Here is a 56,040-nt window from a genome sequence, read left to right on the forward strand (position 1 = left end):
TACAAGGCCGTGGATGGCTGCCCGACCGACTGGCATTTCGCGCATTATGCCGAACGCGCCAAGGGCGGTGCGGGCCTTGTCTACATGGAGATGACCTGCGTCTCGCCCGAGGGCCGGATCACGCCAGGATGCCCCGGTCTCTACGCGCCCGAGCATGAGGCGGCCTGGAGGCGTCTCGTGGATTTCGCCAATGCCGAGACCGAGGCGAAGCTCTGCATGCAGATCGGCCATGCAGGCCGCAAGGGCGCCACGCAGCTCGGTTGGGAAGAGATGGACGCGCCTCTGAAGGAGGGCGGCTGGCCGCTTCTGTCGGCCTCCGCGATCCCGTGGGCCGAGGGCAGTCAGATCCCAAAAGCCATGGACCGCGCCGATATGGACATGGTGCGCGATCAATTCGTCGCGGCCACCGAGATGGCCGACCGCGCGGGCTTCGACATGGTCGAGCTGCACGCCGCGCATGGTTACCTGATCTCCTCCTTCATCTCGCCACTGTCGAACACCCGGACGGATGAATATGGCGGAAGCCTCGAGAACCGCATGCGCTACCCGCTCGAAGTGTTCCGCGCCATGCGCGCGGTCTGGCCCACCGAAAAGCCGATGTCTGTACGTATCTCGGCCACCGATTGGGTTGGCGAACGCGGCGTCGAGGGCGAGGAAGCCGTCGCCATCGCAGCCATGTTCAGTGCCGAAGGCGTGGATCTTGTCGACGTGTCCGCCGGCCAGACCAGCGTCGAGGCGAAGCCGGTTTATGGCCGCATGTTCCAGACGCCGTTCTCGGACCGGATCCGCAACGAATGCGATATCCCCACCATGGCGGTCGGCAATATCTACGAACCCGACCACGTCAATTCGATCCTGATGGCCGGACGCGCCGACCTCGTCGCCCTGGCCCGTCCACATCTGGCCGATCCCTACTGGACGTTGCATGCAGGCGCCGCCCTGGGTGACGATCAGACCGCCTGGCCCCTGCCCTATTTGCCCGGGCGAGACCAGATGCGCCGCTTGGCCGAACGCGGTGAGGGTCTGGGGATCCGGGTATGAGTGATCTTTCCGGCAAGTCCGTGTTGGTCACCGGAGGCGGTACGGGCCTCGGCGCCGCATTGGCGCGCGCTTATGCAGAGGCCGGTGCGGATGTCTGGATCGCCGGGCGCCGCGAAGGCCCCCTTCAGGAGGTCGCGGCGAGCCATGACGCGATCCGGTGCGTCACCGCCGATGTGACCGATGAAGCCTCCGTCGCCGCCATGTATCAAGCCACAGGCCCCTGCGATATCGTCATCGCCAATGCCGGGGCCTCCGCCTCCGCGCCTTTCCCCAAGACGGACCTCGCCACCTGGCAACAGATGATCGACGTCAACTTGACCGGCGTCTTTCTGACCCTGCGCGAGGGCGCGCGGAAGATGAAAAAGCGCGATTGGGGCCGCCTGATCGCCGTGGCGTCGACCGCCGGGCTGAAGGGTTATCCCTACGTGGCGGCCTATACGGCGGCGAAACACGGCGTAGTCGGGATGGTGAAGGCCACAGCCCTTGAGATGGCAAAGACGGGCGTGACGGTGAATGCGCTCTGCCCCGGATTTCTCGACACTGAAATGACGGAGCGGTCGGTTGCCAACATCATGGAGAAGACCGGCATGTCCGCCGCCGATGCCCGTGGGCAACTCGAAAAGATGAGCCCGCAGCGCCGCCTGACCCAGCCCTCGGAGGTTGTTGCCGCGGCAATGTGGCTATCCGGGCCCGGATCGGAGGGGATCACCGGGCAGGCGATCTCCATCTCGGGCGGCGAGGCCTGAGCCTACTGAAAGCCATGCAACAAGAGGTCCGCCGCGGCCAGCAGCTCATCGCGGACAAGTTCTGCACTGCCAACGGCTATTCCGATTTCGGATGCCGGTAGCGCCACCATCTGCGACACGAGGATGACGTAGGGCGCGCCCGCAATCACGGTCTCCACGTGCAACTTCGGCACCAAGTCCCCCCAGTAGGATCGCGGCATGACCGGCGCACACAGGATGTAGGTTGTCTGGATCCCCAAATCGGCCTGCAGTCGGCACACGAGATGGAGGCCGTCCCGCGTCTGAAAGATCGTGCCTTGGCTCACCCGAGAAATCCCTTCTGGCGGATGCGGGCAAGGGTCGGCCCGTTCGCATGCAGTTGGCGCAATTCCTCGTTCAGACCGGCCTTGGCCGCTGCCCGCCATTCCGCACTTTCCCGCGCCCGCCGGGCTTCGGCCAGACCGGTGTCGATGCATTCACGTACCACCTCCGCGATCGACACACCGCGCAACCGCGCCTCCTCTTCGAGCGCCGTTTTGCGCTCTTCCCCGATGTCGCGAATATTCAGGACGGCAGGCATGGCTCGGTCTCCGGTTCATGATGCCGCTACGCATACTGCAACACAATTAGCAACACAATCGGAAGCGACGAGGAAACGGATCAGCCCCGCTTGACCGCGGAATACCCCGCCATCGCCGCATAGCCTCCGACGATGGCCTTGCGCTGCGCGTGATCGAGGATCTGATTGATATCCTTGAAGCCCGCAGGCGCACGCTTTTCGACCTCGTCGATCACACGCTCCGGACCGCCCACGCGATTGGTCCGCACGACCTCCGCCGTCTTGGGCAGGCGCTCCTTCTCGTAGCGCCAAAGGGCGGCGCGCGGATGTTCGGACCCGGCCAGCGCATCCGCCAGACAGCGCGCATCGAGGATCGCCTGACTCGCGCCGTTCGATCCAACGGGATACATCGGATGCGCTGCATCGCCCAGAAGCGTGATGCGCCCGAAGGTCCAGCGCGGCAGCGGATCGCGGTCGGCCATGGGATATTCGAAGATCGCCTTGGTCGCGCGCACAAGCTTGCCGATATCCATGCCTGGCACATGGAAGCGCAGCGCATGCGGCAGAACGCGTGCCAGCGGCACCTGCCGCGACCAGCTGTCGGGCGGCGGGGTCGAGATCGCGGGATCCTTGATCCGCACGTTCACGACCCAATTCGTCAGCTGCTTGCCCTTCACCGCAGGCGCGATCGGGTACAGCACGAACTTGCCGCCAAGCCCGCCACCGATGGCCATGCTTTCCCCGTCTTCCCAGACGGGCATGTCCGCCGCACCGCGCCACATCACGACGCCCTGCCAAGAGGGTGGGCCTTCGTTGGGATAGAACACGCGGCGCCCGGCGGAATGGATACCATCGGCGCAGATCAGCACCTCGCCCCGGTCGGTCACACCCGCGCCGCCTTCAACGCTGTCGGTGAAATGCGCGGTCACGCCGGATTCGTCCTGCACGAAGCCTGCGAGCCTGCGCCCCGTCCGGATCGCATCCGGTCCCAACCGGTCGATCACCGCGTCATGGATCACCTTCTGCAACCGCCCGCGATGGATGGAGAATTGCGGCACCTCGTGGCCTGCATGCATGCCGCGCAGTTCAGACCAGACCTCCTGCCCCTGCTTGGTGAGGTAGGACAGCTTACGCGTGCGCACGCCCACCGCATCAAGCGCGGGCAGAAGCCCCAGCGCATCAAGCTCCTTGATCGCGTGGGGCAAAACGTTGATGCCCACGCCCACCTCGCGGACCTCGCGCGCGGCCTCGTAGATCGTGACGGGAATGCCCCGCGCATGCAGCATCAGCGCGGTCGTGAGCCCACCGATCCCGGCCCCTGCGATCAGAACCCGCATGCGATCACTCCTCCGGCGGCGGCAGGAAATCCACCTCGTGCTCGGCCGATACGGCGACGACATCCGCCGGGTTCGCCTCTGGCCCGAGATTGTGCAGCGCCCAGAACAGATCATAGAGCCGCCGGGTCGGCGCGACCCAGAAGAAGCATTTGATCGTCGTGTCGGTCTTGTTGAAGATCCCGTGCGGGATGCCGCGCGGCAGACGGATCAGATCGCCCGGCTCGGCATAGGCCTCGACCCCGTTCAGCAGCAGATCGAACCGGCCTTCGAGCACATAGATGAACTCGTCCTGCGTCGGGTGGATATGCGGCGGCACGAAGGTGCCCTTTGGCAGCGTCGCATGCCAGGACATGCAGGCTTCGGTGTTCTGTTTCGGCACATAGGTCTGGCCGAGGATGTTCCAGCTGATGTCGTCTATGCCGGAATTTGCCTTGGTCACGCCGGGCAACATGGTCATCGGGATCTCCTCTTCGGGGTCAGACGTGCAGGAAGCGATCCTTGACCTCGGGGGTCGAGAGGATCTCGGAATTGGTGCCGGTCCAGACCACCTGGCCCTTCTCGATCACGACGTGGCGGTCGGCGAATTTGGTCAGCGCGTCGACATTCTTGTCGATGACGAGGATCGCCTCGCCTTCGTCCTTCAGCTTTGCGAGCACCGCCCAGATATCGGCGCGGATCAGGGGCGCGAGGCCCTCAGTGGCCTCATCCAGCACGATCAGCCGCGGATTGGTCATCAGCGCACGCCCGATGGCCAGCATCTGCTGCTCGCCGCCCGACAGCTGGCTGCCCATATTGCGGCGCCGTTCCTCGAGGCGGGGGAATAGCTCATAGATCCGCTTCGCGTTCCACTTTCCGCCGGGCCGAGCCGTGGCGACGAGGTTCTCGTGCACGGTCAAAGTGGGAAAAATCTGCCGCCCCTCGGGGACAAGGCCAAGTCCCGCATGGGCGATCTTGTGGGGTTCTGCGCCGGTGAAGTCCTTGCCATCGACCTGAACGCGGCCGCCACGCGGCGTCAGCATCCCGAAGATCGATTTGATCGTCGTGGTCTTGCCCATGCCGTTGCGGCCCAGCAGCGTGACCACCTCGCCCTTGTCCACGTGCAGGTCTATCCCGAACAGGATGCGGCTTTCGCCGTAAGCGGCTTCGAGGCCTTCGACGCGGAGCATCAGGCGGCCTCCTCTTCTTCGCCGAGATAAGCTTCGCGCACCTTGGGATCGTTGCGAACGACCTCGGGCGTGCCGGTCGCGATGATCTGCCCGTAGACCAGCACCGAAACCCGGTCCGCAAGCTGGAAGACCGCATCCATGTCATGCTCGATCAGGACCATGGTGAGGCTGCCCTTCAGGCGTTTGAGACGCGCAACGAAGGCCTCCGCGTCCTCGCCCCCCACACCCGCGAGCGGCTCGTCGAGAAGCAGGATCTGCGGTTTCGTCGCGAGTGCAATGGCCAGCTCCAACCGGCGATGCTCGCCATGGCTGAGCGCGGAGGCCACCGCATCCACCCGGTCCTCAAGCCCCGCCTCTGCCAGAACACGCAACGCGGTGTCGTTCAGCGCCGCCTCGTCCGCGACCGTCCCGAAGAACCGAAAGCTCGACCCGGACCGCGCCTGCACGGCAAGCGCCACGTTTTCCAGCACGGTGAAGCTGGGCAGGATGGAGGTGATCTGGAAAGACCGGGCAAGCCCCATATGCACCCGCTCGGGCATGGAGCGCGCCATCAGGCTTTGCCCATCAAGCAGGACATCGCCAGAATCCGAGGCGAGCTGACCCGAGAGCTGCGAGATGAAGGTGGTCTTGCCCGCCCCGTTGGGTCCGATGATCGCATGCAGCTCGCCCGGCTCGACAATCAGCGACACGTCGTCCGTGACTTTCAATGCACCGAAGGATTTGCACAGATTGCGGATCTCGAGGCGGCTCATTTCGCGGACCCTCCGATCCCGAGTTTCTTGAAGACGCCGGTAATCCCGTGCGGCGAATAGAGCACCATCAGGACGAGGAAGAGGCCGAACCATAGCTTCCAATGCTCGGTCAGCGATCCCAGCACCTCCTCCAGCAGCAGCACCGCGACCGCGCCGCCGATTGCCCCCGTGAGCGTGCCGATCCCGCCGAGGACGACCATGACGATCAGCTCGCCCGAACGGTGCCAGGAGATGAAGGCGGGCGAGACGAACTCCGCCTGATTGGCCAGGAACACACCCGCCACGGCGGTCAGGCAGCCCGAGATGACGAAGGCGGTCAGCTGGTAGCGGAACGGCGAATAGCCGATCGCCTCCATCCGCACGCGGTTCTCCCGGATGCCGGTCAGGACCCGCCCAAAGCGCGAGCCCACGATGCGGTGACACAGCCAGAACAGCGCGATCAGCATGATCAACGTAGCGTAATAGAGCGTGAAGTCGTTCTCCAGCATGTCGCTGCCCAGAACGGTCGAGCGTTGCGACAGCCCGTAGCCGTCATCGCCGCCATAGGCCGACAGCGAGATGAAGAAGAAATAGGCCATCTGCCCGAAGGCCAGCGTGATCATGATGAAATAGACGCCCGTGGTGCGCAGCGAGATCGCGCCGGTGATCAACGCGAAGAGTGCCGAGACACCCATCGCGGCTGCGATCTGAACGAAGATGTCGTTGATCCCGTAGCTCGATAGGACCGCGACCGCATAGGTGCCGAAGCCAAGATAAGCCGCGTGCCCGAAGGACACCATCGCGCCATAGCCCAGGATCAGATCGAGGGCGAGCGCTGCAATCGCGTAGGCCAGGATGCGCGTGCCGATCAGCACGAGGAACGGATCGTCGATGGCCGCGGCCACGGGCGGTAGCGCCGCGAAGATCGCGAACAGGATCAGGGCCGCGCGGACGCGTCCCGCGATGGGACGGCGCGCCGGGCGCGCGCTGCTCAGGGTCGCCTCCGCCATCAGCCGCGCCCTCCGAAGAGACCCGCGGGCTTCGCGAAGAGGATCGCCGCCATAAGGATATAGACGAGCATCGGCGCCAGCATCCGCCCTACCTGCCCTGCCGCCGACGGATCAAGCACGGAGCGCAGCCAGATCGGCCCGAAGACGCCGCCGACCGTATCGACGACCGCGACAAGGATCGCGCCGAAGAAGGCGCCCTTCACCGACCCGATACCACCGATCACCACCACGACGAAGGTCAGGATCAGCACGCTTTCCCCCATGCCGGTATCGACCGACAGGATCGGCGCGACGAGCGCGCCCGCGAAGCAGGCCAGCACGCCGCCCAACGTGAAAACGATGGCGAAGAGCTTGCCGATATCGATGCCAAGCGCGGAGACCATCGTGCGGTTCGTGGCGCCTGCGCGCAGCAGCATGCCGATCCGCGTGTGGTTCACCACGACATAAAGCCCAAGCGCGACGCCAAGCCCGGCGGCAATGATGGCGATGCGATAGACCGGGTATTGCAGCGGGCCCATGAGCGGGATGGAGCCGGAAAAGATCTCGGGCAGCGGAACGGAGAGGGGCGAGACGCCCCAGATGATCTTTACCGCCTCATTGGCGATCATCACGAGCCCGAACGTCGCCAGCACCTGATCGAGATGCGACCGCGCGTAGAGCCTTCGGATCACCAATACTTCGAGGACGAGTCCCACCACGATGGCGGCAGGGAACATCAGCAGAAGCCCCCACCAGAAGCTGCCGGTGAGAGCCGCGAAGGTCGCGATCAGGTAGGCGCCCACCATGTAAAGGACGCCATGGGCGAGGTTGACCACATCCATGATCCCGAAGACGAGCGTCAGCCCGGCCGCGATCAGGAAGAGCAGAACGCCAAGCTGAACGCCGTTCAGTAGCTGCAGCACGAAAAGGTTGGTCATTCTGCGGTCTCCCTCGCCCTTCGCGCTTACTCCATCTCGCAGTTTGCGGCGTAGTTATCGACGTAATCGTCGAAGACCTGGTCACGGATCGAGGTGCCGTACATGCCGTCATCCCGCTTCACCGCTTCCACCACGTAGAAGTCCTGGATCGGGAACTGGTTCTTGCCGAAGGAGAAGTCGCCGCGCGGGCTGTCGAAATCGGCCTCGGTCAGGGCCGCGCGCAGGGCCGCGCGATCGGTCAGATCGCCGCCCAGCTTCTCAACCGCGCTGTGGATGAGCTGCGCCGCGTCATAGGCCTGCATCGCGTAGGTGCCGGGCACCGCGTCGTATTTCTCGATATAGGCTGACACGAAGGCCTCGTTTGCGGCATTGTCCATGTCGGGCGCCCAGTTGGCACCGCCCAGAAGGCCGACGGCCGCGTCCTGCGTCGCAGGCAGCGTGGTCTCATCGACCGTGAAGGCCGACAGGAACGGAATGCCCGTGAGGCCCGCCTGATCGTATTGCTTCACGAGATTCACACCCATGCCGCCCGGCATGAAGGTGAACAGCGCATCGGGCTGGAAGGCCGCGATCTGCGCAAGCTCGGACGAGAAGTCGAGCTGGCCGAGTTCGGTAAAGACCTCGCCCGCGATGCCGCCCGTGTAGGAATTCTTGAAGCCCGCGAGGCTGTCCTTGCCCGCCTGGTAGTTCGGCGCCATCAGGAAGACGTTCTGGTAGCCTTGGCTTTCCGCATAGGCGCCCATCACCTCGTGGTTCTGGTCGTTCTGATAGGAGGTCACGAAGAAGTTCGGGTTGCACTCCGCACCCGCGAAGTTCGACGTGCCCGCATTGGTCGAGATCAGCACGGTGCCGGTCTCTGTCACCGGACGGTGGATCGCGATCAGGATGTTGGAGAAGATCGGACCGACCACGAAATCGACCGCATCGCGGGCCACAAGCTCTCGGGCGCGGTCGGCGGCGAGGTCGGGACGCAATTCGTCATCGACGACGATGATCTCGGTCTCCATGCCGCCCAGCATCTCGTTCTGCTCGGCAAACAGCATGAAGCCGTTGCGCGCTTGCTCACCAAGGGCCGCAGCGGGGCCAGATAGCGTATAGACGAGGCCGATCTTCAGCACGTCGTCATTGGCAGATGCCGGTGCCTCGGCATGGGCGGCGGCGAAGGCCGTTCCGGTCAAGGCCAGCGTGGCACAGGTCGAGGCAAGAGGTGTTCTCTTCAATGTCATGGTCGTATCTCCCGGTTGATCTGTTGGTGGGCCCCGCCTCTTTGGGCGATGTGCCGGATGAATGTGCATCACGCTGTCAGCGTCGGTCTTTGACCTTTCGTTCCGTGTCAGGCCCGCCCCGCAGAGGAGCCTGTCTGCCCGGGGCGGTCAACGGCAATGATGCAAACATCGACGCCGTCCGACCCTGTCCGGGCCCCATTTCGATCAATCGTTACCCGTGATTCGATTTATTTCAAGCTCAAACCTTTTTTGCTTGAAATAAAAAAATGGCGCGCCTAGCGTTTTGGCATTGGCGGTCCGAGATGGCCCGCCCGCGACGCAAGACCAGAGGCATCATGGACCAGTATGCGGATCTGAAAGACGCCCCGCCCCTCGCCCAGAACGGCGACGCGAAGGAACATCTGCGCCTGTGGTTGCGGCTTCTGAAGACCTCCCGCCGGATCGAGGCGGTGCTGCGCGACCGTCTGCGCACGGAGTTCGACACCACCCTGCCCCGCTTCGACGTGCTGGCGGCGCTCGCCCGGTTCGAGGACGGTTTGAAGATGAGTGCCCTTTCCGAAGTGCTCCGCGTCTCCAACGGCAATGTCACCGGGATCGTGGACCGGCTCGTTGAGGACGGCCTGGTCGCCCGCGTGAAAGTGCCCGGAGATCGCCGGGCCTCGCTCGTCCACCTGACCGACGCGGGCAAGACCGAATTTGCGCGGCAGGCCACGGCGCATGAAGCCTGGATTGCCGAGTTGCTGGGAGAGATTTCCCCCGAAGACGCGGCGCATCTCTCCGCGCAGCTCGATGCCCTATCCGCACCGGAGGCCCCATGAGAACCGACACGACGCATTTCCGCTGCGAGATCGAGGACGGCATCGCCACGCTCCGGCTCGACCGGCCCGACCGCAAGAACCCGCTGACCTTCGACAGCTATGCCGAATTGCGCGACTGGTTCCGCGATCTTGCTGCCGATGACAGCGTGAAGGCGGTGGTCTTTGCGTCCAATGGCGGGAATTTCTGCTCGGGCGGCGATGTGCACGAGATCATCGGCCCGCTCACGAAGATGAACATGAAGGAGCTTCTGGCCTTCACACGCATGACCGGCGATCTGGTTAAGGCGATGATCCATTGCGGCACGCCGATCATTGCCGCCGTGGACGGCATCTGCGTGGGTGCCGGCGCGATCATCGCGATGGCCTCCGACATGCGGCTGGCCTCGCCCGAGGCCAAATGTGCCTTTCTCTTCACGCGCGTGGGGCTTGCGGGCTGCGACATGGGCGCCTGCGCGATGCTGCCCCGGATCATCGGCCAGGGCCGCGCGGCGGAGTTGCTCTATACCGGTCGGTCGATGGGCGCTGACGAGGGCGAGAAATGGGGCTTCTGGAACCGCGTCGTGCCCGCCGATGCGCTCGAGACCGAAGCGCAGGCGCTGGCCGCCAAGATCGCCGCCGGGCCGAATTTCGCGCATATGATGACCAAGACTATGCTCGATCAGGAATGGTCCATGTCGCTCGATCAGGCCATTGAGGCCGAGGCCCAGACCCAGGCGATCTGCATGCAGACCGCCGATTTCACCCGAGCCTATGAGGCCTTCGTGGCCAAGGAAAAGCCGGTGTTTCAGGGCGATTGAATGTCGCACGGGGCCGTGACGTTCGGCCCTGCCTATTCGCAAGACAGGAAGGACGTACCTTGCCCGATCGCAGCTTTCTCGACTGGCCGTTTTTCGAGCCGAGGCATGGCGCGCATGCCACGGCGCTGGACGAGTGGATGTCGGGTTACGGGGCGATTGATCATGCGGCAACGGATGACGCCTGCCGCGATCTGGTGGCCCGATTGGGGGCTGATGGCTGGCTGATGCCCACCGCCGCCGATCCCGCCGATCCCAAGCCGCTGGACGTGCGCACCCTGTGTCTGTCGCGCGAAACGCTGGCGCGCCATGACGGTCTGGCGGATTTCGCCTTCGCGATGCAGGGTCTCGGAACCGGGGCGCTATCGCTGTTCGGCACCGACGATCAGCGCGCCGAATGGCTGCCGCTCACCCGTACGGGCAAGGCCATTTCCGCCTTTGCGCTGACCGAACCGCGCTCGGGCTCGGACGTGGCCAATTCAACCATGACCGCGACCGAGGACGGCAACGCTTACGTACTCGACGGCGAAAAGACCTGGATCTCCAACGGCGGCATCGCCGATGTCTACACGCTTTTCGCCCGCACCGGCGAAGGGCCGGGCGCAAAGGGTCTGTCGGCCTTTGTGGTGCCTGCGGACACGCCCGGACTGGAGATTGCCGAACGGCTCGACACCATCGCGCCGCATCCCCTTGCGACCTTGCGGTTCAGCGGATGCCGCATCCCGAAATTGGCAATGATCGGCGCGCCGGGACAGGGCTTCAAGATCGCCATGTCGGTGCTCGACGTGTTCCGCACCACGGTCGCCGCCGCAGCACTTGGCTTTGCCCGCCGCGCGCTCGACGAGGCGCTCACGCGGGTCACGTCCCGCGAAGTGCAGGGCGAGAAACTGGCAGAGTTGCAGATGGTGCAGGCCCATATCGCCGAGATGGCATTGCGCGTCGATGCCTCGGCGTTGCTGGTCTACCGCGCCGCCTGGACCAAAGATCAGGGTGCCCCGCGCGTCAGCCGGGAAGCCGCGATGGCGAAGCTCTACGCCACGGACGAAGCCCAGAAGGTCATCGATGCCGCGGTGCAATTGCATGGCGGCGATGGCGTCCGCTCCGGCCAGACAGTCGAGCGGCTGTATCGCGAAATCCGCGCACTGCGCATCTATGAGGGCGCCTCGGACGTCCAGAAGGTCATCATCGCGCGCGCCGCCCTGTCGGAGGCCGCGACATGACCGACCCGCGCGCAGAAGGGGCCGAGACCGACTTCTCCGCGCGCATGTCCTATGGCGATTACCTTGGCCTCGACCGATTGCTTGATGCGCAGCGTCCGCTGACCGACGCGCCGGACGAGATGCTATTCATCATCCAGCATCAGACGTCTGAGTTGTGGATGAAGCTGATGTTGACCGAGCTTGACGCCGCTCGGCGTTCCCTCTCCGAGGATCGCACGGGCGAGGCGTTCAAGATGCTCGCCCGGGTGAGCCGCATCATGGAGCAGCTCAACAATGCCTGGGATGTACTGCGCACCATGACGCCGTCGGATTACACGACGTTTCGCGCGCGGCTCGGGCAATCCTCGGGGTTCCAGTCCCTGCAATACAGACTCATCGAGTTCGCGCTCGGCAATCGCAACCGCGCGATGATGGCGGCCCATGCCCATGATGCAGCCGCCGCCGCCGTGCTGGAGACGGAGCTTGCCCGCCCTTCGCTTTATCAGGAAGTGCTGGCTTTCGCAGCGCGTCACGGCATGGCCGTCCCCGAGGGGGCAATCGCCGCGCCTGCCGAGGTTCCGCACGCACCCGACGACCGGATCAGCGCACTTTGGGCGCAGGTCTATCGCGACACGGCCCGGCACTGGACGCTTTACGAGATGGCCGAGAAGCTCGTCGATCTCGAGGATTACTTCCGCCGCTGGCGCTTCAACCACGTTACCACCGTTGAGCGCGTCATCGGCTTCAAACGCGGCACCGGCGGCACGGCGGGTGTGGCGTATCTCAAGAAGATGCTCGCAACCGAGCTCTTCCCCGAACTCTGGCACGTTCGCACCCAACTCTGACCCCGTCCAAACGGGGCGCACCGACAGGGAGCCTTGATATGACACACACTCTGGGGCCCTCGGCCCATACCGACAGCTTCACGCGGGACAACCTGCCGCCTGCAGATCAATGGCCCGAATTCCTGATGGATGGCTTCGATTACCCCGAACGGTTGAATGTGGGCGTCGAGTTGACGGACGCCATGGTCGAACGCGGCTTTGGCGATCACGTCGCGCTGATCGGCAACGGGCGTCAGCGTACCTACAAAGAGCTGTCGGACTGGACCAACAGGCTGGCCCATGCGCTGGTCGAAGATCTGGGCGTGAAGCCCGGCAACCGCGTGTTGATCCGGTCGGCCAACAACCCCGCCATGGTCGCCGCCTGGCTGGCCGCGACGAAGGCGGGTGCGGTCGTCATAAACACCATGCCACTTCTGCGCGCGGGCGAGTTGGGAAAGATCGTCGACAAGGCCGAGGTGCAATTTGCGCTCTGCGACACGCGGCTCATGGACGAGATGGTGACCTGCGCGAAGGACAGCGCGCATCTGCAGAAAGTGGTGGGGTTCGACGGTACCTCGAACCACGATGCAGAGTTGGATCGCCTTGCGCTGACCAAGCCCGTGCAGTTCGACGCAGTGGACACGGGGCGCGATGACGTCGCCCTTTTGGGCTTCACCTCGGGGACCACGGGCAACCCCAAGGCCACGATGCATTTTCACCGCGACATCCTGATCATCGCCGATGGCTATGCCAAGAACGTGCTCAACGTCACGCCGGATGATGTTTTCGTGGGCTCTCCGCCCCTCGCCTTCACCTTCGGTCTGGGTGGTCTCGCGGTCTTCCCGCTGCGCTTCGGGGCGGCGGCAACGCTTCTGGAAAACGCATCGCCTCCGAACATGATCGAGATCATCGAGGAGCATCGGGCGACGGTATGTCTAACCGCGCCCACCGCCTACCGTGTCATGCTGCGTGCGATGGAGGACGGCGCGGATCTGTCCTCCCTGCGGGCTGCGATTTCTGCGGGCGAAACGCTGCCCGCGCCGGTCTATGACGAATGGATCGAGAAAACCGGCAAGCCCATGCTCGACGGGATCGGCGCGACCGAGATGCTGCATATCTTCATCTCGAACCGTTTCGACGATCACCGCCCGGCCTGCACCGGCAAGACGGTGCCCGGCTACGAGGCGAAGGTCATCGGCGAAGACGGCGCGTCGGTACCCCGCGGCACGGTCGGTAGATTGGCCGTACGCGGCCCGACCGGCTGCCGCTATCTCGCGGATGATCGGCAGAAGGAATACGTGGTCGGTGGCTGGAACGTCACCGGCGATGCTTTCGTCATGGACGAAGACGGCTACCTGCATTTTGCCGCGCGCAACGACGACATGATCATCTCATCGGGCTACAACATCGCAGGGCCCGAGGTGGAAGCCGCCCTTCTGTCCCATGAGGCGGTCGCGGAATGCGCCGTGGTGGGCGCGCCCGATCCCGAACGCGGACAGGTCGTCGAGGCGCATGTGGTATTGAGCGAAGGCGCAACCCCCGGCGACGCGCTGGTCAAGGCACTACAGGACCACGTCAAAGCGACCATCGCGCCCTACAAATACCCCCGTCGGGTGCATTTCGTCGATGCGCTGCCCAAAACCGAGACCGGGAAGATCCAGCGGTTCCGCCTGAAAGAGGGGTGAGGCTTCACGCCTCGATCTCGACCCGGCCCTTGGGATTGGAGCAGCAGGCGAGGATATAGCCTGCCTCGATATCTTCCTCCGAGATGCCGCCGTTGTGGACCATGTGCACCTCGCCCGCGCGCTTTTTGACCTTGCAGGTGCCACAGATCCCGAAGGTGCAGCCCGACGGGATACGCAGACCTTTCGCGCGCGAAAGACTGAGGATCGTATCGGTCTCGAAACACTCCACGGTGACACCGGATTTCGCAAAGACCACCTCGGCGCCCGCTGCGTCCTGCGGGGCGAAATCGTCAAACTCGGGCACCTCTTCGGCCAATGCGGCGGGTGCTGCGAAGCTTTCCTGGTGATATCGGTCCATGTCGAAGCCCATGCCGATCAGCGCCTCGCGCACCATCGTCATGAAATCCTCGGGCCCGCAGCAATAGATGTCCCGGTCGAGGTAATCGGGCGCCATCAGGCCCAGCATCAGCTGATTGAGGCGGCCCAGATAGCCAGTCCAGACCTCGTAGGGCTCTTCCTCGGTCACGGCGAAGCTCAGGTGCAGGCCGGGCACGCGGCTGGCCATGTGAATGAGGCGCTGGCGGAAGATCAGGTCGGACGGTCGCCGCGCGCAGGCAATGAGGCGCACATCCGGGTTGTCGCCGAAATCGTAGAGAAACGAGGCCATCGACATCATCGGGGTGATGCCGGAGCCCGCCGAGATCAGCAGGTATTTCGCTTTGGGATCACCGAGGGTGAATTGCCCGGCAGGCCCAAAGGCCTTGAGCCGCATGCCGGGCTTGAGGTGCTCGAACATCCACGCCGTGCCGACGCTGCCCTCCTGCCGCTTGACCGTCACCGACAGCGTCAGCGGACGGGACGGCGTTGACGACAGCGTGTAGGTCCGCTCGATCGGCCCTCCGGGAAGCGGCAATTCAAGCGTGATGAACTGACCCGGCTTGTAGTCGAAGGTCTTCCCCGACGGCGAACGGAAGGCGAAGGTGCGCACGCCCGGCGCTTCCGGCACCACGATGGTGCATTCAAGCGGCTCGTTGTCGGTCCAGTGATCCGCCATGCTCACTCCGCCGCGTAAAGGGCGCGGCCGGTCAGGCGCGCCGTCATCGTCTCGCAATACCAGTCGACGAACTGAGCGACGCCCGATTCCTGCGCCGGGCTGTAGGGGCCGGGCTCATAGGCGGGCGAGTTGATGCCGCGCTGGTTTTCCTCGACGATGGCGCGGTCTTCGTCATTGGTGTGAATCCAGACCGGGGTAAGCCGGTCCAGCGTGTAATCCGTGCCCTCGACCGCATCCTTGTGCACGAACCATTTCGTGGTCACCGCCGTTTCCTGCGGGCCAATCGGCATCATCGAGAACAGCATCACGATATCGCCGAGGAAGTGGTTCCAGCTGTTTGGATAGTGGAAGAACAACAGCGAGCCCGCATCGCGGATCGTCACATCGCCCACCAGCTTCTCGCAGGACGGCCCGCCATCCAGCGTGTAGCTGACCGCGTCACCCAGAAGCGGCACACGGACGAAGCGCCATTGTTCATTGGGCGCGATCCGGAAGGACGACGGCAGGCCCGCCGCCTCGCACTTCTTCAGATGGGCGGCGATGACGGGATCGTCCTTGCCCGAGCCATCGCCCGCAATGTTCGGATTGTCGTCGAAGCTGACGCAAAGCGAGGGATGCGAGCCCGAGCAATGGTAGCATTCGCGGTTGTTTTCCATCACGAGCTTCCAGTTCGCTTGCTCGATGATCGTGGTCTCATGGGCGAGTTTGCAGTCCGACAGCTTGTGCGGCCCGGCATAGTGCTGCGCCGCCTCGGCCAGCGCATCGAAGGCAGGTGCCTCATCGGCAAGCGACAGGAAAAGGATGCCCGCCGCCTCGCGGCAATGCACGGGCTTCAGCCCATGCTGCGAGGGGTCGAAATCGGGGCCCATATCGCGGGCCCATTGCAGACGACCATCGAGATCGTAGGTCCATTGATGATAGGGGCAGACAAGCTTCGGCGCCGATCCCTTAGCCGTCTGGCAGATGCGCGATCCGCGGTGGCGGCAGGAATTGTGGAAGGCCCGCACCTGCCCGTCCGTGCCGCGCACGACGATCACCGAATACTCGCCGATCTGGACGGTCATGTGATTGCCGGCCTTCGGGATCTCGGCCACCGAGCCCACGAGCAGCCAGTCGCGATACCAGATCCGCTCCATATCGACGGTATACATGTCCGCGTCGCGATAAAGCGCGCGGGGCAGCGTGTGGCCGGGCTTCCGGCGCATCAGGTGTTCGAGCATATCGGATTGGGCGCTCATGGCTCAGATATCCTTAACGAGACGCAGGGCGTCGTAGATGGCGGCATGGGTATTGCGGGCAGAGACGGCATCGCCGATCCGGTAGAGCGCGAAGGCCCCGTTCGGATTGCGGGTCTGCGGTTGCGGGCGGCCCTCGATCAGAGCCTCCTGATCGACCGCGCCGTGATTGGTGGAGTGAGGTTTCAGATCGAAATAGAGATCGGCCATAGGCAGTGTGCCGTGGTTCACCACGACTTGGTCGAAGTCCCGCGTTTCGACATGGTCGGAGTAATCCGTGCCGATATGGGCGGTCAGCATGTTCCCGGTCCGGGTCACATCCTTGAGGCGATACGTGACGGTGAAGCGGGTATCGAGCGCCTGCATCGACCGCATGTAAGGCACGAGGTTCATGGCCATCACGTCGGGCGCGAAACAGCGATCGGGGGTCATGATCTCCACATGCGCGCCGGTCCTGGCGATGATTTCGGCAGCCTGGAGGCCCGCGTGATCGCCCGCATCGTCATAGACCAGAGCGCGGGCACCGGGCTTCACATCGCCCGCGATGATGTCCCAGGAGGACACGACCAGATCGTTGCCTGTCGCGCAGACCTCCGTATGCGGCAGGCCGCCGGTGGCAACGATCACGATATCCGGAGACAGAGCCTGCACATCCTCGGCCTCGGCATAGGTGTTGAAGCGGAATTCCACGTCGCGAGCGGCGCATTGGGACATGCGCCAGTCGATGATCGAGATCATCTCGCGCCGCCGCTCCGATTGCGCAGTCAGCCGGATCTGCCCGCCGGGATTGGGTTGCACTTCGAAGACGGTGACGGCGTGACCGCGCTCAGCGGCGACGCGCGCGGCCTCGAGCCCCGCAGGGCCGGCCCCAACGATGGCGACCTTCTTCGTCTCGGCGGCAGGCGGCACCACATGCGGCATGGTCAGTTCGCGCCCGGTTGCGGCGTTGTGGATGCACAGCGCATCGCCCGCCGCATAGATCCGGTCGAGGCAATAAGTGGCGCCGACGCAAGGACGGATATCGTCCTCGCGGCCCTCGACGATTTTCTGCACGATCATCGGGTCGGCCATATGCGCCCGGGTCATGCCGACCATGTCCAGAAGCCCGGCGCTGACCGCATGACGCGCAGTCGCCACGTCGGGGATCTTGGCGGCGTGGAAGGTGGGCATGCCGGTCTCGGCCCGGATCGTGCCCGCGAAGTCGATGAAGGGCGCGTTCTTCATGCCCTGCACCGGGATCACGTCCGTGAGGCCCGGATCGGTGTCGATATGGCCCTTGATGACATTCAGAAAGTCGACCTTGCCGCTATCCGCGAGCCTGCGCGAAATCTCGAGCCCTTCCTCAACGCCAATTCCGCCATCGAGCCGTTCGTCGGCGGTGTAGCGAATGCCCACGATGAAATCCTCGCCCACCCGCGCGCGCACGGCATCGAGCACATCCCAGGTGAAGCGCAGCCGGTTGTCGAGATCGGGTCCGCCGTAAGGCCCGTCGAGGGCGTTGGTCAGCGGTGACCAGAACTGATCCATCAGGTGGCCGTAGGCCTGCAACTCGATCCCGTCCATGCCGCCGACTTTCATCCGCTCGGCGGCGTCGGCGTAGTCCTGGATGATCCGCTCGATATCCCAATCCTCGAGCATCTTCGGAAAGGCCCGATGCGCCGCTTCGCGTTCGTGGCCGGGCGAGACGGCGGGCAGCCAGTCGCCCTTGGCCCAATGGGTGCGGCGGCCCAGATGCGTCAGCTGGATCATCACCGCGCAACCATGTTCATGACAGGCATCGGTCAGGCGCCGGATCCACGGCACGACCTCGTCCTTGTAGGCCAGGATATTGTTGAAGACTGGCGGCGAGTTGCGCGACACCGCGGCCGATCCGGCCGTCATGGCAAGCGCCACGCCCGCCTTCGCGCGGGTCTCGTGATAGGCGCGGTAGCGGTCCTTGGGCATGCCGTCTTCGGGATAAGCGGGCTCATGCGCGGTGGTCATGATGCGGTTGCGCAAGGTGAGATGCTTGAGCTGATAGGGCTGCAACAGGGGATCGTTGCGCATGGGCAGGCTTTCGCGGCTCGGGGCGCATGTCGCAACATACACCATGTGTCTTTCCGTAAGCCTTGGCTGAAGCCGCCCCCTGCCGCGTGCCGCAAGGCGACACGGGCTGACCTTTTTGCGACCGAAAAGAGCCGTGAACTTACCCGTGATCGCAGGGCTCTGGTCCTTTTGCCCTTGTCGCTATAGGTCAGGTGGTGAGTGTCACAAAACGCAGACACGAAAAGATTTCGGGGAGTTCGGACCTGCATCATGGCGGCCGAGGCGACAAACCATACCCCGCCCGATGCCGCAGAGATCGAAGATCTGATTGCCTGCCCGCATTGCGACGCGCTTTACGTGGCCACCATGCCGGCCCATGGCGGGCGCGCCGTCTGCGCCTATTGCCATACCGTGCTGATCGCGCCGAAACGCCAGGCGGGCAAGAAGATCATCGCGTTGACACTGGCGGTGATGATCCTCGTCGTGGCGGCGTTGTTCTTCCCGTTCCTCGATATCAATGCCAGCGGCTTCGGCAATTCGACCTCGATCCTCGATGCGGCCTCGAGTTTCCGGTCGGGATACATGGTCTTTTTGTCCTTCCTCGTTGCCGCGTCGATCATCTTCGTGCCGCTCTTGCGCACCTGCCTCATTCTCTACGTGCTGGTCCCCATTGTGCGCGACCGCCCTGCCCTGCCCCATGCTCGCCGCGCCTTTCGCTGGAGCCAGGACCTCAAGCCCTGGGCGATGGCCGAAATCTTCGCCATCGGCTGTGCGGTGGCCTTGGTCAAAGTGGCCGACCTGGCACAAATCGGGTTCGGCCCTGCCTTCTGGATGTTCAGCGCCCTCGTGGTTCTGGTGCTGATAAACGACAACTTTCTGTGTACATGGTCCGTATGGAAATCGCTCGAGCTGGAAGAAGACTGACCGCGCGCGAAGCGGGCCTTGTCGCCTGCCAACGCTGCGCGCGGGTCTGGCCGATGGGTCAGGCGCGCTGCGGGCGCTGCGGCAACAAGCTCGTCTCCCGCGATACGAAGAGCCTGCAGAAGGTCTGGGCCTGGTGGATCGCGGGTGTGACCGCCTACATCCCGGCAAACCTTTACCCGATGTTGGTCACCAATACGCTCGTCTCCCGCTCCGAAAGCACGATTGTCGGGGGCGCGGTCGAGATCGCGAAATACGGCAGCTACGGCGTCGCCGCGATCATCCTGATCGCCAGCGTGCTGATCCCCGTGGGTAAGTTCCTGGCCATCGCCTTTCTCGCCCTGTCCTCGGCGCGCGGCACGCGCGTTTCACCCGGCAGACGCACGCATCTGTACGAGATCGTGGAATTCATCGGCCGCTGGTCGATGATCGACGTCTTCGTCGTGGCGATCCTGTCCTCGCTTGTGCAATTGTCCGTCGTGGCCTCGATCCGGCCAGGTCCGGCCGCGCTGACCTTTGCTTTGTCCGTCATTTTCACCATGTTGTCCGCTCAGGCCTTCGATCCCCGCCTCATCTGGGACGCCGAGCGCCGCTTGCCCAACGGAAAGACCCCCTGATCCATGTCCGATACGTCCCGTTCGCCTGAAGCCGTCCCCGTCGAGGAGGGCAAGCCGTCCCTCTGGGAGCGCGTGTCGATCATCTGGCTGGTGCCGATCCTCGCGCTGGTCGTGGCCCTTGGTGCGGCCTGGAACAACTACAACAATCAGGGACCGCTGGTTCAGATCACCTTCGACAATGCCGCGGGCGTCAAGGCGGGCGAGACGGTCCTGCGCTACCGCGACATCCGCGTGGGTCTCGTGGAGGAAGTGGGCTTCACCAACGATCTGGAGAAGGTGGAAGTCGCCGTGCGCCTCGAGAAGGAGCTCGCGGATTACATCGATTCCGAGGCGCGCTTCTGGGTCGTGCGCCCCGAAGTCAGCGCACAGGGGGTCACGGGGCTCGATACCGTTCTGTCCGGCGTCTATATCCAGGGCGTCTGGGACAGCACGCCCGGTGGGTTCACCGACAGCTTCGTGGGTCTCTCCACGGCGCCGCTACTGGGTGCGGACCAGGAAGGCATCGAGTTCACGATCCGCTCGCCCGACAGCCTGCCCGCCGCAAACACACCGATTGTCTACAAGGGCGTTCAGGTGGGCCAGGTCGCCAGCGCCGAGATCGACGATGGCGGCACCGGCGTCTCTGCGCGGGCGGTGATCTACGAGCCCTATACAGAGCTTGTCAGTTCGAGCACGCGGTTCTGGGATGTTTCGGGCTTCTCCTTCTCGCTCGGCGCCTCGGGCGCGCGGCTCAACTTTGACAGCTTCGCCTCGCTCATCACCGGCGGCATCACCTTCGAGACGATGGGATCGGGCGGTACGGAAATGGTGCAGGACGCCGTCTTCCAGCTATTCCCGAACGAAGACGCGGCCCGGGACGATTTCCTTGTCGAGGGCGATGGCGAAAGCGTCACGCTGACCATGATCTTCGAGCAGAACCTCTCGGGCCTCAGCGCCGGCGCGCCGGTTGAACTGGGCGGGCTGCGCGTGGGCGAGGTCGCGTCGCTCACGGGCTTCGTCGATCCCGACCGCTTCGGTGATGACGGCGTGCGGCTTCTGACGACGGTGCGGATCAATCCCGGCCGGATCGGGCTTGGCGATGGCGCCGATGAAGAGGATCTGCTGGACTATCTCGAGCGGCGCATCGCGGACGGCATGCGTGCGCAGCTGACCAATGCGTCGCTTCTGACGGGTGGCCTCAAGGTCGTGCTGACCGAGGTGCCGGGCGCGCCCGAGGCGGCCTTGGACCGCGATGGCGATCCCTATCCGATCGTCCCCACGACCGAAGCCGATATCACCGATGTGGCCACCTCAGCGCAGGGCGTGTTGCAACGCGTGAACGATCTTCCCATCGAGGAAGTCATGCAATCGGCAATCGGTTTCCTCGACAATGCCACGGCGTTGATCGGGAGCCAGGCACTACAGGACGCGCCGGAGGAGTTGCGCGGCATTCTCGCCTCGGTCCGTGGCCTGACCGAGGGAGACGAGGTACAGGGCATCCCCGGCCAGGTGTCGGACATGCTGTCGGATCTGCAGGAAATCTCGGGCTCGCTGAACACGATCCTCGCCGAGCTTGAGCGGCAGGGACTGACCGATACGCTGACCGGCGCGCTTGAGCGCGTGGGCGAAGCCGCTGACGGTCTGCCGGGCCTTGTCGCGCGGGTCGACACGATCCTCGAAGAGGCCGAGAACGTGCCGCTTGGCGATCTGTCGGATGAAATCTCCGCGCTGATCACGTCGGCGGAAGCGATCATCGCCAGCCCCGAGGCGCAGCAAATTCCGGGCGAAGTCACCGTCGCCCTGAACGAGTTGCAATCGATCCTGGCATCCGTAAACGCGGTTGCAGGCAGCGAGGATACGCAAGGCCTGCCGAACCAGGTCGCGAATGTTCTGTCCGATCTCGAGGAGATCTCCGGCTCGCTCAACACAATGGTATCCGAGATCGAGCGGCAGGACGTGGTCACACAGATCACCGATGCGGTCGCGAGTGTCGAAGAGGCGGCGAACGGTCTGCCCGGTATCGTCGATCAGGCGGATGCGATCCTGCGCGATGCGGGCGAGGTCCCGCTTAAAACGCTGGCCAACCGCACGTCCGACCTGCTCGCCTCTGCGGAAGCGCTCATCAACCAGCCCTCGACGCGCGAACTGCCCGAGGAGCTGAACGGCGCGCTGGAGCAACTGACCCTGACGCTCGAGGAGTTGCGCGCAGGCGGGATCGTGGACAACGCGAATGCCACGCTGGCCTCCGCGCGCGATGCGGCTTCGGCCATCGAGGAGGCCACCCAGCTTCTGCCGGGGATCGCCACGCAGCTTCGCGTGGTCGCAAATCAGGCGGCCAGCACGCTCAGCGCGTATGGCCGGGACGCCGAGTTCACGCGCGAAACGCAGGGTGCCATCCGCCAGATCGAGGCGGCGGCGCAGGCCATCGAGCGGCTCGCACGCACCATCGAACGCAATCCGAATTCGCTAATTCTGGGACGGTAAGACCAATGATGACACAAATGTTCGGCCGGATCGCGGCCCTGGGCCTCGTGGCCACACTGGCCGCCTGCGGCACTGAAACGCGGTTCTCGTCGCCGGTCATTCCGCCCGAGGCGCGCGTGACGTCGAGCTTCCCCAGCCTTGAGGTCGCGGAGGTCACGCTTCCGAGCTACGCCTCCGCCGAGGATATCTACATCCGCGACGAGGCCGGTGCGATCTCGCCCGCGGGTCCGCTTTGGGCCGATCTGCCCGCGCGGTCGATCACGCTGCAGCTGTCGCGCGATCTGGGCACGATCACCAACGCCACCGTGGCGCCGGAGCCATGGCCCTTCCGGCCCTTCCCCGCCGCGACGGTCGATGTGCGGATCGAGGAATTGCTCGCCACGGCCGAAGGCGTCTTCCTTTTGTCGGGGCAGTATTTCATCGCGCCCGAAGCAGGCGGTCGGGCATCGTCGGGCCAGTTTGCCATCGAGGAAGCCATTATCGGCGACCCGGGCTCTGCCGCAGCCATTGCAATCGCGCGCGGACGGGCCGTGTCGCGCCTTGCGGAGCAGATCGCGCGCGAAGGGCTCTGAAACATATCATCCCGAGGCTTCACGTTCGCGTAGAGGCAATGGACGCCTCGACGGTCGGGGGGCATGAATGGCGCGACAGTCCCAACAAGGCCTGAGACCAACATGCTCGACGCCCGCATCCGCCCGCTGATCGACCCGCCGCTTGACGCGGCCGGGCGGAAGCTTGCGGCGATCGGTGCGACCCCGAACGCGGTCACGCTGGCGGGTCTGGCGCTGGGGCTTTTGTCGGCGGGCATGATTGCCGCGGGCCTGACGCTCTGGGCGCTGGTGCCGCTCCTGGCCTCCCGGCTGGCCGATGGCCTCGACGGGGCCGTCGCGCGGGCGAGCCGCAAGACCGATTTCGGCGGATACCTCGATATCGCTTGCGATTTCCTGTTCTATGGCGCGGTGCCGCTGGCGTTCGTCCTGTTGGATCCCGCGCAGAACGGGCTGGCCGGGGCTTTCTTGCTGGCCGCCTTCTACTTCAACGGCACGAGCTTTCTGGGCTTTGCCATCCTCGCGGAAAAACGCGGGATGGAGACATCGGCCCAGGGCTCCAAATCGCTCTACTTCTCGAACGGGCTTCTGGAAGGGACGGAGACCATCGTGTTTTTCGTCATTCTCTGTCTGTTTGAAACTCATTTCGCGGCACTTGCGTGGGTTTTTGGCACGTTGTGCTATCTGACAGCCACGTTGCGCCTCTGGGCGGCACGCGGCATCTTTACCGACCTGAAGGAGACCTCATGACGTCCTTGAAAACCGCCCTTCCGCTTGTCGCCGCGATGAGCCTTGCGGCTCCCGCCTGGTCGCAGACCGACCCGTCCGATTGGGAGGCCGTGACCGCCGCCGCCGAGGGCCAGACCGTCTATTGGCACGCCTGGGGCGGATCGACCGCCACCAACGATTTCATCGCCTGGATCGGCGACAAGGTCGCGGAAGAGCATGGCGTGACGCTGGAGCACGTGAAGCTGTCCGATACCGGCGATGCGGTGACGCGGGTTCTGTCCGAAAAGCAAGCCGGCGCGGATGAGGACGGCGCGGTTGATCTGATCTGGATCAACGGGCCGAACTTCGCCGCAATGAAGGAGGCAGAGCTGCTCTTCGGGCCCTTCGCGGAGGCGCTGCCCAACTGGCAATATGTCGATGTGGACGGCAAGACGGTCCAGACGGATTTCACCGTTTCGACCGACGGCTATGAGGCCCCCTGGGCCATGGCACAGGTCGTGTTCATGCATGATACTGCGGACCTCGAAGCCCCCCTGCCCTCGGCCGAGTCGATCCTCGAATGGGCGCAGGCAAATCCGGGGCGGTTCACCTACCCGCAACCGCCCGATTTCCTGGGGACGACTTTCCTGAAACAGACGCTGATCGAGCTGACCGACGACAACGAGATCCTGTCGAAGCCTGAGAGCGAGGCGGATTTCCAGGCGGTGACCGCGCCGCTTTGGGACTATCTCGACGCGCTGACCCCCGTGCTCTGGCGCCAAGGTCAGGCCTACCCGTCGACCGGGCCCGCGCAATTGCAGCTCATGGCGGACGAGGAGATCGACCTCGCGATCTCCTTCTCGCCGGGGGAAGCCTCGACGGCGATTGCCAACAACCAGCTTCAGCCCAGCGTCCGGACCTTCGTTCTGGAAGACGGCACGCTCGGCAACGCGAGCTTCGTGGCGATTCCCTACAATTCGGGCTCGAAGGAAGGCGCGATGGTCGTGGCCAACGCCCTGATGTCGCCCGAAGCGCAGCTGCGCGCGCAGGATCCTGATATCCTGGGCTATGGCACGGTCCTGTCGATGGAGAAGCTGCCCGAAGCGGATCGCGCGGCGTTCGAGGCGCTAGATCTCGGCGTGGCGACGCTGTCTCCGGCGGAGCTTGGCACCGTGCAGCCCGAGCCGCATCCGAGCTGGATGACCCGCATCGGACAGGAATGGATCGAGCGTTACGGCGTCGTTCAGTAAGACGTGCCTGCCCGCATTTCGAACAGACGGAGCGGGGCTCGCCTCGGCATAGGCCCCGTTTCCGCGATACCGCCCATCACGATGCTGGTCATGCTGGGGCCTGTCGCTGCGGGGCTTGCGGGCACGCTGATCCCGGCATTCGGCTACCTGCCCGCCGCGGGCCTGACTGAATGGTCGCTGGATCCCTTCCGGTCGCTTCTGGAATGGCCGGGGCTTGTCCCCGCGATGCGGCTGTCGATCACCACGGGACTTCTGGCGACGATGCTGTCGCTCGCCGCGGTGACGCTCCTCTTCGCGGGATGGTCCGGGACGCGCGCGTTCCGACTGCTCGAGCGGCTGTTGTCCCCTCTTCTGTCGGTCCCGCACGCGGCGATGGCTTTCGGTCTTGCCTTCCTGATCGCCCCGTCGGGCTGGATTTCCCGCGCGCTGTCGCCCTGGGTCACGGGGTGGGAAAGACCCCCCGACCTGCTGATCGTGCAGGATGGATGGGGCCTTGCCATGGTTGCGGGTCTCGTCGCGAAGGAGATGCCGTTCCTGATGCTGATGGGATTGGCCGCGATGGGTCAGGCCGACGCGACGCGGCGCATGCGGGTAGCGCAAGCGGCGGGATATGGGCGCGTGACAGGCTGGCTCAAAACCGTGTTTCCGGCGATCTATGCGCAGATCCGCCTGCCGGTCTACGTGGTTCTGGCCTATTCAATGTCGGTGGTGGATGTGGCGCTGATCCTCGGGCCATCGACGCCACCGCCCCTTTCGGTGCAGGTGGTGCGCTGGATGGCCGATCCGGATCTTGCCATGCGTCTCACGGCCTCCGCAGCTGCGATGGTGCAGCTTGGGCTTGTCGTGGCGGCCCTTCTGCTTTGGCGGTGCGGAGAATGGGCCGTGGCCCGGATTGGCCTCGCCTGGATCGCGCGCGGCGGTCGCGGTCGATCGGCGGACCAGCTTCTCCGCCCGCTGGGCGTCGTCGCGGGTGGGTTTTCGGCGCTCACTGTCCTGGGCGGGATCGCCTGTCTTGCGGTCTGGTCCCTTGCAGGGTTCTGGGGTTTCCCCGACGCCCTGCCCCAGGGGCTCGATCTGCGCAGTTGGGCGCGCCACGGACCGAGCGCATGGGGGAGCGCCGGGGACACAGCATTGATCGCGGCGATCTCCACGGGGCTCGCCCTGTTCCTCGTGATCGGATGCCTCGAGACCGAGTACCGGCGCGGGCGCGCCCTGACACAGGCCGGGCTTTGGCTGGTCTACCTGCCGCTTGTGGTGCCGCAAATCGCCTTTCTGCCCGGATTGCAGACCTTGTTCCTGACCTTCGGTCTGACCGCCGGCATGGTCCCGGTGATCACCGCGCATCTGGTTTTCGTGCTGCCTTACGTCTTCCTGTCTCTCGGCGATCCCTGGCGCGCTTGGGAGCCGCAGAATGGCGTTGTCGCCCGCGCGCTCGGCACATCGCCCGCAGGCGTGCTTTGGCGGATACGCTTGCCGATGCTGATCCGTCCCATCCTGACCGCCACCGCGGTCGGCATCGCGGTGAGTGTCGGGCAATACCTGCCGACGCTCCTTGCAGGCGGCGGTCGGGTGGCCACGCTGACCACGGAGGCCGTGGCACTGGCATCGGGCGGCGACAGACGCGCGATCGGGGTCTACGGCGTGGCGCAAACGATGGCCGCGATGATCCCCTTCGCCGCCGCGCTGCTGATCCCCACGCTTTTGTGGCGCAATCGACGAGGCATGCATGGTTGACGGCCTGACGCTTGAGAACATCGCCATAACGCGCGGTGGCACACCCATCGTGTCCCTCGACCGGCATGTCGCGCCGGGCGAGGTTCTGAGCGTGATGGGGCCGTCGGGCGTCGGAAAATCGACGCTGCTGTCGCTGGTGACAGGCACGCTTGATCCGGTGTTCAGCTTTGCGGGGCGCGTTCTGCTCGACGGGACGGATATCACCCATGTCGCGCCGGAAGCCCGCAGGATCGGCATCCTCTTTCAAGACGATCTGCTGTTTCCGCATCTGTCGGTCGGGGCGAACCTGGCCTTCGGCCTCAGCCCCGGCGGTGGGCGCGGGGATCGCGCCCGGAAGATCGAGGACGCGCTGGAGGAAATCGGCCTGTCGGGCTTTGCTGACAGGGATCCGGCCACGCTGTCGGGCGGACAAAAGGCCCGGGTCGCCTTGATGCGGATGCTTCTGTCAGAGCCGCGCGCGCTTTTGCTCGACGAGGCCTTCTCGGGACTCGATGCGGACCGCCGCGAGCAGATGCGCAGGCTGGTTTTCGACCGAGCACGGGATCGCGGCCTTCCGGTCGTGATGGTCACCCATGACAGCGCCGATGCCGAGGCGGCGGGCGGACCGGTCGTGACGCTTGGCGGTTGAGGGCCAAAGCCGCCTGCTCTAGCCTCCGGTCGAGCGCGTTTAGACCGAGTTTCCCGGATGATCCAGAACATTGCCCTTCTGCTGCTGTTCCAGCTTGGCGGAGAGCTCGCATCGCGCGGCTTCGGGCTGCCGGTGCCCGGGCCGGTCCTCGGGCTCGCGGCACTGTTTGCCACTTTCATCGCCGTGCCGAAACTCGCCGACCGGATGCGGGAGACCACGTCGGGCCTTCTGTCGCATCTGTCGCTTCTATTCGTGCCGGCGGGGGTGGGCGTGACGGCGCATCTCGGCACCTTCGCCGAGAACGGCCTTGCCTTGGCCGCCGCACTCATCGTCTCCACCACCTTGGCAATCCTCGCCGGGGTCTGGGCGTTCATCCTGACCGCGAAACTGACCGGAGCGACGGGCGATGACTGATCCGTTCGAGCTCTGGTCCTATCTCGCGGAAGAGCCGCTCTTGTGGCTGACGGTGACGCTGGCCGCTTACGTCATTGCGGATCGCCTCGCGGAGGCCTTGAAGCGTCATCCGCTCGCCAATCCGGTCCTGATGGCCATCATCCTGATCGCGGTGGTTCTGACCGTGAGCCGCACACCGTTTCAGGCGTATTTCGAGGGCGCGCAATTCGTGCACTTCATGCTCGGCCCCGCAACCGTCGCGCTGGCGCTGCCGCTCTACGACAATCTCGGTCGGGTGCGGCGCACGTTGCTGCCCATGGTTGGAGCACTTCTGGCCGGGGCAATGACCGCAATCGCGAGCGCGCTGGGGATCGCTTATGCGCTTGGTGTACGCGGTGAGGCGCTCTTGTCGCTCGCGCCGAAATCCGCCACGGCGCCCGTGGCCCTTGGTGTGTCGGAGGCGATCGGAGGCGAGCCCACGCTGACCGCCGTTCTTGTCATCCTGACCGGGATCACCGGCGCCATCGTCGCGACGCCCATGCTGAACGCGATGCGCATCACCGACTGGCGCGCGCGCGGCTTTGCCGTGGGCTTGGCCGCGCACGGGATCGGGACCGCACATGCCTTCCGGGTCAATTCGACCGCGGGGGCCTTCGCGGGGATCGGCATGGGGCTGAACGCGATGCTGACAGCGCTTCTGGCGCCGCTGGTCATCGGCATGCTGTTCTAGCCCCCTGCCCTGCCCTATTTGATCGTGATCTCCACGCGCTGCGTGTCGCCGGTGGAGCCGGGGATCTTCAGCTCATACGTGCCCGGCTTGATCGCGACGAACTCGATTTCCATCTCGCCCGCCTCGTCGAATTCCACGGATTCGAGGCCGTAGGGGCGGATTTCCAACCCGTTGATGACGACCTCATTCACCCAGATCGCACGGAAGAAATCGGGACCAGTCAGGGCAAGCTCACCCGATCCGTCGGCTTCTATCTCGAGCTCGTAGACCTTGCCGGATTCGAGCGTGATCGGGCCCTCAGCGATGGGTTGACCGACCGAAAGCGTCAGCTCCGGCATCTCGCCGGAATTGCCGTTCGAGAGGATGCCCGCAAAGCCATAATCATGCGCCGTGGCGACAGTTCCAGACAGACAGAGCGCGAGGGCCATGGAAATGTGTTTCATGATTTCAGTTCCTGCGTTGCAATGGGAAAGGGTGCGAGCGACGCGGGATTGCCCCGCAATGTCAGGATCCGCGTCGCCAGACGACGCGCTTCGGTTTCAGAATGAGAGACAAACAGGGTTGCGGGCCGCGTCTCGGCGATCAGTTTCTCGGTCAGGGTCAGCATCGTCTCTGCGGTCGCCGGGTCCAATGAGACGAAAGGCTCATCCAGGATCAGCAATTCAGGCTCGGCCGCGAAGGCGCGCGCGAGGGCGAGACGCCGCTGCTGGCCGAGCGAGAGCTGTCCGGGAAAATCGCCGGCCTTGTTCGACAGGCCCACGCGTTCGAGGCAGGCCTGCGCCGCGGCATCGCCCAGCCCCGGATGTACGAGCGTGAGGTTTTGCAGAACGCTGCGCCAGGGCAGAAGCGTCGGCTCCTGGAAGACCATCGCGATACGGTCAGGCGTCGCGATGTGCCCGTCGAAATCCGTGTCGATGCCCGCGACGATCCGCAAAAGCGTCGATTTCCCGATGCCCGACGGGCCGGTGATCGCCACCGTCTCGCCCGGTGTAATGTCGAAAGCGACAAGCCCGAGGAGCGGTTGGTTACCGAAGCGCTTGGCGGTGACGGCGATCTCGATCATGCCAACCGCCAGCGGCGCACGCGCCGTTCCCAAGGCTGCAGAAGCGCCCATTCGACGACCAGCATCACGCAAATGAACGAGAGCGCATAGACCAGAACCATCGCCACATCGAAGAGCTGAAAATAGAGATGGATCTGAAAGCCCACGCCGGATGATCGGCCCAGGAATTCCACGACCAGCACGATCTTCCAGATCACCGCGACGCCGGAGCGCGCGGCCCCTGCGATGAACGGGGCCAGTTGCGGCAGCGTCACATGGCGCAGCCGGGTCAGCGGCGACAATCGGTAGACGCGCGCCATGGCGTCAAGCTCGGGGGATGTGGACCGCGCGCCTTCGCGGATCATGGTGGCCACATTTGGCACCTTGTTGAGCACGACCGCGACGATGGCCGCCGTCTCGTTTAGACCAATCCAAAGGTAACAGAGCACGATCAGTACGAGTGCCGGCAGGTTCAGGAACACCACCAGCCAAGGGTCGAGCCATTGGTTCACCCGCTCTGACCGACCCATCACGAGACCAAGGGCGATCCCGAGGACCATCGCCAGCGTAAAGGCCCAGGCCACGCGTATGAGCGTGCGACCGAGATGGTACAGCAACTCGCCCGAGGCAAGCTCCGCCCTGAGCGGATCAATCAGCGCATAGGGCTGCGGCAGGACCGAGGCATCCGCGGTCAATGCCGCGGCCCCCATCCACAGCGCAAGCAGCCCCACCAAGGACAGCGACGTGACCGCACGCTGATCCGGTCGGGGCGTCACGCCTATTCGACCTCCGCGAACAATCCGGCAGGCACTTGCGTTGCCTCGCCCACGAGGTCCGCCCCACCCAATTCGTTCATCAGGCTCAGAAACGCATTGGCCCCTTCAAGGTCGATCGGGCCGCGCGCAGGCGCGCCGGCGATCCAATCGGCTTTGAGTTGTTCGAACTGCGCGTCGGTCTTGGCATTCATGCGCGGACGGATTGCGTCCCATGCGGCCGGGTCGCTCAGCAACAGATCCTTCGCGTCGCGGGACGCATTGTAGAAGGCCTGCGCAATGCCCGGATTCGCGGCGACGAATTCATCCTTGAAGAAGTAGCCCAAGAGCGGCGTCTCGGGGTTGAGGCCCAGCTCAGTGGCCGCCGTCTCGACCGAGATCAGCTCGCGCATGCCTGCGGCTTTCATCTTGGCGAGGAAATGCCAGAAATTGATCGCGCCTGCATAATCCCCGCTAAGGCCGGATTTGAAGATCAGCGGCGGCGCGCCGTAGACCTGCTCGGTCTCGGCCTTCAGATCGAAATCGTATTGCTTCTGCGCATAGGCCCGCAGGATCAGCCAGGATTTGTCGAGCGGACCGCCGGCGATGCCGATCTTGCCGCCGGCAAGGTCCTCCAGCGTCTCGGCATCGCTGCCCTCGGGGACCACGACACTGCCCACGGCCTTGGAGTACGGCACAAATGTGTAGTCCTGCCCCCCTGCCCGCTGGCGCGCCACCCATATCCAGTCGGCCACCGCCATGTCGGCCTCGTCGCCCGCAACAGCGACGCGCGTCGCGCCGTTATCGGCGAAGGGCATGATCTCAAGCTTGAAGCCGTGCTTCTCGTCGAGGCCATTCTCGACGATGGTCGCCAATTCCCAATTGACTGTCCCGATCTTGAGAACCGCGCCCCGGATCGTCGGCAGATCTTGCGCGGCGGCGGTGCTGGCAAGCACGATAACGGTAAGTGTCGCCCAAAGGCGTTTGTATATGGCTGTCACTGGATCCTCCCTTGCCGAGCGGCGAGCTCGGTTCGGGATGAGAGTGACACATGACCGGCCGTGGGGAACTGCGACCTTTGGGGGAGAGGCAGCAAAACGCCCGGCCCACGCGATGGTGGACCGGGCGGTCTGATCCGTCTCGGGATCTTTTATTCGGTGGTGCGGGTGCCGTCTGCGTTAAAGGTCGCAAGATAGGCGATCACGTCATTGCGCTCCTCTTCCTTGCGCAGACCGGCGAAGGACATCTTGGTGCCGGGCGCCCATTCGCGCGGGTTCTCAAGGAAGGCCGCGAGCGTTTCGGGGTTCCAGACGACGCCTTCGGCGTTCTTTTCCATCAGGACGTCGGAATAGCGGAAGCCTTCGACAGCCCCGACCGTGCGACCCAAAACGCCGTTCTGCTGCGGACCCACGCGGTTCTGCGCGTCTTCACCGACCATGTGGCAGGCCTGGCACTTGCGGTAGACGCGCTCTCCGGCTTCGGCGTCGCCCACGATCTCGAATTCCATTTCGCCTTCGGTGGAATGGCTTTCCGCCACGGCAAACCCTGCGGGCAGTGCAAACAGGCAGGTAGCTGCGAGAAGTTTCTTAAGCATGATCATCCTTTCTGACCTTGATAATCCAAGGACACCGCTGCGGTCTTCGCCTTCAGGTCGTGATCCTCCCTTTCGACAAATCGGCACCGGCCCTCTTTCATCCATGCGCCAGCACAGCTTAGTTCAGAATACGCGCTTGGCCATGCCTTCCTTGGTGCCATAGCGGCATTCTTCCAGCGTTGTCAGCGAGAAACGGCACGGCTTCCCAAAGCAAAGACTTGCGGGCGATGGTCGATTTACCAGAAAGTGCGCAGTCCGGATCGCGTCGCGAAGGCACGATCCATGGTCACGAGCGTCAGATCCAGCACCTCAGCCGTCGCGGCTAGAATACGGTCGAACGGATCGCGATGCGGCCAATCCATGACCCCGGCATGGAGCGATATTTCAGCCGTCAATGTCGCTTCCCGCGTCCCGTCCCGGCCAACAAGCTCTGCAAAGCGGGTCAGGAGCGGCGCGGCCTCGGGCCATTTGCCGATGCGCACCTTCTGGGCAATCTCGAACGCGCTGATCGGGCTGATGAAGATTTCGTCCGCCTGTTCGAGGGTCTGCAATGTCGCAACCGGCATGCGGCTGCGATCGAGATGGAGAAATGCCCAGGCATGCGTGTCGAGCAGATATCGGCTCATCGCCCTTCCCAGAGATCCAGATCGTCCTCATCCATGGGTTCGAGAAAATCAGGGATGTGCGTGACCTCGCCCTCAAGAAGGCCAAACTCGAATTTCGGCTTCTGGAACGGCACGATGCGCGCAACGGGGTCCTTGCCGCGCGCGATCACGACCTCCTCACCGCGCAGAGCGGCTTCGATCAGCTTGGACAACTGGGTCTTGGCGGTGTGGACATTGACCTGCATGACATGCCTCCGGGACGCATGGCTAACTTAGCCAACCTCCAGTCTCTTTTCAAGCCGCCTCAGGTTAGATCTTCGAAGGCGCCCGGCACCATTTCGTCCCAGAACCGCACGATGGCGGAGCGATTTGCGGCACTATCCCAGCCTGATTTGCCGAAATCCGCCCGCAGAGCTGCATCCTTCAGCCGCGCGAGGAACAGCCGTTTATCGGCATCGCGTTGCGTCGGGCTGCGATCCGCCACGAGCGCGCGGATACGGTCGAGTTGCTTGGTGCGCAGCGCGCGCATCTCGTCCAGCGATCCGATATCGGCGTTCGACGGCGCGGCGTCCGAGCCATCCGCGGGCTTGTAATCGTCGCGAATTGCGGCCGTCAGGTAGCGCACCGGGCTCTCGATCCCCTCGCGCCCGGCGAGGTAGTCGAGCTTTTCGTTCACGTAGGCCTCGCCATGTTGCGCGATCCATTGCCGCGCCAGCCGGTCGCTGACCCCGACCGCGATCAAACGGCGATAGGTGAGGCCCTGCCTTATCCCCTCCCCGTCATCGATGTTCAGAAGACCAAGCTGCGGGTTCTCCTTGATCTTGAAACGCAGCTCCACGACCTGACGGCCCATCTTGCGAAACTCTGGCTCGAGCAGGATGTTCGACGTCTTGTTCACCTCCGCCACGGCAGGTTTGATGACCTTGGCGTTGAGATGCTTGAAGCTGTCGTAATAGGCAGAGCCATCGACCCCCATGAGGCGCCGGAACAGCTCGATCGGCCACCATCCGGTCGAGCCTGTCCGGACGAAGCGGTAACAATTCTCGTAGAGCGCCAGCGCATGGCCGGAGGTGAAGCGGCGCTGGATATTGAGGTTGATCAGCGCGAAGACCTTGGGGTCGTGCAGCTTCTCGGCCAAAGCCGGTGAATAAGCGTATTCGCAAATTCCGCCCTTGAGCTTGGCGTAAGAGAGCAGCGAAGACACACCCCATTCCTGGCGCCCCTGCTCGTCGAGCATGTCCCACTCGGCCGTCGTCTCTGCAAGGCTGCGTAGAGACTGTTTCAGCGTCTCCATATCATTGGAATTGTAGCCCACCATCAGGCACAGCGTCCGCGCGTCGATCTGGTGCTTCGGCCGCGAGATGAGCGTGTCATAGGCGTTGAGCAGAAGAACGTTGGACAGCTTGCGCTGCAGCAATGTCAGTTTGCCCGACACATGGATCGCTGCGACGTTCTTCTTGACCGAAGGCCGTCTGAGCGAGCCTGTCAGCTTGTCACGGGGAATATCATCCCCGGATTCCGATTGGGTAAGATCCCGCATCGCCCTGCCCGTTCTCAATGTCCTGATATGGCGCCCGTTTTCGAGTCGCCCTGCCTCGGGAACAGGATGACCGAAAAGGCGCCCCCGCACAATTGTCTTGTGGGTACCTTAAATTCGAGGGTTCTTCCTCGGAAACGCATCCTGCAAACGGGTCCCTAATCCCGGGTTGCCGGAAGGTCGGCACTTCGAAGGGAACCCGTATACGGTACGGCCCCATTCGCGATGTGACCCTGTTACGCGCATTTTCGGCTTTCCCGAGTCTCGGTGCCCCAAAACCTGCGAATCGGAGCCCTTTCTACCGCAGACAGGTCCACCTCACCCCGCATACGGGTACCCTTTGACCTGTAGGCGGACACCCGATGCCCCCTTACCTACTGATTTTAATGAATTTATTCTGCCGAAAGTCTTAAAGATCTGAAAGATACCTGAACCTTGTACGGCTTCGCCTGCTGTTCTTATTTCAATTTTCTCTCTGGAAGAGGCCTGAAGTCCTGTCTTTGTCAGAAAATGACCCATCGCTTGTTTCAATGATTCACCTTCGGACGAAGATGTGCGATGATTTTGGCAATAACGTCGAAAACAGACGATGTCGAAGAGGTCACCGAGCATGGCACGCAAACCGGAGGTTCCCCTCCCCCCCTATTTCAATCTGGATCCGAAAGCTGCCGCGGGCAAGCTGGGCGAGCCCATAGATACCGCGCGATTCGCGAAAGCTGCGGCGTTTGCCGGGCGCGGGCGCGACGATCTGGCCAAGCGTGGATATTCGCCGGACGGGCGCAAACGGCTGCGCAAATTCTCCATGTGGGAAATCTGCCGGTACCTGATCCCGGTGGCACCCGCGCATTTGCGCCGGGTTCTGAACAAGCATCCTGACCTGCCGCAAGGCGAGGGCCAGGGGAACGCGAAGTGGTTCACCCTTGAGGATGTGTTGCAGCTTCGGGATCATTTTGCCGAAGAAGGCGTCAGCACGAAGGAATACCGCCCCTACCGGCCCGAAGGCCTGCCCGCGAAGATCGTGGCAGTCGCCAATTTCAAGGGCGGGGTCGGCAAGACCTCGACCGCCGCGCATCTAGCGATGTCGGCGGCACTCGACGGCTACAAGGTGCTGGTCGTAGATCTCGACTCCCAGGGGTCGATGACCTCCATCATGGGCGGGCAGGTTGCCGATGAATGGCAGACGGTCTTCCCGCTTCTGGCGCGAGATTACGCGACCCATTTGCAGGCCGAAAACCGGGTGCGTGAAGCGGCGGGCGAAGCTGCGGTTCCGCTGGACGAGACGTTGACGGAGGCGCTCGGCTTCGGGCTGAGTGATGTCGTTCAGAAGACCCATTGGCCGAATATCGACCTAATCGGTGCGCAGCTGAACCTCTATTGGGCGGAGTTTCAGATCCCGGTCTGGCGTATGCAAATGCGCAACTGGGCGCTTTGGGATGCGCTGACCGCGTCGCTGGAGCATGGGGGCGCGCTGGATGAATACGATATCATCCTGCTCGACACGCCACCTGCACTTGGGTACCTGACGATCAATGCGCTTGCCGCGGCCGACATCATTCTTGTCCCGCTCGGCGCGTCGTTCCTCGAATTCGACTCGACGGGCCGTTTCTTCGACATGCTGTATTCGACCTTCGCCTCCATCGAGGATGGTGAAAACGCGGCGCGGGCGCGGGCGGGGCTGCCGGAAATGCGCTTCGAATGGGACGTTGTGCGGGCGGTGATCACGCGTTTCGATGCCTCTCAGCAGACCGATCTTGCCAATGTCATACAGGCCTATTTCGGCGACATGATGAACGCGTACCGGCAGGAATACACGGCACTCGTCGGGCAGGCCGGGGAGACCGTGTCGGGCATCTACGAGGCGGATTACCGCAACTTCAATCGCGAGACGTACACACGGGGGCGCGAGGCTTTCGACCGCACTTACGCGGAATTCAAGGAGCTCCTGATCGGGGCGTGGTGGCGCGATGCGCAGGCAATGACGGAGGAGGCCCAAGATGGCGAAACGCAGACAGCTTGAAGTGCCCTCGGCCGATGCGCTGAAGGAGCTTGAAGAGGGTTTCGCACGCGAAACCACACGCGGGGGCATGCGGCCGCCCATTGCGGATGTGGTCGCGGATGCGGCGCGATTGTCCGACCCCCTGCCCCACAGCGAACGCGCCGAGGTAGCGCGGGATCGCAGTGATGCAGAGACGCTGCGCGCGGCCCGGCAGAAAGGTCTTGTCGCGGTCGAGATTCCGCTGGCGGAGATCTCGGTCGATACCCTGTCGCGGGATCGGATGGATGTTGAGGACGAGGCGCTCCAAGAACTGGTGCGCTCCATCGATGCGCATGGGCTGCGTCTGCCCATCGAGGTCTTCGGGCAAGCGGACGGGAGTTATGCGCTCATTTCCGGGTTCCGGCGGTTGGCGGCCGTGCGGCAGCTGAACGCAAGCTACGGGTCCACGCAATTCGCGACCATTCCGGCCTTCGTGCGGGCTCCGAAATCTTCGGTCGAGGCAATCCAGGCCATGATCGAAGAGAACGAGATCCGGGTCGGGATCAGTCAGTATGAACGCGGTCGGGTCGCGGCCATGGCGGTGCATGGCGGTGTGTTCTCCAGTCTCGATGAGGCGGTTTCGAGCCTATATTCATCCTCATCCAAGGCCAAGCGGTCGAAGATCCGATCCTTCGCCCTGATCCATGAGGAGCTGGGAGATATGCTGCATTTCCCGAAGGCCCTGAGCGAACGGCAATGCCTTCGCCTTGCCGGGGCGCTGCGTGTCGGTCTCGGAAGTGCAATTCGGGCAGCGTTAGAGACGCAAGTGATCTCGGATGCGGAGCGGGAATGGGCTATTCTGCTACCTCTGATCGAGGAGGCGGAGACTGGCAATGTCGATAGCGCGCGCGGCGGTCGACCGAAGAAAGCAGCGAAAGCCGCAGATCCCGGGCGCGAAATCGGGAAAGGTATCCGAATGAAGGTCGGGCGCCGGTCTGACAGCGTGTCGATTACCTTGTCCGGCGCGGCGCTCGAAGGCGTCGATATCGACACTGTTATTGCCAAGATCGAGTCTCATTTCTCGGAGTGAACGCTCAAAATCGACGCTACACTGTGACGGGGTTTCGCGCGCGAAACCCCGTTTTTCGTGCAACGTCCGGCGCCTTTGGAGCCTCTTAGTAGATTTGACCAAGGTTCTGATCGTCCTCGTTCAGGAGAGAGCTGATGCCGATTTTCGACCCTTTCAAAGGCCAGTCCGCTGGCTACGATTCCCCCGCGACGCATGGATTTGCCATCGTGCCGGATGATGCGGCGGAGCTGACCGCCCTGCCCCGTGGTGTCATCCTTGGGCAGTCCGGCGACCTCGCCGTGGTCTTCCAGAGCGGCGAATCCGTGACGTTCCGCAACCTCGCGGAAGGCATCGTCTACCCCTTCCGAGTGCGGGCGGTTCTGTCGACGGGTACGACCGCGGCTGACATCATCGGAGTGTATTGATGCTTGGCGTTCAGGCGGGCCTGCGCATGAGCGCCCTGCCCGCGACGCGTCATCGACCGCCGCCGGGATTTGCGAATAGCGGTGTACTTTTTCAATTGGCGCCACGCTCTTCGCGCGGAAAGATCATGAGCGGACTTGATCCGCGAAGTCTTGTGGATCCTGCGATCTGGTCGGGTCCGCTTTTCCACGTGGATAGTGAGCAAGGCGATGATGGTCGCTCCGGCCTCGGCGGTTTTGACGGCGATTTTTCGGAGGCTGTCCGCACTATCTATCGGGCTTTCGAGTTGGGCAATGCGACGGGTGCGGCTTATCGTGTGGCGATCAAGCCGGGCCTCTACCAGGAATCGTCCTTCACGAAGAACGGTCAGCGGGAGCCGTCCCATCCCGTGGCGATCCTCGGATGGGGTGGCGCCGTGCGGTACCGCACCGGCCCCCACAGCGTGACTTGGGCGGATCAGGGCGGCACTTTCACGACCTCGCTTTCAGCCGTTCGGCGGGTGTTTCGCAGCGATGAGACCACCGAAGCCGGGATCGCGCGCGAGCTGACGCAGGTCGAAGATGAGGGGGTATGTGCTGCGACGCCAAACTCATGGTGCGATGTCAGCGGGACGATCCACGTCAATATCGGCGCGGTGCCGGGACCGTCTGATATCATCCTTCTGCGCAGCTTCCACGGAGCGCGCTTTCTCTCGCACAGCCATGACCTCTATCTGGAGGACATCCACTGCGAGGGCGGCATCACCGGCACGCTGCATTGCGACGCAACCGCCACGCGGAACATCGTCGGCGTGCGGTCGAGCTTCCGCTACGCCGCGCCGTCAAACCCGAACGCGCCCTATGACGCGGTGCGCATTCGACGAACCAAAGGGCTGTGTGCGTTCTTCGATTGCGACGCCTCTGGTGGGGCAAAGGACGGATGGTCGTTTCACGAGGATGGCAACGCGGGAATGGAGGTGCTTTTGGAGAATTGCCGGGGTACGGGAAACGGCGCCGGGACGGCCACATCCTGCAATGGCTTCACGACCCATGATGGCGTGGTCGCGGCGCTCCTGGGCGGCGTCTTCGGCTATTCGTCGAACGGGACCGAGTTGCACTGCATACAAAATACGAAAACCTGGTGCCTGGGCACGACCGCGATAGCCCGGGACAGCGACGGCACATCGGTGGCGTTCAAATGCTCGAACGCCGCGCAGATGTGGCTGGAGAAGACGCAAGCCGATGCCAGCGGTGCGGGCACCGCGCTTGCCATCGAGGCCAATGGCGGAACGGTTCTGACCCGTGGACATCAAAGCCGGGCAGGGGGCACCGCCACGTCGAACGGTGGTTCGATCTCGACGTTCTGAACGAGGGCGCGCGCGAGGTCGGACCAGTCTGGTAAGGCCTCCGGCCGCCTCCGCCAGGTTTCGCAGCGAAACGCCGCGTCGGGCTGCTCGTATCCGAGAAGGGCCGGGACGGATGGATGGCACAATCTGTCCGGTCCGAGAATGGGCAGCCCGTAATGGCGGTAAAGCTGGATCCGGTTGGAATGTGCGCGCTGATACTCAACGCCCGGACAGTCGCGATACGCAGCGAGCCCGACATCGGCATGCGCCACGAGATCGAGCATTTGGCAGTAGGGAAGCTCCCCATGCAGAACCAGATTGGCGGGCAGGGCGTCGGGGCGCTCTTTCACGCGGCCGACGATGTGGCATCGCCAAAGCGGGTGATCTTGGGCCCAATCCGACAGGCGCCGCAGATCGATATGGCTGGTGCCTGCGCAAACAGCCTCAACCGGGTGCCGGGGCAGGTACGGATCGGCCATGCCGTCCTTGGCGGGCAGGGTGTCGCGCGGAACACCCATCGGGTCGAGCGTCACGTTGGGGTGGTCGAAGCGACGCGCCAGTTCCGGGCTGGCCAAGCTAAGCCGGTCACACATCCCGGCCCAGCGTTCCTCCGACGCTTTGAGCCATCGGGGCAGGCGCATCGCCGAGACATCATCGTTGATGCGGTAGGTGATGGACGCGTCCGGCGCCATTCGCCTTATCAGCGGAACGAGCGCCAAGGGCAGGCCGCTTTCCACGATCACGACATCCGCGCGTGAGATCGGGTCTGACAGGATAGGTACCCATTTACGGGATGATATTTGCCAGGCCCGACCAAGCATCACATCAAGAGACGGGCTGCCGGTCACCACGGGGTGGAAGGCCTGCGGGAGGAACAGGTGGTGCAGCCTTGGGCCAAGGCAGGTGCGCCCCCGGCGCGGCGCGCGACTTGGCGCGTCTCCGCTCCGGCGCTGTTTCAAACGCGCAAGATGCGAATACCCGATGGTTGCGAAATCGACCTCCCACCCGGCATCGACCAGCGCATCGGCAATCCAATGAAAGCTGGCTCGGCGATCCGACCATGGCAGATGCGTGGACAGCAGAACCGCGCGCTTCATGAGACGACGAGCCGTGGCCGCATCGCGGCGGTCTTGGTCGCGGCGAGGTAGAGCAGCGAGCCAAGGCCGATCAGGGCCAGCAGCCGCAGCGGAGAGGGATCCAGAACGAGCAGGGGCGTGGATCCGAGCAGCATCACCGTCGGTGCGAGAAGCATGCGAAGGGACGGCATGTGGGCGATTGGCCAGCCTGCACGATTGCCGATGAGGCTTTGGCCGAGCCAGAAGATGAGGGCGACGACAGACAGGCCCGCGCAGGCTTGGAGGAACGTATGGTCTTGAGATATCCAGATCGCGGCGCCGGAGGCTCCGAGAAGTCCGGCGCTTCGGCACAGCAGGAACCCCGTGCGACCGCTGGCTGCCATGGCTTGCAGCCAGGGCATCGATAGTGCCGCGAAGAGGCCGAAGGGCGCCAGCGCGCGAAGGAGAGGCGTCACCATCTCAGCATGTGTCGCACCGACAGCCACCAGCGCGATATCGGGCGCGGCGATAAAGAGACCCGGCCACGCCCACATCGCGATCCGTGCGGTGTGCTGCGTGGTCTCTGACAGGAGCTGGGGCGCGCGGCGCAAGGCGGGCAGGGCAGCAAGGCGCAGGGGGGCGAGGGTCATCGCCTCGGTCAATTGCACGAGCCGCACAGCGATCTGGAACGCGCCTGCGGCGGCAAGGCCGAAGAAGCCCGCGACGAGCATTTGCGCCAGTGGGAAAAGACCGGACGAGAGCATGTCCCGGGCCCCGATCTCCGCCGGACGTCGCCAGAGATTTGCAAGCTGTTTGCGCGCAGGCCACGAGCAGCGGAGCGGCATCGCCACAAGGGCCAGCGCGGAGGTCGCAGCTGTCGCAGTCAGGGCGAAAACCGCGAGAGCATAAACCCCCGCTCCCAGCCACAGCGCCAGAGCCGCAGAGATCGCAGCCAAGGCTTGCGCGGCCACGGTGCGGAGCGCGAGGCTGCGCAGGTCCATGCGTTTGCGCAACTGCCCTTCCGGCACGGCGCCGAACGCGCCGAGAAGCGGCAAGGCGGAGAGGAGCGCCATAAGCGGCAGATCAACGACCAGACCAACGGTCAGAAAGCAGGCCGACACCGCGCCGCCGAGGATCAGGCAGAGGCCGGTCAGGGCGCGAATGTCGGCGCGGCGCTCCGCCACGAGGATGACCGCTTCGGAGAACCCGATCCGCAGGGCGTTCTGAAGCAATCGTATCGGCGCGAGGCAGACCGCAAAACGCCCGAGATCGTCGAGGGACAGCACGCGGGCCGCAGCCAGGAACACCAGCGCCGACAGCCCCAGCCGGGACCATTGCAGGAGCACCGCCCAGCCTGCGCCGGTCAATGCCGGACCACCGCTGCGCGAGGCGGCGCGGTGTTCAGCGCCTGGGCCACGGGACGTTCCAAAAGCGTGAAGACGATCCAGCCGATGCCGGCCGCAAGGATGATCGCGACGGCGCAGAACAGGGACGCAGACCAGGGGGCGGCGGGGAGCAATGGCAGTAGGACCAGCGTCAGAGCCCGAAGCGTGAAACGGTGCGAGAGGTATATCGCGAAGCTTGCGTCGCCGATCCATTGCAGCGGCCAATGCATGCGCGGTGCGGCAAGCGTCACGGCAGCAACGATCATTGCTGCGGGCAGTCCCGCCGCGATGAAGCGGGGCAGGGGGGTGCCGTCGAGTGCGATCAACAGGATCAGACCGACGAGGCCGAGTGCCAAGGCAAGAGGCGCATTCCCGCGCCGCACATGCCACAGCCGGGCAAGGGCCATGCCGAAGACGAATTCAAGACAGATCGGGTTCGTGGCAAAGACCCAGATTGTCTTGACCTGATCGGGTGTCACGGATGGCAAGGGGCCCTCAGAGCCGCTGAGCGCGCCGAGGAGTGCCAGAAAGGCAAACAGGCCGCTAACTGCCAGAACAGGGCGTTTGAGCGTCATGCAGGCGCTCAGAGCGGCGTAGAAGGCCATCTCATAGTTGAGCGTCCATCCCGGCGACAAGACGGGTGCTATCCGGCCATCGTACCGTTCTGTGGGGAAAAACAGGTAGGATCCAAGGATCTGGCCGGGCGAAAGGTCTGTTTCCTTGATGGCGCCGGGCGCGGTCAGCAGCGCCAATACCATCAAGGTGGTGAAAAGGTAGTAAAGCGGCGCGATGCGGAGGAACCGGCGAGCGAGGAAAGCGCCCGCCCCCGCGCGCCATTTGTCGGCGGAGCGGATCACGATGAAGCCCGAGATCACGAAGAACAGATCGACGCCGCGCGTCCACGGGATCGCATCGCCGGGCAGGTCGATGGCGAAGTAATGCTCCGCCTCGGCGATGACATGCCCCGTCAGCACCATCAGAACCGCAAGCGCCCGCGCGAATTGGAGGCCTTCAAGCCGCTCCATGGGCGGACTCCATCGTCGGTGGGCAAGTTCGGATCCTGCGTCCGGACCGGTACACCCAAAGGATGCAGAGCGTCCCGAAGATCAGGTTCTGGTGCAGCAGGTAATTGCCATGCGGGGAAAACAGCAGCGCGGCCCCGATCTGCGCGTAGAGAATGGCCCCCAGAAGGCTTTCCCGTGCGCGGTGATAGGCGATGCGCGCCAGGAAGAACGCAAATGCCAGGAAAAGCGCCCCGCCAAATGGTCCGAAATCCACGTAAGGCCCTGAGAAAAGGGAAAATTCACCGCCTCCGCGCGCTTCTTCCAAAGCGTCGATCTGAGCCGGGAAAGTCGCATCATACACGCCGTCAAGACCCATGAGGATCACCGGTCCCCGGAAGCTCACACCGCCGAGAGTGTGCGGGATATCCGTCTCGAACGGGGCGAAGCTGTTCCACAGATCATTGACGAAATAGAACGCAAGCTTCTGCCCGGCGATGGTCAGAACCGGATCGGACAGGGTGGGATTGGTCAGCGCCTCGCGCAGCACCCAGATTCCGCAGAACAGGGTGGCCAGAAGCGGGATCAGGAACACCGCGCGCAACCGGCCCTTGGCGAGGCTCCATGCCAGCCAGGACGAGATCAGGAACTGCATCAGCAGAATCCGCTGGCTCAGCACGATGGGCAGAACGAGCAGGCAGAACGCGCTGAGCAGGATGATCCGCCATGCGCGTCTTCTCCCCTGCCGCGACAGCGAACCGGACGCGATCAGCGCCGTGGCAAGGCAGGCCAGCGCGGGCAGGGCGCCGTAGCTGAGCCGCATTCCGGGAAAGAGCGTGTTGTCGAGAAGGATGCTGCGCAGGATCGCGGGTTCTTCTTGCGCAAGATGCAGGAAATGGCCGGGCCCGCCCGCCTTGGGCACCGACAGGAGGATCCAGACCAGCGTGATGGCGACGAACACCCTGGTCAGTCGCTCCGCGCGGTGCACAACCAGATCGGGTGCGACCCCGATCCTGAATGCCGCGCGCGGCGTCGACACCAACTGCGCCGAAAGGCTTCCGGCAAGCGCGGACAGCATAGCGATCACGAGCCAAAGCCCGCCCAACAGCCCGAACCGGTCGAGGGTGATACCCGACCGCGCCATGAAAAGCGGCAGAAGGTCGAACGTGTCCGGCATCGCAAGGGCGATCCAGGCGATCCCTCCCGAAAGGCACCATGTCAGTGTCAGGAGCGACAGGGGAGAGAGGAGCCCGATCACGCGGCGCACCGATCCGGAAAACGCGTCTCATAGATCTCGATATCGGCCGCGCAGACCGTTTCGATCCGGCGTCGCAGGCCTTTCGACAGTGCAGGTGCCGCGGGGGCGCGGTTGCGCGACAGCATCGGCAGGGGCGAGGCCACCATCCGCGCAAGATCGCGCCGGAAGAGGTCCGCCGCCTCCAGTCGGCCCACCAGATCGAGACTGTTCAGGCCCGATTTGGCGCGGATAATCTCTGCGGTCATGTCTCCATCGGGCTGCGCCCACTCGCCCGAGAAATAGAACAGGACCTGCGATCCGATCCGCCAGGCATCCCGTGTCTCGCAAAACGCATCGATGTTTTGCGGGCGTGCCGGGTCCGGGTGGGCCCGCTGCAGGTAGTGGTAATGCGACACGAACCGCGCCACCGGATCGCGCAGGAGCGTCACCCACCGGTGCCCTTGCCCCGGACCGGCATGCAAATCCGGCGCGTAATGGGCGTGCGCGGCGATGACCTGCTTGCCCCGCTCCAACTGGCGCAAAAGCGCGATCCTGCGCTGTGCGTAATCGGCGCGGATCAGGGCGTCGCCCGCAAGAGCTGGCTCCAGCGACAGCGCCGCCTTGCGTGTGGCCGCAAGGTCGATCGTGGCCTGCGAATAGAAGCTGCGCAGCCGCAACGCCGCGCCGAAGCTCGACCCGCCGCATTTCGGGACATGGATGTAGACCACTGGGCGCAAGACAGGCTCCTGAAGCGCATTAGGCATTTGGTAACCATCGCGCATGCAGGGTTAACGCGAGTTTAATGCGGAGCGGCGTGATGAGAATCGTGCATATCCTGACGCGGATGCAGCGCGGCGGGTCTGAGGAAAACACCGCCGAGGTCTGCCGCTGGCAAGCCGCGGCGGGCCATGACGTGTGGCTGATCCATGGCGGGGATGCACATCCCTGCTGGCACGGGATGATGCCGGGCGTGCGTCGCCTTGCACTGTCGAGCCTCGTGCATCCGGTCGATCCGATCCGGGATCTCAAAGCGCTCAGGGTCATGCGCAGGGTCCTTGGAGACCTCACGCCAAATATCGTGCACACGCATCAATCGAAGGCCGGCGTCATCGGGCGGCTCGCAGCGGCGGGGCAGGGGGCGCGCATCGTGCATGGCATGCATATCATGCCGGCCGAGGGCACGCTGATGCGCGCAGCCGAGCGTCGAGTGACGGCCCTGACGGACCGGTTCATCGGGGTCTCGCACGCAGTCTGTGCGGCGCATACGGCCTTGCGGCTGGCGCGACCGGACGATTCGGTCTGCGTGCGTTCGGGCCTCGATCTCGACCGGTTTCGCACAGCGCTTCCGCCGCCCGACATGCTTGGGCTGCGGGGGGGTCATGACCCCGCAACACGACCCATGATCGCGCTTTTGCTGGCCTCGCTGGAGCCGCGCAAAAACCACGCGCAGTTTCTCAAAAGCTGGGCGGCCGCCTGTGCGGATGTGCCCGGAGCGCGGCTTTTGATCGCGGGGGAGGGGCCGCTCGATGGTGAGCTCAGAACGTTGATTTCCGCGCTCGGTCTGCAGGATCGCGTGCAGCTTCTTGGGTATCGGAACGATCCCGAACGGCTGATCGCGATGGCGGACGTGGTGTGTCTGCCCTCCGAGCGCGAAGGCTTGCCGCGGGTCGCGATACAGGCTCTGGCCGGTGGCAAGCCGTTTGTCTGCACGCGTCTGCCCGGCATGGCGGAATTGATTTCTGTCCAGCGTACTGGGCTGGTCGCGGATGGGCCGGGGGGCGTGGCGCGCGCAACGCTGGCCCTGCTGGCCGACAAGGAGCGGCTGGCCGAGATGCAGTCCGAGGCGCGAAAAGTGGATCTCTCGCCCTGGTCATTGGAGGCACTCGGACCCGCGACCACGCGCGCTTACGGCATGAAACCCAGATCCACGCCGCGGGCCCGTGTTTCGAACGCGCAACCTGTCGCATGAGCCTTGCCATCAACGCCCGGTTCCTGACACAGCCGGTTTCGGGTGTTCAGCGCTATGCGCGCGAGGTGCTTGGCGCGCTCGATGCGCTTCTGGTCGAGGACCCGGAACTTGCGCAGCGTCTGGGCCCGGTCACCGCCTACACCCCGCACAGGCCCGTCGCAGACCCGGATTGGTCACAGATCAAACTGGAGGTTCTGGAGGGCGCGCGCAGTCACCTCTGGGAACAGACAACGCTTCTGCGCGCCACGCGCCAGACCCGGCTGCTGAGCCTCGGCAATAGCGGGCCGCTCCTGCATCCGCATCAGATCGTGGCCTTCCACGACACGCATCTGTGGGACATGCCTGACGCCTATGACTGGCGCTACCGTCTCTGGCACAAGACTTTGCGCGGGCCGCTGGCGCGCCGTGCCGCCAAGACGGTCACCGTCAGTGCGCATTCTGCCAATGCGCTGGCCGCGCGGTTGCGGCTGCCGGAAGCGCGATTCCGGATCGTTCCGAACGCGGCCGATCATATCCTGCGTCAGGTTGATGATCCGTCGATTTGTGCCCGGTATGACCTTGCGCCGCGAAGATACCTGCTGAGCGTGGGAAACGCGTCCGAAAACAAGAACATCCCGCGCTTGCTCGAAGCACATGCGCGAATCCCTGATGCGTTACCGCTGGTCATCGTCGGGGGCGATGCGCCGGGGCTCGCCAAGGTTGGGCTGACGCCCCAGGGCGCAGGTGCGCGCCTGATCGGACGCGTTGCCGATTCCGAGCTCGCAAACCTGATGCGCTATGCCGGCGGGTTTGTTTTCCCATCGCTCCATGAGGGGTTCGGTATCCCGCCGCTCGAGGCGATGGCGCTGGGGGTTCCGGTGGCCGCGGCACGATCGGGCGCCTTGCCCGATGTTCTGGGCACGGCCCCCCTCTGGTTCGAACCGCGCAATACCGACGATATCGCGCGCGCATTGTCAGACTTGGGAACCCTGTCGTCGTCCCGGCGTATTGCCATGATCCAAGATGGGTTGCGTCAGTCTTCGCGCTACCGATGGAGGTCTAGCGCGCAGGACCTGGTGCACGTGCTTAAAGGCTCCGACGCGGCCTAGCTCCCGGTCTTTGAAAAGAGCGCGCCTGCGGTTCGCACAAGCAGGGTCAGATCGCCCCGAAAGCCGAGGGTCAGCGCATAGCGCCGGTCACAGGCCACGCGCTGGACGTAGCAGCCGCACGTGCGCGCCTCGACCTGCCAGAGTCCGGTTATGCCCGGGCGCAGTGCGAGATAAGCCCAGACATCCTGATCGTAGCGGTCCAGCTCTTCATGCGTCACGGGGCGCGGCCCGACGAGAGACATATCGCCCCGGATGACATTCCAAAGCTGCGGCAATTCGTCGAGACTGGTGCGGCGCAGAAGCTGCCCGAAACGGGTCACGCGGGGGTCATTGGTGAGCTTGCGCCCTTCGGCCCATTCGCGGGCGGCAGCCGGATATCTTTGCAGGTGATCCGCGAGCATACGTTCCGCGTTCGGCACCATGGTGCGCAGCTTCAGGCAGCCGAATCGGCGTCCGGACAGCCCGATACGTTCGTGGACGAAAAAGGCCGGACCACCCTGACAGCGGAGCAGAAGCGCCAGGAGTGCTATCAGCGGCAGGGAGAGCGTCAGAAGAAGCGCCGCTGCTGTCAGATCGAAGGTTCGTTTGCCAAGCCTTGCATAGAAAAAGGACGGTGTGGCCGTGGCCAGTGCGCGATTGGTGATCGACACGTAATGGACTCCAAAACGCAAGCCCACCCACGCCTCGGTCAAGCACAGAAAACGAAAACTTCCTTAAGACATGATTAAGCGCGCTCGTGTCGCGTCGGCTTTTGGTGTTTTTTAGCGCCGTGACCGGGCGGCTCAGGTCGAGACCAGTTCGATACCGTCCGGCGTGATGACCGCAGCTGTCAGCCGACCGGTCGCATAGGCCCCGGTATCGAGCGAAATGCGGCCATCCGCGACAATCGCTTCGTCCACGATCGTGTGCCCATGCGCGATCCACCATCCGTCCTGGCGTGGCGTGGTCATGAAATCGGGATGTCCCCAGATCAGGGTGCGTGCGGGGTTGTCCTCTATCGGGACGGCAGGATCCGCGCCCGCATGCAGGACGGCGATGTTGCCGGACCACCGGATCAGCGGCAGCTCCCGCACCCAGTCTATGAGTTCCTCGCCGACTTCGTTCACGAAGGTATTGCGCGCTTCGCGTAGCTTCATCCCGCGCGTCATCTCGGACAATCCGCGTATCCCGAGATCGGCCAACGTCTGCAAACCCCCATTGCGAATCCAGCGCGGTCCCTTTTCTTCGGGCGACGTCACGAAGCTCACGAGCATGTCTTCGTGGTTGCCCTTGAGGCAGGTGATCTCTGGCCGATCCTTGAGAAAGCGCAGGGTTTCGACGGAGGCCGGTCCCCGGTCGATATAGTCGCCCACACAAATCACGGGCACATCGCCAGGCAGTTTCTCCAGAAGAGCCTGCAGAAGGTCCAGCCGTCCGTGGATGTCACCGATGACCGCGAACGAAGCTTCGGGTTTCGGATCCTCGAAGACAGGTTTCGGTGCGGCGCGTAGGCGTGCGAGCAGAGATTTCAGCATATTCCCCCCGATTGACGTCGGTATTCGGCACTAGCCCCCTGGTTGGTGCGTTACAACGCACTTTGTCGTGGGCGACGTCCCCCTCTGACGGGCGGTTTATCGCCGAAAATGCGCGGTTTGTTCCAATGTCCCGCTTTATTGTGGCGCAACAGCAACAGCGAGGTAAAGGGTCCAGAAAAAGCGACGGTCGCAGGGGTGCCCGTCTCCCCGACTTCGCCTATCAGGAGTCGGGATTTCAGGGGGAATTCACGTGAAGCGCGCCTTGGCTACGATTGCGATTGTCACAGCTGCAAGCGGAGCAGCTGCGCAGTCTGGTTTCGAGACCGGCTACAACACCTACGGTGTGCCGGGCATGGTGGACATGCCGAACGCGTTGGTTTTGCCGGATGCGGAGCTTGGCTTTTCGTTGACGCAGTTCGATGGGACACTTCGGATCACGGGGGCGTTCCAAATCCTCCCGCGTTTGACTGGAGCATTCCGTTACTCTGTCATCGACGGCTTTCGCGGCCGCGGAACGCTATATGATCGCAGCTTCGTTCTTCACTACCAAATTCTGAATGAGCAATCCGTCCGTCCGGCGCTGGCCTTGGGGATCAACGACCTTTTCGGCACGGGGGTGTATTCCGGAGAATATCTCGTCGCGACGAAACATCTGGGCTCTCGTCTCAGGGCGACGGGCGGGATTGGCTGGGGCCGCCTCGGCGAGCGCAACGGCTTCCGCAACCCGCTTGGCGCTTTGAACGACGGATTTGAAACCCGACCAGGTCGTGACTTCGGGGTTGGCGGTGAAGCGGAATTCGATCAGATCTTCCGCGGTGACGCTGCATTCTTCGGAGGGGTCGAGTTTCAGGCCTCTGACAGGTTGAGCTTCGCCGTTGAATACTCGTCGGATGAGTATTCCCAGGAAGTCGGACCGTCCTTCGACTACAATTCACCGTGGAATTACGGGCTCACCTACAAGGTCCGCGAAGATCTGTCGCTGACGGCCAGCTACCTTTACGGCTCGACCATAGGCGTAAGCCTGACATTCGCCGCCAACCCCAAGCGTCCGCCGAATACCGTGGGCCTCGAGCCTGCGCCCTATCCTGTCACGCCGCGCGCATCCGTCGATGCCGAAGCGCTCGGCTGGACCTTGCCTGACAACGGTAACGCAGCGATCGCCCAGGTCCGCGATGTCATGGAGGCCGACGGGATTGCGCTGCACGCGTTCCGGCTGGTCGGTGACACGATCCGCGTCGAGATCGAAAACCAGCGTTATCGCACGACGGCGCAGGCCGTGGGGCGCACTGCGCGTATCCTGACCGCATCGATGCCACCTGCCGTCGATACGTTCGTGATCGTGCCCGTTGTGCTGGGTATCCGGACCGCAGATGTCACGATCCGGCGGGACGATATGGAAGAGCTGGCCTATGATCTCGACAATACCTGGTCGAGCTATGCCCGCGCGCGCTTTGACGCGTCCACCACGCAGCTGGCCCCGCTTGGCGAAATCTACCCGCGCTTCAATTACAACATCAGTCCTTACCTGACGCCGAGTTTCTTTGACCCGGATGATCCCGCGCGTTTCGACGTGGGCGTTGAACTCAATGCCTCGCTCGAGCCGGTCTCGGGCCTGCTGTTCGAAGGCGCCGTGCGGCAGCGCTTCGAAGGTACGCTGGACGAGTCGACCCGCGTTTCGAACTCCGTGCTGCCGAAAGTCCGGTCCAACACGAATATCTTCCAGCGCAACGCCGATACGTTCATGACGTATCTGACGGGCACGTATTTCTTCAAACCTGCCGAGGACTTCTACGGGCGTGTCACGGTTGGCTATTTCGAAACGCAATATGGTGGCATCTCGACCGAAGTCCTGTGGAAGCCGGTTGGTAGCGATCTCGCGCTCGGGCTAGAGGCGAATTACGTCAAGCAGCGCGCGTTCGAGCAGGGCTTCGGCTTTCAGGATTACGAGATCGCGACGGGCCATGCCTCGCTCTATTACCTGTTCGAAAACGGGTTCGAGACCAAGGTGGATGTGGGTCGCTACCTCGCAGGCGATTGGGGGGCGACGTTCACGCTGCAGCGTACCTTCAAGAATGGCTGGAAGGTCGGGGCATTCGCGACCTTCACGGATGTGCCGTTCGACGAGTTCGGCGAAGGCTCCTTCGACAAAGGTCTGATGGTCACGATTCCGATCGATTGGGTGCGCGGTACTCCGACGACGAACGAGTTCAACTACATCCTGCGGCCGATCCTGCGGGACGGTGGTGCAAAAGTGAATATTCGCAACCGTCTCTACGAATTGGTCACAGACAACCACCGCCCGGCCATGCGGGACGATTGGGGCAGGTTCTGGAAATGATGCGGATTGTCTCTCTCGTGACGCTGATTGCCGTGCTGGCAGGGTGCTCGGAAAGACCGCCCTTCGGCACGTTCCGCGCCGGGCTGACGCCTGAAGTCGTGGCGACTGTCGACAATGAGCTTCTTTATATCGGCGTTGAAGGTCTGAGCACAGAGTCGACCGTGCAGCCTGCGGAACGTATCGACGGCGTCATCAACTGGCGCACCGTGGACAATTCGTCCGAGATCGCGACCCGCAACGGCTTGATCGTGGCCACTCGGTCTTTGGGCAATGACCTGATGTCCGCAGATGTCACAGGCTCCGTCGCGGCGCTGCAAGGACGGGACGGCGGTGAGTATTACCCGCGCTTCCACACGCTGCTCGACGGGGAATACCAGCCGCAATTCACGAGCTTTCAGTGCATCATCGAAAACCGCGTGGCAGAACCGCTGACGATCCTGGATCGAACCTACAGTGCGATTCGCCTCGACGAGGTTTGCACGACACCGGGCAAGACGGTGACGAACACTTACTGGATCGATCGGGACGGGGGCGTGTTGCGTTCCCGCCAATGGATCGGCGAGGATGTGCAATACATCCAAACGGAACGACTGAAATGACCCCGGCCATCGGGATCGCAAAGAGGGACGTCTAATGAGCAGAGCGCTGTTCGGATCGATCATGGCGACATGCGCCGTTTTACTGACGGGTTGTGGGATCAGCTACACGTCTCCAACCGTCAGCCAACAATCGGGCGGTGCGGAAGTGCGTGTCGTGGATGTCGATCCGCAAACGGTGCTGGTCGCAAATCGCGCGCGCTACACGCCGCGTTCCCTGCCGGAGATATATTACCAGGCAGCGGGCGGCTCTCAACTGCGTGGGATAGATTCGCTGCCTGCGGAGCCCTTCCTGCCAGACGAACAGCGCCGGGCGCTTGAGCTGCGCATTCCGCCTGATGTCCCGCCGCAGCCTTACCGGATTGGCGTTGGCGATGTCGTCCTCCTGGCCACGAAATCCGCCGGAACGACCGTCGAAGAACTTTCAGGGCTGCTGGCAGCTCAGAATGCCCGCCAAGGCTATACCGTGCGCGATGATGGCGCGATTGCGATTCCCGACCTCGGCACCGTGCAGCTTGCCGGCATGACGATTGAGGAAGCGGAAGCCCGCGTTTTCGAGGCGCTCGTGGACAACCAGATCGACCCGGCCTTCTCGCTGGAGATCGCGGAGTTCAACTCGAAGCGCGTGGCTGTCGGTGGCGCTGTCGGGGAACCGACCCTTGTCCCGATCACGCTCAATACGCTGGACCTCGGTGAAGCGATCACGGCCGCGGGCGGCGTCCAGGTGTCGAATGAGGAGTTCGCCTCGATCCGCATCTATCGCGACGGATCGCTCTACCAGATCCCTTTCGAGGATTTCCTCGCGCGGCCCGATTTGCAGCGCAAGACGCTGGTCAACGGGGACGCGGTATACGTCGATACCAGCTATGATCTGGAGCAGGCGCTCGAGTTCTATCGCTCGCGTATCGATGTCATAAACGTGCGTCGCTCCGCGCGGAGTGCCGCTATTGACGAGTTGCAGGCCACTGTGAACCTCCGCCGTGGTGAGCTGAACGAACGGCGCGGAAATTTCGAGTCGCGTCTGGAGCTTGGCGCAGAGGCCCGCGATTACGTCTACCTTGCGGGCGAGGTGACGGAGCAGAGCCGCTACACCATGCCTTTCGAGCAGCAGGTGACGCTCGCGGACGTTCTCTACGGAAGCGGCGGAATGCCCACGGCCACGGGCGATCCGTCGGAGATCTACGTCCTGCGCGCCTCCAGCAATCCGGCGGAGTTCGGCGCGGTCACGGCCTGGCACCTCAATGCGAAGAATGCAGCCAACCTGACGCTGGCGACCCGCTTCGAGATGCGTCCGAACGACATCGTCTTCGTCGAACAGCAGCCGATCACGAAATGGAGCCGCGCTCTGAACCAGGCGCTGCCGACCTTGATCAACACGTCGATTTCCGCGGCAACTACAGCCGTCCGCTAATCGTCAACGCTAAAACAGCATGACCCCGTGATGCGGATCGCATTGCGGGGTCTGCTGCGTTTGGGCCTGATTTTAACCTTACGGCGCTTCAACTCTGCAAAGTCAGGTTTGTCCGCGCCCCCGCAATTGGGCAGCCATCGCCCCATCCTTGCCCAATTTGCACCATCATCTACCGAGAATATCACTCCCAGGCGGCAGGTAATCCATCTGCCAGCGATAGGAGACAGATATGCGCATTCTCGCGGTCGATGACGATCCGATTATCCTCGATCTGCTGACAGCGGTCCTCGGGCAGGCGGGCTATACCGACCTCGTGACGGCGCGCTCCGGTGAACAGGCGCTTTCGGTGCTTGAAACCGTGGAGCAGCCTTTCGATTGTTTTCTCTTCGATATCCTGATGCCCGGCATCGACGGCGTGGAGCTTTGCCAGCGTGTTCGGGCGATGCCGAGCTATGCCGCAACGCCTGTTCTGATGGTGTCGCGCCTCGACGAAAAGAAGCATTTCGATCGGGCTTTCAGTGCTGGCGCCAATGATTACGTGACGAAGCCGTTCGATGCGACTGAGCTAAAAGTGCGTATCCGCCTTGCCGAGCAAGTGTCGAACCAGCAGAAGATTATTGCTTCGCAAGGGCTGGATCGGTCGACTAAAGTCCGTTTGTCTGAGGCGTTCATGCTGGACGATGTGCCGGGTGCGATCGACAATCTCGCGCTCGATGCCTACCTCGAGCGCATTCCGAACGGCCTGACCGCGATGCAGTTCTTCGCGGTCAAGATCGGCAACATCTCGGATCTGCATCGCAAGGCCACGCCGGATGAATACCGTCTGATCATCAACTCGGTGGCAGATGCGGTGACCGATGTACTGTCAGGCAGCAGCTACTTCATCACCCATAGCGGCAATGGCGTTCTGTCGTTCATCGTGCATGGTCATATCGACATGACTATCGAGGAAACGTCCCGGATGGTGCGCACGGAAGCAGGCAGCCTCGACTTCGTGCTGACCTCCGGCGAACATGTCATCCCGGAAATCATCGTCGGGACCAGCAGCGCGACCCGGACATTGACGAGGACCGCGCGGATCCAGGCCCTGAGGGAATCGATCATGGATGCCGAGGACGTTGCCACGATGGTAAAGCGCCTCGGGCCCCAAATGGCGCAGAACACCGACGAACGGCCGGGATTTCTGGACCGTTTGATGGCGGGGTTCTAAGCGATGGCGCAGGTTGGTCAGGCCGCAATCGCGCGAGACGATCCGATGCAGATCATCAAGCAGCGGTTCATCGACGGTCTCGAGGAGCGGCTTGCCGAACTCGAAGGGTTGTTCGAACTTCTGGATGATGGCGAGAATGCCGCGCGGGTCTGGGCTGAGATCCGTCTTCGCGTGCACCGCATCGCCGGAGTTGCCGGAAGCCTTGGCTTCGCGGCACTCGGCGCGCGCGCGGCCCAGATCGACAATGGTATCGACGCGATGCTCACGCTGGAGCCGCCATACGATGATCGCAACCTGCGGAGCGCGATGGATTCGCTTCTCGACGATATTGACGAAATTCTGGAAACAGAGGCGGCGGCCTAGTCTTTCGCAAGCATCGCCTTCAGCTCATCAGTAAGGGTCATCGGATCGAACGGCTTTGAGATGAAGCCCTGTGCGCCGGTACGCTTCACCAACGCTGCGGAGCTGTCATGTGTCTGCGCCGACATGAAGATCACGGGCAAGGTGTCGTATCCCGGCACTTCGCGCAACGCATGCAATGTCTCTTCCCCGCTCATATCCGGCATCATCTGATCCAGAAGGATCATGTCGGGCGACAGGTTCGGAGCCTCCGCAACCGCATCCGCGCCGCGAGAGAATTGGTGAACCTGCAATCCGCCCACCATCTCAAGCGCCAGGCGCGCGATTTCCTGGATGTCCGGGTCGTCCTCCACGTGAAGAACGGTCGTCAGTGCTGTCATGGGCGCCTCCGTTTTGGTGAGCTATGCCACATAATGCGCGTAAGCCTCTCGGATTTCGTTGGTTTTTGGCAACATTCCCGTACTTCGTGTGAAAACTGCTACCCTTAGCCAAGGCAATCACTCAAGAATGCTCGGCATGGTTGTGTACTGAGTGCCCCTTCCCCGTGTTCTGCATTACCCTTCGAGGCGATCGATATGCTTGGCACTGAACCTTCCTCTCTGCTCCGTCATGCGATTATCGCGGCGTCCATCGTTGCTGCCGTTTCAATCGCAAGTCTTTTCATGGTTGAGAAGTCCCTGAACTTCGAAAGGTCGGAGGCGCGCTTCGACGTGGAGGTGCAGGCGCAGCGTTTGGCGCAGCGCATTGAACGCGAGACGGCGAGTCTTGCGCTGATGGCACGCGGGGTCGCGACAGCCCTGGCCCGTGACACGGATGTCACACAGGAGGCCTTTGCTGCAATTGCCGAGAAGATCCGGACTGCGGGCATATCGGCTGACGATGACATCGAGGTCCTGAATATCGGGGCCGCGCCGGATCTCGTCGTCCGTTATGTGTATCCCGAGCAGCCCAACAACGTGGTCATCGGCCTGGATTACCGTGAACTGCCGACTCAATATCCGTCCGTTCTGGCCGCGATGGCCAGTCGGCAACCGATCATCGTGGGACCTGTCGATCTTGCACAGGGTGGCCGCGGGGTGATCGTGCGGATCGCTGTGAACGATCTCTTTACCGGGGAGCCGTGGGGTGTCGTGTCGGTCGTGGCCCGCGTCGATGCAGCCTTCGACAACGTCGCGGCTCTGGCCGAACAGGCCGGTCTCGACTTCGCCATCACCGGCGACCGGATGCAGGACGCGGCATTGGTTTTCGGTGAGCCGTTGGACGAGATCGCGGAAGGCGTGACGGTCCCGCTCGATGTGGTGGATCAGCGATGGACCCTGACCGCGGCCCCGAAAGCAGGCTGGCCGCAGAGGGCGTCCGACTGGCATCTCATCTGGATGCTCTTCGCCTTTCTCGGGTCGAGCGTCTTTGTCGTCTACCTGATCCTGGATCGGTTCTATTCGGCGAGACGACAGGCTGAGGACCGGCTTCAGACCGCGATCGACGCCATTGATGACGGCTTCGCCATTTACGATGCGAATGACCGGTTCCTGACCAGCAATGCGACCTACAAGGCATATTACCCCAGATCCGCCGAGAAGATGATCCCCGGCACGCCTTTTGCCGAGATCATCCGCCACGGCGTGGATAACGGTGAATATCTGGATGCCATCGGCAACGAGGATGCGTGGTTCGAAGAACGGATGAGACGCCATCGCCACCTGGAAGGAAGCTCCATTCAGGCCCTTGCGGATGGCCGCTGGCTCAAAGTGTCGGAGAAGCGGCTTGCGGATGGCAGCACGGTCGGCTTCCGCGTCGATATCACGGAGCTCGTGCGCGCGCGGAAATCAGCGGAGGCGGCGAACAAGGCCAAGACCGTGTTCCTTGACCAGATGAGCCACGAATTGCGCACGCCGCTCTCGGTTCTGTTGGGCTACAACCGTTTTCTCGAAAATCCGAAAAGTTTCGGCAGCTTTTCCGAACTGGAAGAACGCGGTTCGGCCAAGGACCTCGAAGGGTTTGTCCGGGATATTGCCCGCACGTCCAGTCGTATCGGCGCATCCGGCCGTCAACTTCTTGGGCTGGTCGACCGGATCCTCGACATTTCCGACATCGACGCGTCTTCCGATTGTGCCGAACTGACGGTCATCGGGCTCGATGCGGTTCTGGCTCCGATCGTGGAAAGCGGACATGCACTGACCGAGCCGGTGGATGACGCCATCTCGAACCCGTCGGAGA

General features: G+C 63.5%; 57 protein-coding genes (2 of these 57 only partly in view). 29 read left to right on the forward strand and 28 right to left on the reverse strand.

What is annotated here, in order from left to right; all coding sequences use genetic code 11:
* Together FIV09_RS18930 and FIV09_RS18935 are read left to right on the forward strand one after the other, a co-directional pair.
* Positions 1-1,041, forward strand: the end of a protein-coding gene (locus tag FIV09_RS18930) for a bifunctional salicylyl-CoA 5-hydroxylase/oxidoreductase (RefSeq protein ID WP_152453027.1). The gene continues 1,248 nt to the left of window position 1, outside the view; only the last 1,041 of its 2,289 coding nucleotides appear in the window; the start codon falls outside the window, past its left edge; it ends in the stop codon at positions 1,039-1,041.
* The gene (locus FIV09_RS18935) at positions 1,038-1,787 is read left to right on the forward strand and encodes an SDR family NAD(P)-dependent oxidoreductase (protein WP_152453029.1); all 750 of its coding nucleotides are present in this window, start codon (positions 1,038-1,040) and stop codon (positions 1,785-1,787) included. Before FIV09_RS18930 ends, FIV09_RS18935 begins: the two co-directional genes overlap by 4 nt.
* A gap of 2 nt (positions 1,788-1,789) precedes the next feature.
* On the opposite strand, the gene FIV09_RS18940 is transcribed toward FIV09_RS18935, so the two are convergent.
* From FIV09_RS18940 to FIV09_RS18980, 9 genes are all read right to left on the reverse strand, one after another.
* The gene (locus FIV09_RS18940; RefSeq protein ID WP_152453031.1) at positions 1,790-2,092 is read right to left on the reverse strand and encodes a CcdB family protein; all 303 of its coding nucleotides are present in this window, start codon (positions 2,090-2,092) and stop codon (positions 1,790-1,792) included.
* The gene (locus FIV09_RS18945; RefSeq protein WP_152453033.1) at positions 2,089-2,346 is read right to left on the reverse strand and encodes a hypothetical protein; all 258 of its coding nucleotides are present in this window, start codon (positions 2,344-2,346) and stop codon (positions 2,089-2,091) included. Before FIV09_RS18945 ends, FIV09_RS18940 begins: the two co-directional genes overlap by 4 nt.
* An 80-nt stretch (positions 2,347-2,426) precedes the next feature.
* The gene (locus FIV09_RS18950; protein WP_152453034.1) at positions 2,427-3,662 is read right to left on the reverse strand and encodes a flavin-dependent oxidoreductase; all 1,236 of its coding nucleotides are present in this window, start codon (positions 3,660-3,662) and stop codon (positions 2,427-2,429) included.
* Positions 3,663-3,666: 4 nt separating this feature from the next.
* Entirely contained in the window at positions 3,667-4,119 is a 453-nt protein-coding gene (locus FIV09_RS18955; RefSeq protein ID WP_152453036.1) for a cupin domain-containing protein, read from the reverse strand.
* A 19-nt stretch (positions 4,120-4,138) separates the two neighbouring features.
* Positions 4,139-4,828, reverse strand: a complete 690-nt coding sequence (locus FIV09_RS18960; RefSeq protein ID WP_152453038.1) for an ABC transporter ATP-binding protein — start codon at positions 4,826-4,828, stop codon at positions 4,139-4,141.
* The gene (locus FIV09_RS18965) at positions 4,828-5,580 is read right to left on the reverse strand and encodes an ABC transporter ATP-binding protein (protein ID WP_152453040.1); all 753 of its coding nucleotides are present in this window, start codon (positions 5,578-5,580) and stop codon (positions 4,828-4,830) included. Before FIV09_RS18965 ends, FIV09_RS18960 begins: the two co-directional genes overlap by 1 nt.
* Positions 5,577-6,569 (reverse strand): branched-chain amino acid ABC transporter permease, encoded by a 993-nt coding sequence (locus FIV09_RS18970; protein ID WP_152453042.1) that lies wholly within the window; start codon positions 6,567-6,569, stop codon positions 5,577-5,579. Before FIV09_RS18970 ends, FIV09_RS18965 begins: the two co-directional genes overlap by 4 nt.
* The gene (locus FIV09_RS18975) at positions 6,569-7,486 is read right to left on the reverse strand and encodes a branched-chain amino acid ABC transporter permease (protein ID WP_152453043.1); all 918 of its coding nucleotides are present in this window, start codon (positions 7,484-7,486) and stop codon (positions 6,569-6,571) included. The genes FIV09_RS18970 and FIV09_RS18975 overlap by 1 nt, the downstream gene beginning before the upstream one ends.
* 26 nt (positions 7,487-7,512) lie before the next feature.
* Positions 7,513-8,712, reverse strand: a complete 1,200-nt coding sequence (locus tag FIV09_RS18980) for an ABC transporter substrate-binding protein (protein ID WP_152453045.1) — start codon at positions 8,710-8,712, stop codon at positions 7,513-7,515.
* Between the two features lie 335 nt (positions 8,713-9,047).
* Here FIV09_RS18980 and FIV09_RS18985 point away from each other — a divergent pair, with 335 nt between their 5' ends.
* Genes FIV09_RS18985 through FIV09_RS19005 form a run of 5 tightly spaced genes read left to right on the forward strand, consistent with a single transcriptional unit; the run spans position 9,048 to position 14,032 of the window.
* The gene (locus tag FIV09_RS18985; RefSeq protein ID WP_152453163.1) at positions 9,048-9,530 is read left to right on the forward strand and encodes a MarR family winged helix-turn-helix transcriptional regulator; all 483 of its coding nucleotides are present in this window, start codon (positions 9,048-9,050) and stop codon (positions 9,528-9,530) included.
* Entirely contained in the window at positions 9,527-10,327 is an 801-nt protein-coding gene (locus FIV09_RS18990; RefSeq protein ID WP_152453047.1) for an enoyl-CoA hydratase family protein, read from the forward strand. The genes FIV09_RS18985 and FIV09_RS18990 overlap by 4 nt, the downstream gene beginning before the upstream one ends.
* Before the next feature lie 59 nt (positions 10,328-10,386).
* Positions 10,387-11,544, forward strand: coding sequence for an acyl-CoA dehydrogenase family protein (locus FIV09_RS18995; RefSeq protein WP_152453049.1), 1,158 nt, complete (start codon positions 10,387-10,389; stop codon positions 11,542-11,544).
* Positions 11,541-12,368, forward strand: a complete 828-nt coding sequence (gene kynA / locus FIV09_RS19000; protein ID WP_152453051.1) for a tryptophan 2,3-dioxygenase — start codon at positions 11,541-11,543, stop codon at positions 12,366-12,368. Before FIV09_RS18995 ends, kynA begins: the two co-directional genes overlap by 4 nt.
* Positions 12,369-12,406: 38 nt before the next feature.
* Positions 12,407-14,032, forward strand: coding sequence for an AMP-binding protein (locus FIV09_RS19005; RefSeq protein ID WP_152453053.1), 1,626 nt, complete (start codon positions 12,407-12,409; stop codon positions 14,030-14,032).
* 4 nt (positions 14,033-14,036) lie between these two features.
* Here the strand turns inward: FIV09_RS19005 and FIV09_RS19010 are convergent, their stop codons facing one another.
* Genes FIV09_RS19010 through FIV09_RS19020 form a run of 3 tightly spaced genes read right to left on the reverse strand, consistent with a single transcriptional unit; the run spans position 14,037 to position 18,367 of the window.
* Entirely contained in the window at positions 14,037-15,086 is a 1,050-nt protein-coding gene (locus FIV09_RS19010) for a hybrid-cluster NAD(P)-dependent oxidoreductase (protein WP_152453055.1), read from the reverse strand.
* A gap of 2 nt (positions 15,087-15,088) precedes the next feature.
* Entirely contained in the window at positions 15,089-16,324 is a 1,236-nt protein-coding gene (locus FIV09_RS19015) for an aromatic ring-hydroxylating dioxygenase subunit alpha (protein WP_152453057.1), read from the reverse strand.
* Positions 16,325-16,327: 3 nt separating this feature from the next.
* Positions 16,328-18,367 (reverse strand): NADH:flavin oxidoreductase, encoded by a 2,040-nt coding sequence (locus tag FIV09_RS19020; RefSeq protein WP_152453059.1) that lies wholly within the window; start codon positions 18,365-18,367, stop codon positions 16,328-16,330.
* A gap of 249 nt (positions 18,368-18,616) precedes the next feature.
* On the opposite strand from FIV09_RS19020, the gene FIV09_RS19025 reads away from it, so the two are divergent.
* The 10 genes from FIV09_RS19025 to FIV09_RS19070 all read left to right on the forward strand — a co-directional run bounded on the left by FIV09_RS19025 (position 18,617) and on the right by FIV09_RS19070 (position 28,338).
* Positions 18,617-19,270: a paraquat-inducible protein A gene (locus tag FIV09_RS19025; protein ID WP_152453061.1), complete on the forward strand. Its 654-nt coding sequence runs from the start codon at positions 18,617-18,619 to the stop codon at positions 19,268-19,270.
* Positions 19,231-19,884 carry a paraquat-inducible protein A gene (locus FIV09_RS19030; protein WP_152453063.1) on the forward strand — a complete coding sequence of 218 codons (654 nt, stop codon included), beginning with the start codon at positions 19,231-19,233 and terminating at the stop codon, positions 19,882-19,884. Before FIV09_RS19025 ends, FIV09_RS19030 begins: the two co-directional genes overlap by 40 nt.
* A 3-nt stretch (positions 19,885-19,887) precedes the next feature.
* Positions 19,888-22,347 (forward strand): MlaD family protein, encoded by a 2,460-nt coding sequence (locus tag FIV09_RS19035; protein ID WP_152453065.1) that lies wholly within the window; start codon positions 19,888-19,890, stop codon positions 22,345-22,347.
* Positions 22,348-22,352: 5 nt separating this feature from the next.
* Entirely contained in the window at positions 22,353-22,919 is a 567-nt protein-coding gene (locus tag FIV09_RS19040) for a membrane integrity-associated transporter subunit PqiC (RefSeq protein WP_254702370.1), read from the forward strand.
* 102 nt (positions 22,920-23,021) lie between these two features.
* On the forward strand, positions 23,022-23,645 hold the full coding sequence (locus FIV09_RS19045) for a CDP-alcohol phosphatidyltransferase family protein (RefSeq protein WP_152453067.1): 624 nt from the start codon (positions 23,022-23,024) through the stop codon (positions 23,643-23,645).
* Entirely contained in the window at positions 23,642-24,853 is a 1,212-nt protein-coding gene (locus FIV09_RS19050) for an ABC transporter substrate-binding protein (protein ID WP_152453069.1), read from the forward strand. Before FIV09_RS19045 ends, FIV09_RS19050 begins: the two co-directional genes overlap by 4 nt.
* A gap of 90 nt (positions 24,854-24,943) precedes the next feature.
* The gene (locus tag FIV09_RS19055) at positions 24,944-26,587 is read left to right on the forward strand and encodes an ABC transporter permease (protein WP_254702371.1); all 1,644 of its coding nucleotides are present in this window, start codon (positions 24,944-24,946) and stop codon (positions 26,585-26,587) included.
* Positions 26,580-27,215: an ATP-binding cassette domain-containing protein gene (locus tag FIV09_RS19060; protein WP_152453072.1), complete on the forward strand. Its 636-nt coding sequence runs from the start codon at positions 26,580-26,582 to the stop codon at positions 27,213-27,215. Before FIV09_RS19055 ends, FIV09_RS19060 begins: the two co-directional genes overlap by 8 nt.
* A gap of 57 nt (positions 27,216-27,272) precedes the next feature.
* Positions 27,273-27,629: a CidA/LrgA family protein gene (locus FIV09_RS19065; protein ID WP_152453074.1), complete on the forward strand. Its 357-nt coding sequence runs from the start codon at positions 27,273-27,275 to the stop codon at positions 27,627-27,629.
* On the forward strand, positions 27,622-28,338 hold the full coding sequence (locus FIV09_RS19070) for an LrgB family protein (protein WP_152453076.1): 717 nt from the start codon (positions 27,622-27,624) through the stop codon (positions 28,336-28,338). Before FIV09_RS19065 ends, FIV09_RS19070 begins: the two co-directional genes overlap by 8 nt.
* A 14-nt stretch (positions 28,339-28,352) precedes the next feature.
* Here FIV09_RS19070 and FIV09_RS19075 read toward each other — a convergent pair whose 3' ends face one another.
* The 8 genes from FIV09_RS19075 to FIV09_RS19110 all read right to left on the reverse strand — a co-directional run bounded on the left by FIV09_RS19075 (position 28,353) and on the right by FIV09_RS19110 (position 33,871).
* Positions 28,353-28,781, reverse strand: coding sequence for a hypothetical protein (locus tag FIV09_RS19075; protein WP_152453078.1), 429 nt, complete (start codon positions 28,779-28,781; stop codon positions 28,353-28,355).
* Positions 28,778-29,401: an ATP-binding cassette domain-containing protein gene (locus FIV09_RS19080; protein ID WP_152453080.1), complete on the reverse strand. Its 624-nt coding sequence runs from the start codon at positions 29,399-29,401 to the stop codon at positions 28,778-28,780. Before FIV09_RS19080 ends, FIV09_RS19075 begins: the two co-directional genes overlap by 4 nt.
* Complete coding sequence (locus FIV09_RS19085) at positions 29,398-30,090, reverse strand: ABC transporter permease (RefSeq protein ID WP_152453167.1); 693 nt, start codon at positions 30,088-30,090, stop codon at positions 29,398-29,400. Before FIV09_RS19085 ends, FIV09_RS19080 begins: the two co-directional genes overlap by 4 nt.
* 68 nt (positions 30,091-30,158) lie before the next feature.
* The gene (locus tag FIV09_RS19090; RefSeq protein WP_152453169.1) at positions 30,159-31,124 is read right to left on the reverse strand and encodes an ABC transporter substrate-binding protein; all 966 of its coding nucleotides are present in this window, start codon (positions 31,122-31,124) and stop codon (positions 30,159-30,161) included.
* A gap of 158 nt (positions 31,125-31,282) precedes the next feature.
* Positions 31,283-31,726, reverse strand: coding sequence for a cytochrome c family protein (locus FIV09_RS19095; protein ID WP_152453082.1), 444 nt, complete (start codon positions 31,724-31,726; stop codon positions 31,283-31,285).
* Positions 31,727-31,962: 236 nt separating this feature from the next.
* Positions 31,963-32,352 (reverse strand): type II toxin-antitoxin system VapC family toxin, encoded by a 390-nt coding sequence (locus FIV09_RS19100; protein WP_152453084.1) that lies wholly within the window; start codon positions 32,350-32,352, stop codon positions 31,963-31,965.
* Positions 32,349-32,576, reverse strand: a complete 228-nt coding sequence (locus FIV09_RS19105) for a type II toxin-antitoxin system Phd/YefM family antitoxin (RefSeq protein ID WP_152453086.1) — start codon at positions 32,574-32,576, stop codon at positions 32,349-32,351. Before FIV09_RS19105 ends, FIV09_RS19100 begins: the two co-directional genes overlap by 4 nt.
* Before the next feature lie 59 nt (positions 32,577-32,635).
* Complete coding sequence (locus FIV09_RS19110; RefSeq protein WP_152453088.1) at positions 32,636-33,871, reverse strand: replication initiation protein; 1,236 nt, start codon at positions 33,869-33,871, stop codon at positions 32,636-32,638.
* A gap of 607 nt (positions 33,872-34,478) precedes the next feature.
* On the opposite strand from FIV09_RS19110, the gene FIV09_RS19120 reads away from it, so the two are divergent.
* From FIV09_RS19120 to FIV09_RS19135, 4 genes are all read left to right on the forward strand, one after another.
* Positions 34,479-35,885, forward strand: a complete 1,407-nt coding sequence (locus tag FIV09_RS19120) for an AAA family ATPase (RefSeq protein ID WP_152453105.1) — start codon at positions 34,479-34,481, stop codon at positions 35,883-35,885.
* Complete coding sequence (locus FIV09_RS19125; RefSeq protein ID WP_152453107.1) at positions 35,863-36,933, forward strand: ParB/RepB/Spo0J family partition protein; 1,071 nt, start codon at positions 35,863-35,865, stop codon at positions 36,931-36,933. Before FIV09_RS19120 ends, FIV09_RS19125 begins: the two co-directional genes overlap by 23 nt.
* Positions 36,934-37,067: 134 nt before the next feature.
* Positions 37,068-37,337, forward strand: coding sequence for a hypothetical protein (locus FIV09_RS19130; RefSeq protein WP_152453109.1), 270 nt, complete (start codon positions 37,068-37,070; stop codon positions 37,335-37,337).
* 125 nt (positions 37,338-37,462) lie between these two features.
* A complete protein-coding gene (locus FIV09_RS19135) occupies positions 37,463-38,680 on the forward strand; it encodes a hypothetical protein (RefSeq protein ID WP_152453111.1) in 1,218 nt (405 codons plus the stop codon).
* Here the strand turns inward: FIV09_RS19135 and FIV09_RS19140 are convergent.
* Genes FIV09_RS19140 through FIV09_RS19160 form a run of 5 tightly spaced genes read right to left on the reverse strand, consistent with a single transcriptional unit; the run spans position 38,623 to position 44,101 of the window.
* Positions 38,623-39,756 (reverse strand): hypothetical protein, encoded by a 1,134-nt coding sequence (locus FIV09_RS19140; protein WP_152453113.1) that lies wholly within the window; start codon positions 39,754-39,756, stop codon positions 38,623-38,625. The two genes, FIV09_RS19135 and FIV09_RS19140, sit on opposite strands and share 58 nt — an antisense overlap.
* Positions 39,753-41,081 carry an oligosaccharide flippase family protein gene (locus FIV09_RS19145; RefSeq protein WP_172975800.1) on the reverse strand — a complete coding sequence of 443 codons (1,329 nt, stop codon included), beginning with the start codon at positions 41,079-41,081 and terminating at the stop codon, positions 39,753-39,755. The genes FIV09_RS19140 and FIV09_RS19145 overlap by 4 nt, the downstream gene beginning before the upstream one ends.
* Positions 41,078-42,124 carry an acyltransferase gene (locus tag FIV09_RS19150; RefSeq protein WP_152453117.1) on the reverse strand — a complete coding sequence of 349 codons (1,047 nt, stop codon included), beginning with the start codon at positions 42,122-42,124 and terminating at the stop codon, positions 41,078-41,080. Before FIV09_RS19150 ends, FIV09_RS19145 begins: the two co-directional genes overlap by 4 nt.
* Positions 42,111-43,358 carry an oligosaccharide repeat unit polymerase gene (locus FIV09_RS19155; RefSeq protein WP_216646973.1) on the reverse strand — a complete coding sequence of 416 codons (1,248 nt, stop codon included), beginning with the start codon at positions 43,356-43,358 and terminating at the stop codon, positions 42,111-42,113. Before FIV09_RS19155 ends, FIV09_RS19150 begins: the two co-directional genes overlap by 14 nt.
* Entirely contained in the window at positions 43,355-44,101 is a 747-nt protein-coding gene (locus FIV09_RS19160; protein ID WP_172975801.1) for a sulfotransferase family 2 domain-containing protein, read from the reverse strand. The genes FIV09_RS19155 and FIV09_RS19160 overlap by 4 nt, the downstream gene beginning before the upstream one ends.
* Positions 44,102-44,154: 53 nt before the next feature.
* Between FIV09_RS19160 and FIV09_RS19165 the strand changes: the two genes are divergently transcribed.
* Both FIV09_RS19165 and FIV09_RS19170 read left to right on the forward strand, forming a co-directional pair.
* Positions 44,155-45,306, forward strand: coding sequence for a glycosyltransferase (locus tag FIV09_RS19165; protein WP_172975802.1), 1,152 nt, complete (start codon positions 44,155-44,157; stop codon positions 45,304-45,306).
* Positions 45,303-46,394: a glycosyltransferase family 1 protein gene (locus FIV09_RS19170; protein WP_152453126.1), complete on the forward strand. Its 1,092-nt coding sequence runs from the start codon at positions 45,303-45,305 to the stop codon at positions 46,392-46,394. Before FIV09_RS19165 ends, FIV09_RS19170 begins: the two co-directional genes overlap by 4 nt.
* Here FIV09_RS19170 and FIV09_RS19175 read toward each other — a convergent pair.
* Together FIV09_RS19175 and FIV09_RS19180 are read right to left on the reverse strand one after the other, a co-directional pair.
* Positions 46,391-47,065, reverse strand: a complete 675-nt coding sequence (locus tag FIV09_RS19175) for a sugar transferase (protein WP_254702470.1) — start codon at positions 47,063-47,065, stop codon at positions 46,391-46,393. The genes FIV09_RS19170 and FIV09_RS19175 overlap by 4 nt on opposite strands.
* 111 nt (positions 47,066-47,176) lie before the next feature.
* Positions 47,177-47,908, reverse strand: a complete 732-nt coding sequence (locus FIV09_RS19180; RefSeq protein WP_152453128.1) for a metallophosphoesterase family protein — start codon at positions 47,906-47,908, stop codon at positions 47,177-47,179.
* A gap of 250 nt (positions 47,909-48,158) precedes the next feature.
* Between FIV09_RS19180 and FIV09_RS19185 the strand changes: the two genes are divergently transcribed.
* The 5 genes from FIV09_RS19185 to FIV09_RS19205 all read left to right on the forward strand — a co-directional run bounded on the left by FIV09_RS19185 (position 48,159) and on the right by FIV09_RS19205 (position 53,826).
* Complete coding sequence (locus FIV09_RS19185) at positions 48,159-50,246, forward strand: YjbH domain-containing protein (protein ID WP_152453130.1); 2,088 nt, start codon at positions 48,159-48,161, stop codon at positions 50,244-50,246.
* Positions 50,243-50,845, forward strand: coding sequence for a YjbF family lipoprotein (locus tag FIV09_RS19190; RefSeq protein ID WP_152453132.1), 603 nt, complete (start codon positions 50,243-50,245; stop codon positions 50,843-50,845). Before FIV09_RS19185 ends, FIV09_RS19190 begins: the two co-directional genes overlap by 4 nt.
* 34 nt (positions 50,846-50,879) lie before the next feature.
* Positions 50,880-52,253: a polysaccharide biosynthesis/export family protein gene (locus tag FIV09_RS19195; RefSeq protein WP_254702471.1), complete on the forward strand. Its 1,374-nt coding sequence runs from the start codon at positions 50,880-50,882 to the stop codon at positions 52,251-52,253.
* A 229-nt stretch (positions 52,254-52,482) separates the two neighbouring features.
* Complete coding sequence (locus FIV09_RS19200) at positions 52,483-53,463, forward strand: PleD family two-component system response regulator (RefSeq protein WP_152453134.1); 981 nt, start codon at positions 52,483-52,485, stop codon at positions 53,461-53,463.
* A gap of 3 nt (positions 53,464-53,466) precedes the next feature.
* A complete protein-coding gene (locus FIV09_RS19205) occupies positions 53,467-53,826 on the forward strand; it encodes an Hpt domain-containing protein (protein WP_152453136.1) in 360 nt (119 codons plus the stop codon).
* Here FIV09_RS19205 and FIV09_RS19210 read toward each other — a convergent pair.
* A complete protein-coding gene (locus tag FIV09_RS19210; RefSeq protein ID WP_152453138.1) occupies positions 53,823-54,203 on the reverse strand; it encodes a response regulator in 381 nt (126 codons plus the stop codon). The two genes, FIV09_RS19205 and FIV09_RS19210, sit on opposite strands and share 4 nt — an antisense overlap.
* A gap of 282 nt (positions 54,204-54,485) precedes the next feature.
* On the opposite strand from FIV09_RS19210, the gene FIV09_RS19215 reads away from it, so the two are divergent.
* Positions 54,486-56,040: the 5' portion of a PAS-domain containing protein gene (locus FIV09_RS19215; protein WP_172975803.1), read on the forward strand. 374 nt of this gene lie beyond the right edge of the window; the window shows 1,555 of its 1,929 coding nt (coding positions 1-1,555); it begins with the start codon at positions 54,486-54,488; the stop codon falls past the right edge of the window.

Origin of the sequence: Roseivivax sp. THAF197b, assembly GCF_009363255.1 — a bacterium.
Classification (GTDB): Bacteria; Pseudomonadota; Alphaproteobacteria; order Rhodobacterales; family Rhodobacteraceae; genus Roseivivax.

Coding starts and splice junctions, on each gene's coding strand:
- FIV09_RS19210 (WP_152453138.1), bottom strand. CDS start 54,203: ATGACAGCACTGACGACCGTTCTTCACGTGGAGGACGACCCGGACATC.
- FIV09_RS19135 (WP_152453111.1), top strand. CDS start 37,463: ATGAGCGGACTTGATCCGCGAAGTCTTGTGGATCCTGCGATCTGGTCG.
- FIV09_RS19120 (WP_152453105.1), top strand. CDS start 34,479: ATGGCACGCAAACCGGAGGTTCCCCTCCCCCCCTATTTCAATCTGGAT.
- FIV09_RS18970 (WP_152453042.1), bottom strand. CDS start 6,569: ATGGCGGAGGCGACCCTGAGCAGCGCGCGCCCGGCGCGCCGTCCCATC.
- FIV09_RS18950 (WP_152453034.1), bottom strand. CDS start 3,662: ATGCGGGTTCTGATCGCAGGGGCCGGGATCGGTGGGCTCACGACCGCG.
- FIV09_RS19110 (WP_152453088.1), bottom strand. CDS start 33,871: ATGCGGGATCTTACCCAATCGGAATCCGGGGATGATATTCCCCGTGAC.
- FIV09_RS19055 (WP_254702371.1), top strand. CDS start 24,944: ATGCTGGGGCCTGTCGCTGCGGGGCTTGCGGGCACGCTGATCCCGGCA.
- FIV09_RS19180 (WP_152453128.1), bottom strand. CDS start 47,908: ATGCTGAAATCTCTGCTCGCACGCCTACGCGCCGCACCGAAACCTGTC.
- FIV09_RS19040 (WP_254702370.1), top strand. CDS start 22,353: ATGATGACACAAATGTTCGGCCGGATCGCGGCCCTGGGCCTCGTGGCC.
- FIV09_RS18955 (WP_152453036.1), bottom strand. CDS start 4,119: ATGACCATGTTGCCCGGCGTGACCAAGGCAAATTCCGGCATAGACGAC.
- FIV09_RS19200 (WP_152453134.1), top strand. CDS start 52,483: ATGCGCATTCTCGCGGTCGATGACGATCCGATTATCCTCGATCTGCTG.
- FIV09_RS19205 (WP_152453136.1), top strand. CDS start 53,467: ATGGCGCAGGTTGGTCAGGCCGCAATCGCGCGAGACGATCCGATGCAG.
- FIV09_RS19025 (WP_152453061.1), top strand. CDS start 18,617: ATGGCGGCCGAGGCGACAAACCATACCCCGCCCGATGCCGCAGAGATC.
- FIV09_RS19165 (WP_172975802.1), top strand. CDS start 44,155: ATGAGAATCGTGCATATCCTGACGCGGATGCAGCGCGGCGGGTCTGAG.
- FIV09_RS19020 (WP_152453059.1), bottom strand. CDS start 18,367: ATGCGCAACGATCCCCTGTTGCAGCCCTATCAGCTCAAGCATCTCACC.
- FIV09_RS19080 (WP_152453080.1), bottom strand. CDS start 29,401: ATGATCGAGATCGCCGTCACCGCCAAGCGCTTCGGTAACCAACCGCTC.
- FIV09_RS18935 (WP_152453029.1), top strand. CDS start 1,038: ATGAGTGATCTTTCCGGCAAGTCCGTGTTGGTCACCGGAGGCGGTACG.
- FIV09_RS18960 (WP_152453038.1), bottom strand. CDS start 4,828: ATGCTCCGCGTCGAAGGCCTCGAAGCCGCTTACGGCGAAAGCCGCATC.
- FIV09_RS18980 (WP_152453045.1), bottom strand. CDS start 8,712: ATGACATTGAAGAGAACACCTCTTGCCTCGACCTGTGCCACGCTGGCC.
- FIV09_RS19160 (WP_172975801.1), bottom strand. CDS start 44,101: ATGCCTAATGCGCTTCAGGAGCCTGTCTTGCGCCCAGTGGTCTACATC.
- FIV09_RS19050 (WP_152453069.1), top strand. CDS start 23,642: ATGACGTCCTTGAAAACCGCCCTTCCGCTTGTCGCCGCGATGAGCCTT.
- FIV09_RS19105 (WP_152453086.1), bottom strand. CDS start 32,576: ATGCAGGTCAATGTCCACACCGCCAAGACCCAGTTGTCCAAGCTGATC.
- FIV09_RS19030 (WP_152453063.1), top strand. CDS start 19,231: ATGGTCCGTATGGAAATCGCTCGAGCTGGAAGAAGACTGACCGCGCGC.
- FIV09_RS19130 (WP_152453109.1), top strand. CDS start 37,068: ATGCCGATTTTCGACCCTTTCAAAGGCCAGTCCGCTGGCTACGATTCC.
- FIV09_RS19070 (WP_152453076.1), top strand. CDS start 27,622: ATGACTGATCCGTTCGAGCTCTGGTCCTATCTCGCGGAAGAGCCGCTC.
- FIV09_RS19150 (WP_152453117.1), bottom strand. CDS start 42,124: ATGGAGCGGCTTGAAGGCCTCCAATTCGCGCGGGCGCTTGCGGTTCTG.
- FIV09_RS19170 (WP_152453126.1), top strand. CDS start 45,303: ATGAGCCTTGCCATCAACGCCCGGTTCCTGACACAGCCGGTTTCGGGT.
- FIV09_RS18985 (WP_152453163.1), top strand. CDS start 9,048: ATGGACCAGTATGCGGATCTGAAAGACGCCCCGCCCCTCGCCCAGAAC.
- FIV09_RS18965 (WP_152453040.1), bottom strand. CDS start 5,580: ATGAGCCGCCTCGAGATCCGCAATCTGTGCAAATCCTTCGGTGCATTG.
- FIV09_RS19195 (WP_254702471.1), top strand. CDS start 50,880: ATGAGCAGAGCGCTGTTCGGATCGATCATGGCGACATGCGCCGTTTTA.
- FIV09_RS19100 (WP_152453084.1), bottom strand. CDS start 32,352: ATGAGCCGATATCTGCTCGACACGCATGCCTGGGCATTTCTCCATCTC.
- FIV09_RS19045 (WP_152453067.1), top strand. CDS start 23,022: ATGCTCGACGCCCGCATCCGCCCGCTGATCGACCCGCCGCTTGACGCG.
- FIV09_RS19075 (WP_152453078.1), bottom strand. CDS start 28,781: ATGAAACACATTTCCATGGCCCTCGCGCTCTGTCTGTCTGGAACTGTC.
- kynA (WP_152453051.1), top strand. CDS start 11,541: ATGACCGACCCGCGCGCAGAAGGGGCCGAGACCGACTTCTCCGCGCGC.
- FIV09_RS19085 (WP_152453167.1), bottom strand. CDS start 30,090: ATGGGGGCCGCGGCATTGACCGCGGATGCCTCGGTCCTGCCGCAGCCC.
- FIV09_RS19015 (WP_152453057.1), bottom strand. CDS start 16,324: ATGAGCGCCCAATCCGATATGCTCGAACACCTGATGCGCCGGAAGCCC.
- FIV09_RS18990 (WP_152453047.1), top strand. CDS start 9,527: ATGAGAACCGACACGACGCATTTCCGCTGCGAGATCGAGGACGGCATC.
- FIV09_RS19065 (WP_152453074.1), top strand. CDS start 27,273: ATGATCCAGAACATTGCCCTTCTGCTGCTGTTCCAGCTTGGCGGAGAG.
- FIV09_RS19190 (WP_152453132.1), top strand. CDS start 50,243: ATGATGCGGATTGTCTCTCTCGTGACGCTGATTGCCGTGCTGGCAGGG.
- FIV09_RS19060 (WP_152453072.1), top strand. CDS start 26,580: ATGGTTGACGGCCTGACGCTTGAGAACATCGCCATAACGCGCGGTGGC.
- FIV09_RS19010 (WP_152453055.1), bottom strand. CDS start 15,086: ATGGCGGATCACTGGACCGACAACGAGCCGCTTGAATGCACCATCGTG.
- FIV09_RS18975 (WP_152453043.1), bottom strand. CDS start 7,486: ATGACCAACCTTTTCGTGCTGCAGCTACTGAACGGCGTTCAGCTTGGC.
- FIV09_RS19095 (WP_152453082.1), bottom strand. CDS start 31,726: ATGCTTAAGAAACTTCTCGCAGCTACCTGCCTGTTTGCACTGCCCGCA.
- FIV09_RS19035 (WP_152453065.1), top strand. CDS start 19,888: ATGTCCGATACGTCCCGTTCGCCTGAAGCCGTCCCCGTCGAGGAGGGC.
- FIV09_RS19005 (WP_152453053.1), top strand. CDS start 12,407: ATGACACACACTCTGGGGCCCTCGGCCCATACCGACAGCTTCACGCGG.
- FIV09_RS19125 (WP_152453107.1), top strand. CDS start 35,863: ATGGCGAAACGCAGACAGCTTGAAGTGCCCTCGGCCGATGCGCTGAAG.
- FIV09_RS19140 (WP_152453113.1), bottom strand. CDS start 39,756: ATGAAGCGCGCGGTTCTGCTGTCCACGCATCTGCCATGGTCGGATCGC.
- FIV09_RS18945 (WP_152453033.1), bottom strand. CDS start 2,346: ATGCCTGCCGTCCTGAATATTCGCGACATCGGGGAAGAGCGCAAAACG.